We start from the raw sequence: 56,478 nt of genomic DNA, 5'->3' as shown, positions 1-56,478 counted from the left end.
GAATCGTCATCGAGGAACTGCGCCGCTTCCAGGCGCGGACCCGCGAGTCGTCGATCGGCGAGGAGGAAATCCGCTATGGCCATTATGCGCTGTGCGCGCTGCTCGACGAGGTGATCATGTCGACGCCATGGGGCGTCGGCACCGGCTGGGGCAAGCAGTCGCTCGTCGCCACCTTCCACAACGAAGTCGTTTCGGGCGACCGCATGTTCGAGGTCGCCGATGCGCTCGAGGCACGTCCGGGCCGGTCGCCCGCGCTGCTCGAACTGCTGTACGTCTGTTTCTCGTTCGGCTTCGAAGGACGGCTGCGGCTCGAGCGCGGCGGTGCGTCGAAGCTGCTCCAGCTGCGCGAGCGGCTGTACACCGCGATACGCAACCTGCGCGGACCGATCGAGCGCGAACTGTCGCCGCAGTGGAAGGGGATCGACGCGGCGTATCGCCCGATCGCCGCCGATATTCCGCTGTGGGTATTGCTCGCCGGGTTCGCCGCGCTGATGCTCCTGATCTACGCCGGCTTCGTCTTCACGCTCGGGCTGGTCGACGGCAGCGCGCGGCCGCTCGGCGCGATCTATGCCGCCGGTCCGGCAAAACTGGCACGCGCGGCCCCCGCGCCGCCGTCGGATAACCGGCTTTATCTGACGATCCTCGACATCCTCAAGCCCGACATCGACGCCGGGCGCGTCGGCGTCACCGATGACCCCGGTGCGGTCGGTGTGCGGCTGCTTGATCGGGGCTTGTTCGCAAGCGGTTCGGCCGACCTCGACGCCGGTTTCGGCCCGACGATGGGGCGCGTCGCGCAGGCGATCGGCCTCGTCACCGGCCCGGTCGCGGTCGCCGGACACACCGACGCCCAGCCGATCCGCTCGCTGCGCTTCCCGTCGAACCAGTCGCTGTCCGAAGCGCGCGCTAGTGCGGTCGTCGCCGCTTTGACCGCCGCCGGGGTGCCGGGCGACCGGCTCAAGCCGACCGGATACGGTGAGACCCAGCCGATCGCCGACAATAAAAGCGAAAGCGCGCGCCGCCTCAACCGTCGTGTCGAGGTAACGATCCCAAAGACTTACGCCGAGACCCCGCGCTGATGCTATACCGTCTTCGCCGTATGTTCGTCCGGCGGCCGCCGCGATGGCTGATGATCGCGGTCGGCATCGTCTTCCTCGCGCTGTTCGTCTGGTTCGCCGGGCCACTGGTGGCGATCGCCGGAGCGGTGCCGCTGGGCAGCGTGGTCGCGCGGCTTGTGACGATCGCCGTGATTCTTGGCGTCGTCGGTGCGATCTGGGGCTACCGGCGGTGGCGGACGGCGCGGCGCAACCAGGCGATGGTCGACGACCTCGCTGCGATCCCGCCCGCCGCCCCCGACGATGCCGACGAAGACGTCGCCGCGATGAACGAGCGCGCGGCACAGGCGCTCGCGCTGATGAAGACGACGCGCGTCGGCAAGGCCAAGGCGTTCATCTATGAACTGCCGTGGTACCTGATCATCGGCCCCCCGGGCGCGGGCAAGACCACGGCGCTACAGAACGCAGGGCTCGATTTCCCCGTGACGCAGTCGCTCGGCGACGGGCCGGTTCGCGGCATCGGCGGGACGCGGACGATCGAGTGGTGGTTCACCGACCGCGCCGTGCTGATCGACACCGCCGGGCGCTATACGACGCAGGACAGCGACAAGATCGTCGACGGCAAGGCGTGGACCGGGTTGCTCGACCTGCTCAAGCGCCACCGCCCGCGCCAGCCGGTAACCGGCATCATTGTCGCAATTTCGACGACCGACCTGATCGGTGCCGACGAAGCGGCGGCGCTCGCGCATGGCCGCGCGATCCGGCAGCGGCTGAACGAGGTTCAGACCGCCTTCGGCCTGCGCGTGCCGGTCTATGTCACGCTGACCAAGCTCGACCTGCTCGCAGGGTTCACCGAATTCTTCGACGACCTGCCGCAGTCGGAGCGCGAGCAGGTCTGGGGCGGCACCTTCGAATTCGTCGTCGGGACCGGGCTCAACAAGGAGGCGGTCGACGAGACGACGCTCGGACGGCTGTTCGACGGACTGATCCGGCGGCTCGACGAGCGGCTGCTGCTCCGCATCCAGGCCGAGCCCGATATCGCGCGCCGGGGTCTGGTGTTCGGCTTTCCGCAGCAGGTGGTGACGCTCCGCTCGCCGCTGCTGGCGATGATGCGGATCATCGCGCGCGAAACCAAGTTCGAGCCGACCCCGCTGGTGCGCGGCTTCTACCTGACGTCGGCGACGCAATTCGGACGGCCGATCGATCGCCTGATGAACGCGCTCTCGGCGCGGATCGGCGTCGTCCTCGCGACCCCGCCCGGCGACGGTCCGCGCGGCCGCAGCTACTTCCTCCACGATCTGCTGACGCGGGTGGTGTTCCCCGAGGCGGCGATCGCCGGGCGCGACATCAAGGCCGAACGCCGCCGCCGCGCGATCCGCCTCGCCGCGCTGGGAGTCGCCACCGCCGCGGTCGTCGCCGCGACGATGGTGTGGACGCTGGCGTACCTGCGCAATTCGGCGCTGATCACGCGGCTCGAACAGCGCGCCGACATCCTCCACCGCGACGTCACCGTTCTCGGTACCGAGCCGGTCGCCGACAGCGACCCGCTGCGTCCGCTCGCGGTCCTGAACGAGGCGCGCGCCTTGCCGTTCGGCAGCGCCGCACCCGCAGTCGATCGCTCGCCGGGGTTTAGCTGGGGAATCGGCCGCGAAAAAGCGCTGCGAACCCAGGTCGATGGCACCTATGTCAACCTGCTCAACCACCAGTTTCTCCCGCGCCTGCTGCTGTCGGTCGAGGGTGAGCTCAGTCGTTTGAACGCGCAGGGCGATGCCGCACGCGACCCGGGCAAGGCGGGCCGCGCCGCCGATCCGCGCCCGGCTATCTACAACCTGCTGCGGATCTACCTAATGCTCGGCCGGGCTCCCGGAGCGCCGCTCGAACGGTCGGCGATCACCAGCTACTTCGCCGATCGCTGGGCCGACCTGCTGCCGGCCGAGGAGCAGAGCGACACGCGCGCCGCGCTCGAGGCGCACCTCGACACCCTGCTGGCGAGCCCGATGACGCCCCCGGCGCTCAACGCGACCCTGATTACCGATGCGCGCCAACGGATCGGGACCCTTGGGCCCGGCGAGCGCGTCTATGTCCGGATGCTTGCCGACCAGCGCCTCCGCGACCTGTCGTCATTTGCCTTGACCGACGTCCCGGGCATTGCCAATTCGCGCCTGTTCCTGCGCAAGTCGAACGTGCCGCTGTCGACCGGCCTGCCGGGGATGTTCCGCCACGGCAATTTCTATCCGGTCGTCCTGCCGACGATCAGCCGCTACGCCGCGCAATCCGCCGACGAAGGCTGGGTCACCGGCGAGCGCGACGCGGGCGGAGCCGGGATCGGCCGGATCAAGGACGCGCTGCTGACCGCGTATCTCGCCGACTTCACCAATCGCTGGGACGACTTTATCGACGATATCGCGGTCAGCGGCGAGCGGCCGATCCGCGACCGCATCCAGCTTGCGACCCGCCCGCCGTCACCGGTGCGGTCGCTGTTCAACACGCTGGCGAGCGAAACCAACCTGACGCCGCCGTCGCTCAAGCAGGGGTCGAGCGGGCGCAATGCGCTTCAAGTCGCGTCGCTGTTCTCGCGTAACATCTATCGCGGCCTACAGCGCGGCAACGCCATCGGCAGCGCGATCCAGAGCGGGCCGCCGGGTCCGGCGGGGCCGCTCGACGAAGTGATCGCGCATTTCGCGTGGTTGCGCGACATGATCCCGCCGGGCGGGGCGGGTCCGCTCGATCAGGCGCTGGCGGCGCTCGGCGATGTCGGCAGCGCAGGCGGCGCGGCGGCGGCGGCGGCGGGGATGGGCAATCCCGCGCTCCAGGCACAAAGCTCGGCGGCGGCGATGGCGGCGACGGCCAAGCTCGGCACGGTGTCGTCGACCCTGCCCCCCCAGGCGGGCGCGCTGTTCGAAGGCTTCGTCAAGGCGTCAGCGACTCAGCTCAACCATGACGCGCGCGACGCGGTGCGCGGGCAGTATGGCGCGCAGTTGCTGCCCGAATGCCAGTCCATCGTGAAGGGCGGCTATCCATTCGGCGGCACCCCGTTGCGGCAGGTCTCGCTCGACGACTTCAGCCGCCTGTTCCGCCCGTCGGGGCTGCTCGATGCTTTTCAGAAGACGACGCTTGCCGGGCAGATCGATACCGGTGCAGCACGCTGGACGCTGACCCCGTCGGGCAAGGCGCTCGGGCTCGACCCGGCGGCGGTCGGCCGGTTTCAGGATGCAGCGAAGATCAGCGCCGCGTTTTTCCGCCCCGGCGATATCCGCCCCAATGTGCCGGTGACGATCGAGCTTGTCCGTCTCGCCGGAGCCCAGTCGGTGACCCTCGTCGTCGGCGGCATCCCGGCGACCTTCGCCGCGAGCGGCGGGCAGCCGGTCGATGTCCGCTGGCCGGGGAGCCTGCCGGGCGCGTCGATCGGCTTCCAGCGAATTCCCGCCCCGCCGGCCCCCGTGCCGCCGCGAACATGGCCGGGCGAGTGGGGCTTTGCCGCGATGATGCACGACCTCGGCGGGAGCAGCGCCGACCGCAACGGTGTGATCCTTACCGTAAGCGACGGCACATTACAGGCGAAGGTCCGACTCCGCATCGCGAACAACCCGTTTGCGACGACCAATCTCGCGGCGTTTCAATGTCCGGTGAAATTGTGACGGCGACCGTCGGCTTCTTCGGCAAGCTGCCCGCGCACGGAGACTTCATCCGGCGCGGCCTGCCGACCGCGACGACCTCGCTGCTCGACGACTGGGTGCAGGCTGGTTTCGGCCGCGCGGATGATCCCGCAGCCGCGATCCGCGGCCTGCCGCCGGTGCGCTTCGCGAGCAGCGCAGTCGTCGACGGCGCGCTTTGCCTTGGGACGATGATCGCGAGCAACGACAGCGTCGGACGCGATTACGTTCTCGTCGCCGTCCATTTGTCGCCAAACGTGTCAGGGGCGCTGCCCGAGCCGTTGCCTGACGCGTGGGACGATTGGTGCGCCCGTGCCGAGGCATTGCTGCTTGCGGCGCAGAGCGTGCCATTGACCGCCGATGCGACGCAGGCCGCGCTCGAGACGGCAGCGCGCGCAACGGTCATGGCGCTCGGCGGGGCCGAACCATTCGCCGTGCCGGACGACATCGAGCCCGCGACGGCGAGCTGGCGGCCGGCGGTCGGCAGCGGCGAGCGGCGCGTGATGCGCAGCGACGGCCTGCCGCGCGGCGACGCGTTCGACCGGTTGGTCGCCCCTGTTGGCGACGGCGCATGAGCGGCGGCAATCTTCGCTTCGACAGCGCCGGGCGGACCGATGTCGGCAAGGTGCGCGCACTCAACGAGGACCGCTATGTCGATCGTCCGCTGATCGCCCTTTGGGCGGTTGCCGACGGGATGGGCGGGCATCAAGCGGGCGAAGTAGCCTCGGGGATGCTCGCCGATGCGCTCGAGGCGATCGGGCCGCCCGATTCAGGCTATGCTTATCTCGATGGCGTCCAGGACGCGGTCGAACGGGTCAACCGCGCGCTCGTCGCGCACGCCGCGATCTCGACGCCGGGGTCTGTGATCGGATCGACGATCGTCGTACTGATCGCCTATGCCGGGCATTACGCCTGCCTCTGGGCCGGGGACAGCCGCGTGTATTTGCTCCGCGACAAGCGGCTCGAACAGATCACGCGCGATCATTCGATGGTCCAGGAACTGCTCGATTCAGGCGCACTCGCCCGTCGCGACGTCAAGAACTTCGGCAAGTCGAACATCATCACCCGCGCCGTCGGGGTCAACGACCGCCTCGCCCTCGACCTGCATCAGGGGCCAATCCTGGACGGCGACGTCTTCCTTTTATGCTCTGACGGGCTGACCAATTTCGTCGATGATGCCGAGATCGCCGCCGAGTTGCGGCGGCCAGCCCGCGACGCGGCCGAATCGCTCATCGCGCTGACGCTGTCCCGCGCGGCGAAGGACAATGTCACCGTAGTCGTCGTGCGCGCGTTTGCCGACGCCGACAGCACACTCGACCCGCTCCGCAACCGCTAGCTACTGTAGAACGGCTTGCGCACGATGCGTGTGTGCGAGGGGCGGCACGGTCGCGCCGGGCGGTTGAACACGCTCGGCTCGCAGACCGGCAGCTTCGACTTCGCCGCGGAGTCTGATTGCGTGCTGGCATCGGTGGTCCCTGGACTGACGGGTGCAACCGTCGCGACCTGACCGGTGGCGCGCGGACGCTTGGCGGCCTTGCTCTTATGAGTCGTGCGCAGCTCGGCCTTCTTGGTGACCGGGGCGTGGCTGCTGTGCCGGACCGCCTTGTGCGACACTGGCGCGGCGACGGTCGTGGCTTCGGCGGGCGGCTGGCTAACCGCAGCGGGGGCGATGGGGGCGCTGGCAATGACCGGCGCAGCGGGCGCGGCGATCGGCGCGGCGGGAACTGCGACAGGTGGCGCGGCTAGGCGCACCGCAGCGGCGGGGACCACGGCAACCGTGTTTTGCGCGCCGGCGTCGCGGTGCAAACCGAAATAGGCGAGCGCCGCCGCAACGACGGCAACGACGGCCGCGATAATGAGAGCGAGCGCCGACGATCGCTTTGCCGGCTGCGGCGCCGCGATCGGCGCAGCGCGGGACGTGGTGGCGGGCGCGGGCCGATACGGCTGGATCGGCAGCGTGTCGTCGACGCGCTCGGTTGCCGATGGGCGCGCAAACGGCGTCCCGGCGAGCTGCGCCGCTCGCTCTGCCCGCCAGTCGTCTTGCTCAGCCATAATCAGCACCCCTCGACCACCAAAACGCCGCCGGTGCGTAATCGTTGCGTCGCCGCATTTTCATTTCGCCATAGCGAAGTGCCATCGAGGCGGCAGCTGCTTTCGCAAGGTGATCCGACGGCGCGGTTGACGCGATTCTATCGCGGCGACACGATGCCTCCCCACGGAGGAAGCTGCTTGATCCACTTGTCGACGAACCGTAATTCGCGCGTCCTTGCGGCCAGCCTGATCGGCACGAGCGTCGAATTCTACGATTTCTACATCTACGCCACCGCCGCGAGCCTCGTCTTCGGCCCGTTGTTCTTTCCGGCCTCGTCGCCATCGGCACAGTTGCTCGCGGCGTACGCGAGCTTCGGGCTGGCGTTCGTCGCCCGGCCGGTCGGCGCAGCTGTGTTCGGTCACTTCGGCGACCGCATCGGGCGCAAGTCGACCCTCGTCACCTCGCTCCTGCTGATGGGCGGGTCGACGACGGCGATCGCTTTCTTGCCGACGTACCAGACGGCGGGCTGGGTGGCTCCGGCGCTGCTGTGCCTGATGCGGATCGGGCAGGGGCTCGGGCTCGGCGGCGAATGGGGCGGCGCGGCCTTGCTCGCCGTCGAGAACGCGCCGCCCGGCTGGGCCGGCCGGTTCGGCATGGTCCCCCAGCTCGGCGCGCCGCTCGGGTTCCTGCTCGCTAACGGGTTATTCTTGCTGCTCGGTCTTGCCCTGACCCCCGAGCAATTCCGCGATTGGGGCTGGCGGCTGCCGTTCCTCGCCAGTGCGCTGCTCGTCGCGGTCGGCCTGTGGGTCCGGCTCAAGCTGACCGAAACGCCGGTATTCGCCGCGGTCGTCGCCAGCGGCACCGCCGAGCGGGCGCCGCTGTCGATAGTCTTTCGACGCCACCTCGCGCCGGTGCTGGCGGGGACATTCTCGGTGATCGCCTGCTTCGCGCTTTACTATATCGCGACCGCCTTTGCGCTCGGCTACGGGACGACGACGCTCGGCTATGCGCGGTCGGCATTCCTGCGCGTCCAGCTCGGCGCGATCGTCTTCATGGCGATCGGCATCGTCGCCGCGGGGGTCCTGTCCGACCGCTTCAAGCCGCGCGTTGTCCTCCTCGGCGGCTGCGTCGTCACGATCGGCATCGGGGCATTGCTCGCGCCGATGCTGGCGAGCGGGTCGCTGGCCGTTGTCTTCGTCTTTCTGTCGCTGGCGCTGCTGACGATGGGCTTCGTCTACGGCCCGCTCGGCGCATGGCTGCCAAGCCTGTTCCCGCCCCCGGTGCGCTATTCGGGGGTTTCGATCGCGTTCAATGTCGGCGGCACGATCGGCGGGGCGTTGACCCCGCTCGCGGCGCAGGCGATCGCCGAATATTCAGGACTCGGCGCGGTCGGATTATACCTGTCCGCCGCCGCCGGGCTCAGCCTCGTCGCACTGCTGTTCGCGAAGGGCCGCGCCGCGCACTGCAGGTCAGCGCAATAGCGACGCGATGTCGAGCCCGGCCTCGCCAATCCGCCTTTCCGCGATGCGGCGCGCGTCGAGCTGGTAGCTGGCGGACAGGACTGGTCCGGCATTGGCGTCGGCAGCTTCGTCGAGTGCGGCATCGCGGTAGACGCGCGTCGCGGCAAGGTCGCGGCTCTGCTCGACCACCGCCGCGAAGCGTGACGACGCCGAGCCGGCGGCGGTGGCGGGGCCCGATCCGACCGCGCGCTCGGCGCGCAAGGCAAGCGCTTCCGCCGCCGGAGTTTCGGGGCCGGGAAGGTCGGCGGCGCTGTCCCAGAACTGGTGGAGCGCGACCGGCTTCGCCCCCGGCCCGGTGCGGACCCAGCCGATCGATCCCGCCCGGTCGGTCTGCGGAAAGCGCCACGACGCGCGATGCCCGGCATGAAGCGGCTGATGCATGTCGCCGACGATGTGGAAAACCCAGCATAGCGCCAGCGCGCGCAGTCCGGCGGCAGCCGTGGGATCGCGCGCGACCGCGAGCTGCCGGTCGAACACCTCAACTGCCTTGCCGAAGGTCAGCGGCCGCAGGATTGTCCAGCCCGACACAACCTTGACCGCGTAGTGCCAGTCGGGCCGGTCGTACCCTGTCCCGCGAATATCGTCGGGCCAGCGCGCCATGAGTTCGAACAGTCGGCGGTCGCGATCGGCGCCGGTCAATGCGCCGAGCGCCGCGTCGAAGCGCGTATGGTCGGGATGCGACCGCATCAGCGTCACGACCTGCGTGATCGCCGCCGGGGCGTCGCGGGACAGCGCGTCATACGCGATCGCGCCGGTCGCCATGTGCCCCTGGTTGTTCCACGCCAGCACCGGCGCCGCCGAACCAGCGAGCAGCGCCACGGCGATGCCGCGCCCAAGCGTTGCAATCCTGCTGCGTCTCACGTGCTATTCCCCGCCGCGCCGGACTCGAGTCCGCCAAGCTTGGCGTTAGCATCCCCCAAGCGCCCGTGCGCGTGTATAACGGTCGCGCGGCCAGCCCTTCGGTTTAGATGGCCTGCATGATGAGGTAGTCCCATGTCGACCCGTCCGTTCGACTTTGCCAATGCCGCGGGCCATCGCCTGTCGGGACGGCTCGAACTGCCGGCGGGACCGCCGCACGCGTGGGCGCTGTTCGCGCATTGCTTCACCTGCGGGAAGGACAATCTGGCGGCGGTCCGGATCGCGCGGCGGCTGGCGGGGGCTGGCATTGCCGTGCTCCGCTTCGACTTCACCGGGCTGGGCGCGAGCGAGGGTGACTTCGCGGCGACCAATTTCAGCTTGAACGTCGCCGATCTCGTCGCGGCGGCGGCGGCGATGACCGCGGCGGACATGCCGCCGACGCTGCTGATCGGGCACAGCCTCGGCGGGGCGGCGGTGCTCGCCGCCGCCGGGTCGCTGCCCGACATTCTGGCGGTCGCGACGATCGCCGCGCCATTCGATGTCGCGCACGTTCTGGCGCAGGTCTCGCCCGACGCGCTCGCCGAGATCGAGCGCAGCGGCATGGCCGACGTACGACTTGGCGGGCGGCCGTTCACCCTCGGCAAGCAGTTCGTCGACGATGTCCGCAAGCACGACCAGAACGCGCGGATCGCATCACTCAAGCGGCCGTTGCTTCTGCTCCATGCGCCGCGCGACAAGGTCGTCACCATCGACAATGCGACGCAGATCTTCCTCGCCGCGCATCACCCCAAAAGCTACGTCTCGCTCGACGGTGCCGACCATTTGCTGTCGAACCCGCGCGACGCCGACTTCGCCGCCGACATGATCGCTGCATGGGCGAGCCGGTATCTCCCCGCAGCGATAACGGCGGTGGCGAGCGGTTACGACGCCGAGGCGGAGGAGACCGGGATGGGCAAGTTCCAGCTGGCGATACGCGCGGGGCAGGCGGCGTTCATCGCCGACGAGCCGGTCAGCGTCGGCGGGTTGGGGTCGGGACCGTCGCCGTACGACCTGCTGTGCGCCGGGCTCGCCGCGTGTACGACGATGACGTTGCGGCTGTACGCAACGAGCAAGGGTGGGCCGGTCGAGCGCATCCGCACCGCGGTCGGACACCGCAAGGAAGCCGACGCGGTGCCGCCCGACGTCTTCACCCGGCAAATCACCATCGTCGGCGACCTCGACGATGCACAGCGCGCCAAGCTCGGCGGCGCGGCGGATCGCTGCCCCGCGCATCGTACGCTGGAACAAGGCTCGCGTTTCGACGATGTCGACGTGCGGATCGTGACAGAGGAGACATTATGACGACACCGATGAAGATCGACTTCGTCTCAGATATCGCCTGCCCATGGTGCGTCATCGGCCTGCGCGGGCTCGAGGATGCGCTCGATCGCAGCCGCGACGCGGTCGAGGCCGAGATCGTCTTCCGGCCGTTCGAGCTCAACCCGGCAATGCCCGCAGGCGGGCAGAACATCGGCGAGCATATCGCGCAGAAATACGGCTCGACCCCGGCGCAGTCCGCCGCCAACCGCAAGATGATCACCGACCGCGCCGCCGAGGTCGGCTTCACCATGGCGATGACCAGCGACAGCCGGATCTACAACACCTTCGACGCGCATCGCCTGCTTCGCTGGGCCGAACAGGCGGGTCACCAGGCCGAGCTCAAGCACGCGCTGTTCACCGCCAACTTCACCGAGGGCAAGAACCCGGGCGACCACACCGTCCTCGTCGAGGCGGCCGAGCGCGCCGGGCTCGATGGTGCAGCAGCGGCGGAGGTGCTGGCGTCGGGACGCTACGCCGCCGAGGTCCGCGCGGAGGAAGAGCTGTGGCGCTCGCGCGGGATCAACGCCGTCCCCGCGGTCGTCATCAACGACAAGCACCTCATCTCCGGCGGCCAGCCCGCTGATGTGTTCGAGGCCGTTATTCGCCGGATCGCGGCGGAGGGGTGATGATCGCGGGGTAACAGACGTCATATAAGCCGGGGCCAACCTTCGACTGACCCGGTCGCTATCATCCCCCGCGTGGTGGTCAGCGCGACCCTACATCGAGCCGGTGCGGATCAGCTCGCAGACGTCCTCCGCCGCCTGGTTGAGCGCGCCGATCTGCTCGACTAGCTGCGCCGGGCGGCTGCCGCGGAGCCCGGCGAGCGTCAGCGCCTTGTCGCGGACATAGGTGTAGACCCCGCTCACCGCGAACGGCGAGGCAAAGGCGATATGCTCGGCCTGACCCGCCGCTGCCCGGCGAAAAGCCTCGGAGGCGTAGAACTGGCGTCGGACAAGCGGCGACGCGAAAGCCAGCTCGATCACCGCGATCAGGCGGCGTTCGCCGTCGACGCTGTGGTCGACGTTCGGCGCAGGCGGGGCGGGTTTCGCATTATCGTATGCCTCGGGCAGATGAAGCCTGACCTTGAGCACCGGCGCTTCTGCGGCCAGCGCCTCGGCGAATTTGCGCATGAAGCGGCCAAACGCCTTCGCATCGTCGTGCGCCGCGCCGAAGTGGACGTGGATCCGATCAAGCCCATCGTCGGCATTCGGACTGGGTTCGACGACGCGGTCGACCAGCGTCGTCGATCCCTGCGGCAACGCGTAGGCGACGGTGGCGGCGAACATGTTCTGCTCGTCGGCGAACAGGATCGGGCACGCGGCGGTGAACAGCGCCTGGTCCTTCACCGAATGGAAACCGATCTCGACCCCGCCGTCGAGGACGTAATCGGGAAACGGCCCGATGCCATCGCTGACCGGCCAGAGATGCGCATCCTGCTCACGGTCGAGGTGGTACTGGACGTAATAACCGAGGCCCGGGATGCGCGAGCACAGCGGCCCATGGACGTCGCGCCAGTAGGTCGCAAACAGCTCGTGCGGAACGCCCGGGCGGCGCAGCACGGTCGTGTACGAGTTGATGACGATGGCGGCGTCGCGTGCGGATTGATCTTCCGCGAGCTTGGGTTTCGACACGGCTGGTTCCTTCGGGGTTCGAAGGCGAAACACCTCTGACGACGGGCCGGGTGCCGGAGTCCGCAAACTTTGTGCCCGGAATCCGATATTGCGCGGCGCTCGCGCTGCGCATGATCCCGCAGTCAGGGGACGGCGGCCAGTTCTTTTGAGCGGCGTTCCTCCAGTATTTATATTGCAGCGGATCGCAGAACGCCGGCGCGGCGATGCGTTTTCGCCGCCGGCGCATGGCCGGCGGCGTTATTTGCTACTGGAAGGAGCGAGACTAAGCGGCGACCGCAAAGTTGCGGCGGCGGGTGGCGATCCCGACCAACCCGAAGCCCGCGATCATCAGCATCCAGCTTGCCGGCTCGGGTACGCCGCCAGTGAAGCCGCCGGAGCCGCCGGAGTTACCAAAGAACACGTTTGGTCCCCAGTAGCCGTCGTGCACGTCGTTTCGGACAAAATTAACGAAATCGGGCGTTCCTGCCCCGCCGGTCAGGATCCAGCGGTTGTCGTTGTAGGTGATCGACGGATCGGTGACGAAACCGGTGTCGTCCCACGTATAATTATCGCCAACACTAACCCCGGAAACAAGATAATCACCGGGTGCGAGCGTCAATGTCGGGACGGTGACGAAGCGGAAGTGACCAAGCACCGCATAAGTATTCGTAACCGTCGTGCTGGCAAGCATCGTGCCGGTGGTCAAGCAGCCCGACGTGTCGCAGCTATAGAGCGCAACCTTGTTATTGTCGACCTGGCCGTTGTTCGGATCGGCATAATAGCCGAGTCCAGAGACGGTTACGGCGGTCTTGACGGTGAAGCTGTTCGCGAAAATCCAGTTGTTGTTATTAAAGGATTGCGACGCGGTAGTAAATTCCCAGGCTGCGCCTGCGACGGCAGGAGCAGCGACAGCGGTTGAAAGGCCGGCAGCTGCAAGCAGCACTATGATCGATTTCATTGCTGAACTCCTCGCTCGGGATCATCCCCGAATAAGGTTCAGCAAGGATTATGCCAATTTATTAACCGTAATATTCTGGGCATAAAAACAACGAGTAAGATGATGCACCCTCGCGTGGGATTGGGCAGAGTGTAAAGGAATCCGACACTTTTTGTTACTTGCCTGCCGACAGTAAGCAATTTGTCGTGCTCTTCAAATCCACAACGACGGTGTAATTGGCTAGACCCTTCGACAAATCGATGAGAGAGGCCAAAGTCCAGACTGCGCCTCGGCAAGGTAGCTAACTGCTTGTTCTCATGTGTCATCTGGTAATTCGCCCGACCGTGGCGCTCGAGCCGACTTCCGCGTCTCGGCTTTTCTGATCCAGGGCCCACCGTTTCCGCTGTCCTACACCCCCACCGCGCGCCTAGCGTCGCCGCTATCGAGTCGTCACCGGGCGGCGCCTGTCGTTCTTTCTCATCGTGTGGAGCTGCCGCTTTGCATCGCGGGAGACGTGCGATCGGGAAGCGACGAAGGTCAAAATACACCGTCGTTTGTGTGAACTTATTCTGGACTTAGCGCTGGGATTGTACCAGATCGGACGTCGCGGGTTCTGACTGGTCCTGTATCAGTCGAGCCGCATCGCCGCTTCCGCCAGCGCATCCGCCTCGATCAGCAGCGCGTCGTCGGCCGCGCCGAACACGCGCTCCTTGCCGGCTTCGAGCAGGACCGGCACCGCGAGCGGGGAGACGCGGTCGAGGACGCGGTGGACGAGATGCGTCTGCGACCTCTCGAGCAGCCCGGCAAGACGTCCGATGTCGGTGATCTTTGACCGCGCGTCGGTCCATGCCGCGGTCAGCAGCAGATGGTCGGGCTCGTGCCGCCGGAGGACGTCGTAGATCAGGTCGCTCGAAAACGTCACCTGCTTGCCCGTCTTGTGCTGTCCCGGATGGACCCGGTCGATCAGCCCCGCGATCACCGCGACCTCGCGGAACGCCCGCCGCAGGAACGGCGACCCGGCGATCCATTCGGCGAGCTCGTCCTCGAAAACGTCGGGCGAGAACAAAGGCTTGGGGTCGGTGACGGGGTTAAGGCTCCACGTCGCCACCATGTAGTCGCTGCCGACGAAACCGAGCGGGGCAAGCCCGGCTTTTTCCATCCGCTGGGTCAGGAGCATGCCAAGCGTCTGGTGGGCGTTGCGCCCCTCGAAGCCGTACGCGACCATGTAGTTTCGCCCGTCCGCCGGGAAGGTCTCGACGAGCAGGTCGTCCATCCCCGGCAGCGACGACCGCTGGCGCTGGATGTCGAGCCATTCGCAGACGTCGGGCGGCATCTCGGCCCAGCGTTCGGGGGTGTTGAACAACCCGCGCACCCGCCGCGCGAGGTTGGTCGACAGCGGCATCCGGCCGCCGACATAGGTCGGCACGCGCGGGTCACCCTTGCCCAGCTTGACGAACAAGTCGGGGCCGTCGAAGCCGGTGACTTCAAGGACTTGCCCCGCGAACATGAAGCTGTCGCCGACCCGAAGCTGGCTGGCGAACCATTCCTCGACCTTGCCGAAGCTTCGCCCCCGTCCGCGCCCCGCCTTGCCATAGACGACGTTCAAGGCCGCCGCCTCGACGATCGTCCCGGCATTCAAGCGGTGCTGCGCCGCCATTCGCGGGTGGCTGACGCGGTACAGCCCGTCGGGGCCGAGCGTCAGCCGCTTGTAGCGCTCGTATGCCCGCAGCGCGTAGCCGCCCGACTCGATGAAGCCGAGGGTGCGGTCGAACTCGGCGCGCGGCAGCCCGGCGTAGGGGGCGGACGACCGCACCTCGTCGTACATCGCGTCCGCCGCGAACGGGGCGGAGCAGGCGCACGCCATCAGGTGCTGCGCGAGGACGTCGACCCCGCCGGGACGAAACAGATCGACGTCGAGTTCGTGCGCCTCGACCGCGTCGCGCGCCGCGAGGCTTTCGAGATACTCGAAGCGGTTGCCGGGGACGACGACCGCCTCCGACGCCTCGTCCATCCGGTGGTTGGCGCGGCCGATGCGCTGGAGCAGGCGCGACGATCCCTTCGGCGCGCCCATCTGGACGACGAGGTCGACGTCGCCCCAGTCGATGCCGAGGTCGAGGCTCGCGGTCGCGACGATCGCGCGCAGCCGCCCGGTCGCCATCGCGTTCTCGACCTTGCGCCGCGCCTCGGGACTGAGCGAGCCGTGGTGGATGCCGATCGGGAAGGAAGCGTCGTTCTCCGCCCACAAGTCGCGGAAGATCAGCTCGGCGACCGCGCGGGTGTTGACGAAGACGATCGTCAATTTGTGGCGGGCGATCAGCTTGATCACCTCGCGCGCGGCATAGCGCCCGTTGTGCCCCGCCCACGGGATCCGCCCGTCGGGGACGAGGATGTCAACGTGCGGCTCGGCCCCCGGGTCGCCGTGGACGAGGCGGACGCTCGCGGCATCGGCATCGGGCGCGAGCCAGCCCTGATACGCCTCGGGGTCGGCGATCGTCGCCGACAGTGCGACGCGGCGGAGGTTGGGGCTGAGCGCCTGGAGCCGCGCCATCGCGAGGTTGAGGATGTCGCCGCGCTTGGTCGTCGCAAAGGCATGGACCTCGTCGACGATCACCGTCTTGAGTTGCCCAAGCATCCGGTCGGCGTCGGGGTAGCTGATCAGCAGTGACAGCGACTCCGGCGTCGTCAGCAGGATCTGCGGCGGCCGCTCGCGCTGGCGGGCCTTGCGGTCGGACGGCGTGTCACCGGTCCGCGTCTCGACCCGGATATCGAGCCCCATCTCGGCGATCGGGTTGAGCAGGTTGCGCTGGACGTCGACCGCGAGCGCCTTCAACGGCGAGACGTAGAGCGTGTGCAGCCCGTCGACTGGCTCCGCGATCAACTCGGCAAGGCTCGGCAGGAACCCGGCAAGCGTCTTGCCCGAGCCGGTGGGCGCAACGAGCAGCGCATGCTCCCCCGCCCGGGAGGCGGCGAGCATCTCGAGCTGATGCCGCCGCACACCCCAGCCGCGCGTGGCGAACCAGTCGAGAATCGGGGCGGGCAGCGGCGGCATCGCAACCGATATAGGAGCAACCGCCGCCGGTTACGCCACCGCCGCGCTTCGGCCCTTGCGTCAGGCGATCGCGGTGCGCGTCCGGCGACGGGCTGCAAAGCCGACCATGCCGAAGCCGGCGATCATCAGCGCCCAGGCGGCGGGTTCGGGCACGGCTGCGGTCGCGCCCTCGACGGTGATGCGGACGCCGGTGTCGCTGAACGAAGCCCAGTCGTCGGAGAAGAACGACCGGAACAGCGTCGGCGAACCCGACGGCGTATTCTCGTAACCCAGGCCAGCGTAGCCCGTCGCGCCGAACTGGCCCGAACCGAAGATCACGCCGTAGGTCCCCGCCGAAAGCGTCAGCGGCAGCGGCGCGACAAGGTCCTGCGTCGCGCCGGTCACGGCGAAGACGACATGGCCGAGGCTGATGTCGGCGAGGTCGGTCGACTTGCCGGCGGGGAACGCCGCGCGGGAAGACAGCGGCACGATCGCGCCGAAGATGTTGCCGCCGGGAAAGCCACCGAATTGCGCCCCGATGCCGGTGATCGCGGTGGTCCGGCCGAGCGTGAACACCGCGCCCATGAAGTTGTTTTCGCTCAAAATATATTCGCCGCTGTCGACGCCGGAGTAAGCCGCGCTCTGGTAGATCACCAGGGCGTCGGCCGGGACCGCGGCGAGCATGCCGAGCGCGACGACGAGGCCGCGGGTGAATCCAAAGGTCATGCTGTCGCTCCAAGCGTAGTTAACAGACCGCAGCGTTAGCTACCGAACGTTACGGTTGTGCGACGATACCGCCACGGCTGGACCGGTGGCGGGCTCGGCGGGGGCGGCCTATATATTCGCCTTATGCCCGCAGGTTCATGGCTCCAGCCCCACCCCGAGGGCATCTACGTCGCTCCCGGCGACTTCTGGATCGATCCGTCGAGCCCGAAGCCGTCGGCATTAGTCACTCACGGACACGCCGACCATGCCCGGGGCGGGCACGGCAAGGTGCTGGCGACGGCCGAAACGCTGGCGATCATGGACGTGCGCTACGGCGAGCAGGTCGGGCAGAAGGCGGCGTACGGCGAAAGCATCCGCGTCGGCGACGTCACCGCGACCTTCGTCCCCGCCGGGCACGTCCTCGGCTCGGCGCAGATCGTCCTCGACCATGCCGGCGAGCGGATCGTCGTGTCAGGCGATTACAAGCGCCGCGCCGACCCGACCTGCGCCGCGTTCGAGCCGGTGCCGTGCGACATCTTCGTCACCGAGGCGACCTTCGGCTTGCCGGTCTTCCGCCACCCCGACACCGGGCAGGAGATCGCCAAAGTCCTGACCGCGCTCAGCCACAACCCCGAGCGCTGCGTCGTCATCGGCGCGTATGCGCTCGGCAAGGCGCAGCGGGTGATCGCCGAATTGCGCCAGCTCGGGCACGACGCGCCGATCTACCTCCATGGCGCGGTCCAGCGGCTGTGCGACCTGTACGTCGCGCTCGGGGTCGACCTCGGCGACCTGCGACCCGCGGCCGGATTGAAGGCCGCCGACCTCAAGGGCAGCGTCGTCATCGCCCCGCCGTCGGCGCTTAACGACCGTTGGAGCCGCCGCCTGCCCGACCCGATCACCGCAATGGCGTCGGGCTGGATGCGCGTCCGCCAGCGCGCGGTCCAGCGACAGGTCGAGCTGCCGCTGATCATCTCCGACCACGCCGACTGGGACGAACTGACGACAACCTGCACCGAACTCGCGCCGAACGAGGTGTGGGTGACGCACGGGCGCGAGGAGGCGCTGGTCCACTGGTGCCAGACGCGGCAGATGCGGGCGCGGGCGCTGGACCTGGTCGGATTCGACGACGAGGACGACTAGCTCCTCCCCCGAAAGCAAAGGGGAGGAACCAGGCGCTAGCTCAGACCAATGTCGCCAGCGCGCCGCGGTCGAAGTCCTTCAGCTCGCCCATCCGCCCGTCGCGGACTTTTTCCGCCCAGTCGGGATCGACGATCAATGCGCGGCCGACCGCGACGAGGTCGAACTCGTCCTTCTCCAGCCGCTCGAGCAGGTTGTCGAGCGACGCCGGCTGCGACTGCTCGCCGCCGAAGCCTGCGACGAACTCGCCCGACAGGCCGACCGAGCCGACGGTGATCGTCGGCTTGCCGGTCAGCTTCTTCGCCCAGCCGGCAAAATTGAGCCCCTCGTCGCCGTCGATCTCGGCAAACTCGGGTTCCCAGAAGCGGCGCTGCGAGCAATGGAAGACGTCCGCCCCGGCCTCGGCGAGGGGGTTGAGCCATGCCGCCAGCGCGTCGGGGGTGGCGGCGAGCTTGACGGTGAAGTCCTGCTGCTTCCATTGCGACAGGCGGATGATTAGCGGTAGGTCGCCGATCGCAGCCTTGACCGCCTTGACGACTTCACCGGCAAAGCGCGCGCGTTCGGGCAGCGCGCCGTTCCAGCCGTCGTCGCGGACATTGGTCCCCTCCCAGAAGAACTGGTCGATCAGATAGCCGTGTGCGCCGTGGAGCTCGACCGCGTCGAAGCCGATGCGCTTGGCATCGGCGGCGGCCTGCGCGAAGGCGGCGATCGTGTCGGCGATATCAGCGTCGGACATCGCATTGCCGTACGCCTTGCCCGGGCGGAGCAGCCCCGACGGGCCCTCGGCCTCGTGCTTGTAATCGGGCAGCGTCGGATTCTTCATCGCGCCGACGTGCCACAACTGCGGCGCGATCTTGCCGTGCGCGCTATGGACCGCGTCGACGACCTTGCCCCAGCCGCCGAGCGCCGCTTCACCGTGAAACACCGGCACGTTGGGGTCGTTGAGCGACCCGGCGCGATTGACCCCGGTGCCTTCGGTAACGATCAGCCCGACCTGCCCCTCGGCGCGCCGCTGGTAATATTCGGCGACGTTCGCACCGGGCACCCCGCCGGGCGAGAACGACCGCGTCATCGGCGCCATGACGATCCGGTTGGGCAGGTGCAGCCCGGCCATATCGAACGGGCGGAAAAGCGGGTTGGTCATCGGGCAGGCTCCGGTTGCGATGGCCCGCATTAGGCGATGGTTGACGGGCGCGGCAAGTGCGGCACGGCGAAGGATTTCTTGAGTGCCGCGCACTTTACGGACCTGCGCGCCGCGTGCCTCGGTTATACCCTTGGATCGAAGGACAATTGCCATGACCGGCGCGCGACTTGACGATCACGCGGCACATCCGGCGGAGCTCGCGGCGAGCGGCGCTGCCACCGTCAAGGACCCGGTCTGCGGCATGACCGTCGATCCGGCGGGATCGCCGCATCATGCCGCGTACCACGAGCAGACCTATCATTTTTGCAGTGCCGGCTGCCGGACGAAGTTCGTCGCCGATCCTGCCAAATACCTCGGTGCGCCGCGAGAAGCGTCGGCGGCATCCGGTGCGGTCTGGACCTGCCCGATGCATCCCGAGATTCGTCGCGACAAACCGGGGAGCTGCCCGATCTGCGGCATGGCGCTCGAACCGGCGGAGCCATCGCTCGACGACGCCCCCAATCCCGAACTCGTCGACTTCACCCGGCGGCTCTGGTTCGCGGGCGTTCTCGCCGTGCCGCTGCTGGTCGTCTCGATGGGTGCCGAGATGTTCGGCTGGCACCTGTTCGACGCGCGCACTTCGGCATGGGTTCAGCTCGCTCTGTCCGCGCCGATCGTCCTTTGGGCAGGGTGGCCGTTCTTTGCGCGGGGGTGGACGTCGGTCGTCACCCGGCACCTCAACATGTTCACGCTGATCGCGATCGGGGTGGGTGCCGCCTTCCTCTATAGCCTCGCCGCGACGCTGGTTCCGGGCGTGTTCCCGTCGGCGTTCCGGATGCACGGGGCGGTCCCGGTCTACTACGAGGCGGCAGGCGTCGTCGTGACGCTCGTCCTGCTTGGCCAGGTGCTCGAACTCCGCGCGCGGGCTGCGACCGGCCGCGCGATCCGGGCATTGCTCGACCTCGCCCCCAAGACCGCACATCGGCTGGCCGCCGATGGCAGCGAGTCCGAAGTCGCGCTCGCCGAGGTGCGCACCGGCGACCGGCTCCGCATCCGCCCCGGCGAAGCGATCCCGGTCGACGGCATCGTCATCGACGGGCGCTCGGCGGTCGATGAGTCGATGCTGACCGGCGAGCCGGCGCCGGTCGAGAAGTCTGCCGCCGCTGCGCTCACCGGCGGCACGGTCAACGGCACCGGCAGCCTCGTCATGGAGGCGCGCGCCGTCGGGGCCGACACGATGCTGGCCCGGATCGTCCGGATGGTCGCCGACGCGCAGCGCAGCCGCGCCCCGATTCAGGCCGTTGCCGACCGCGTCGCGGGCTGGTTCGTCCCCGCCGTCGTGCTCGTCTCGGTCATCACTTTCGTCGTCTGGAGCCTCGTCGGACCCGAACCGCGGATGGGCCACGCCCTGCTCAATGCGATCGCGGTCCTGATCATCGCCTGCCCGTGCGCGCTCAGACTGGCGACGCCGATGTCGATCATGGTCGCCGCCGGGCGCGGGGCGCAGGCGGGCGTGCTGATCAAGAACGCCGAGGCGTTGCAGGCGTTCGACACGGTCGACACGCTGGTCGTCGACAAGACCGGAACGCTGACCGAGGGCAAGCCCCGCCTCACCGCCACCGAGCCGGTACCCGGCTTCACCGCCGAGCAACTCCTCGCCGCCGCGGCCGCCGTCGAGGCGCAGTCGGAGCACCCGCTCGCCCGCGCCATCGTCGGCGCTGCACGTGAGCAGCAGCTGGCGTTCGGCACCGTCGCGGACTTCGCCTCGCAGACCGGGCTCGGCGTCAGCGCCACCGTCGATGGCGTTCCGGTCGTGCTCGGCAACACTGCGCAGATGACGCGCGTCGGGGTCGATCCGTCGCCGCTCGAAGCCGCCGCCGACGCGCAGCGCCAGACCGGCGCGGGCACGCTGTTCGTCGCCATCGGCGGCAGGCTCGCCGGGTTTCTCGCCATCGCCGATCCGGTTCGCGGCAACGTCCGCGAGGCGATCACCGCACTCCGCGCCGACGGTCTTCGCGTCATCATGCTGACCGGCGACAACCTGACCACGGCGAACGCGGTCGCAACCGCGGTCGGCGGCCTCGACGAGGTTCGCGCCGGGCTTGCGCCGGAGGACAAGGCGCGGATCGTCGGCGAGCTCAAGGCACAGGGCCGCCGCGTCGCGATGGCGGGCGATGGCATCAACGACGCGCCCGCTTTGGCAGCCGCCAACGTCGGGCTGGCAATGGGCACCGGCACCGACGTCGCGATCGAGAGCGCGGGCATGACGCTGACCGGCGGCGACATCTCGGCGATCGTGCGCGCGCGCACGCTGTCGAGAGCGACGATGCGCAACATTCGCCAGAACCTGTGCTTCTCGTTCGTGTTCAACGGCATCGGCGTGCCGGTGGCGGCTGGAGTGCTTTACCCCGTCGCGGGTATTCTCCTGTCGCCGATGTTCGCCGGGGCGGCGATGGCGCTGTCATCGTTGACCGTCGTGCTCAATGCGCTGCGCCTCAACGCCGTGAAGCTCTGACAAGCCCGGAGCAACGCGTTTAGTGTTACCTCGGGCGCCTTAGGCAAGCTGCGGCTTCGGAAGTCCACGCGCCAACGATGCCTGGGACGACCACATCTGCCACTAAGGGGCCAGCATCGGCCTATCGCAGATCGTCGATCCGGAGCCCGCTCTCGCCCGACGCCTGCCGTCGTTTCGCTTCGTGGTTGGCCTGCGGCTTGACGAAAATCGCTGACACCTCGGGGTGGTGGTCGCGGATGCGACGTTCGAGATCGATCACCGCCGCCTCGATTTCCGGCGTCCGCAGCGCGTCGTCGAATTCGAGACTGAGGGTGACGACGACCTGGTCGGGGGCGAGCTGGATCGTCGCGACGCCGTTCGCCCGGTCGACCCCGGCGGTCTCGTGCGCGAGCCGCAGGACCGCCGTACTCAGCGCGGGGTCGGCGCGCTCGCCGATCAGCAGCGCCTTCGACTCGCGCGCGAGCAGCGCAGCGACGACGGCGAGGATCAGCCCGATCAGCAGGCTCGCCGCGCCGTCCCAGCGCGGATCGCCGGTGACGACCGCGAGCCCTGAACCGGCGGCGGCAACGGCGATCCCGGTCAGGGCCGCTGAATCCTCGAACAGCACCATGAACGACGGCGGGTCCTTCGACCGGCGGAACGCCTGCCAGATCGTCAGCCCGCCTTGCTTCGAGCGGAATTCGCGGAAGGCGACGAACCACGACGCCCCCTCGAAGACCGCTGAAACCCCGAGCACGCCGAAGACCAGCGCGGGCGAACTGATCGGCTCGGGGTGGAGCAGGTGCGCAACGCCCTCGTAGACCGAGACGCCGGCTCCGACCGCGAAGATCAGCAGCGCGACGACGAAGCTCCAGAAGTACAGCTCGCGGCCGTAGCCGAGCGGGTGATCGGCGTCGGGCTTCCGCGCGCTGCGCTTCATGCCGTACAGCAGCAACACCTCGTTGATCGTGTCGACGAGGCTGTGTACCCCCTCGGACAGCATCGCCGACGATCCGCTGATCGCCGCCGCGATGAACTTGACGACGGCGATCGCGAGATTGCCCGCAAGCGCCGCCCAGACAACGACGGTGCTGCCCGATTTAGCGCCCGACTTCACGCGACCCAGTGGATATCGAAGGGGAGTTCGGTCCCCGCAAGCAGGCGTCCAACCGGGAGCTTCGACTTGGCCCCGTCTTCGAGCGCGGTCTCGAGCGCGGCCTTTGCCGCATCGCCCTGGCAAGCGACCGACAGCGCGCGCGCCGCCATCAGCGTTGTCTTGGTCAGCGTCACCCGCCCGTCCTTGCCGCCCGCGGGCATCACCCCGATCGCCTTGCACGTCGCCGGCGCGGTGATCGCCGCGTCGAGGTCGGGGCTGGCGACGAGCGACCCGGTGCCGCCGTCGGCATCGACCACGAGCCACGCGAGGTCGAGCGGCCACTTCATCGCGCCGAGGCGTTCGTCGGCGTCGAGTCCGGCCTTCTTATACTCGGCCTTGGCGTCGCCGATCAGCGGGATGACCCGCGCGCCGATCGGCAGGAAGGCGCGCGCGAGCATGCCAACCGTGCTCGACGCATCGGTCGGGGCGACCATCCGGTCGTCGGTGGGAATGATCGTTACGCGCTTCCAGTTGAGCTTGGCCTTCGCCAGCCGCGCATAGACCGGCCCCGGCAGTGCCCCGCCGGGCAGCGCGATCAGCGCATCGCCGCGCGCGTCCAAGGCGCTGTCGATGATGAATTCGATGTCCGACGCGACCGCATCGTACAGTTCGTCGGCGTCCTCATAGTCCCACCATTCGGCTTCGATCATGCTGTCTTGCGCTCCAATTGCTCGTCGATGGCGCGATAGCGCATCTCGGCTGCCGCCATATAGTCACGCGTGATCGGGAGCACGTCACGTTTCCGTGTCAGCTGCACCTGGACGTTCATATGTCCGTCGTTGCGGAAGGCCGCGATCGCCGCTGCGAGGTAGAACTGCCACATCCGGAAGAAGCGCGCGTCGTACAGGGCGACGATCTTGTCCTCCGCCGCGACCGCCCGGCGATACCATTCCTCGAGGGTCAGCGCATAATGAAGGCGCAGCACCTCGATGTCGGTGATCCACAGCCACGCACGCTCGACCGCCGGGGTGATCTGCGACAACGCCGGGGCATAGCCGCCGGGGAAGATGTACTTTGCGGTCCACGGGTCGGTCGCCCCCGGGCCGTCGGCACGGGCAATGGTGTGGATCAGCGCGACGCCGTCGGGGGTCAGCAGCGAATGGACCTTGTCGAAGAACTGGCGGTAATGCGGCAGCCCGACATGCTCGAACATCCCGACCGAGACGATCCGGTCGAATTGGCCAGTGAGCGCGCGATAGTCGATCAGTTCGAAGCGGACATGGTCGGAGACTCCGGCCTCGGCAGCGCGGCGGCGCGCGACCTTCAACTGCTCCTCGGACAGCGTCACGCCGGTGACGTCGACCCCGGCGACACGGTGGAGATACAGCGCCATCCCGCCCCAGCCGCAGCCGATGTCGAGGACGCGCTGGCCGGGCTTGAGATCGAGCTTGGCGGCGATATGCGCTTTTTTGTGGGCTTGGGCGGTCTCGAGACTGTCGTCGTCGTGATCGTAATAGGCGCATGAATATTGGCGGTCGGCGTCGAGGAAGAGGTCGTACAGCCGGTCGGACAGATCGTAATGGTGCGCGACATTGCGCTTCGACCGGCGGCTGAAATTGATCTGGTCGAGCTTCGCCGCGATCGCCGCCTGCCGCCACAGTCCGAGCCGGATCGGATTATCGCGGTCCCAGCGGACGTTGTGCGTGACGAGGTGGACGAGGTCCTTGATGTCCCCGTCTTCCATGATCAGGCGGCCGTCCATATAGCCCTCGCCCGCGCCGATCGCGGGCCCCAGCGCGATAGCGCGCGCAGTCCGGGCGTCGGTTAGGCGGAAGGTCACCGGGCGGATCGTCGCCGACGGCGCGCCGAAACGGTGGACCGTGCCGCGATGGTCGACGATCGTCAGTTCGCCTTCGCGGATCATCTTGTTGAACAAGCGTGTGAGAAGAAACATGGCCAACCCTGCTGCCCCGGCGGCGGCCGGGCTAACTATCGTTAGATCGTTTCGGTTATAGATAGGTTCCGGTTACGCTGACTCGTCCAGACGGATCCGTCATCCGACTCTTTATAATTCGTTAGGAGTGATTGATACTTACCCATAGTGTCCCCAGCAATCTGGGGGCGGATATGAAAATTGTTGTGTGGCTTAAGCGGCTGTGGCGCGCATATCTGAACCTTGTTCGCAAATCGCCGGAAGACGACGATGATGAGTATTCGATCTGGTGAGCCAGTTACGCCGCCGCATCGACCCACCCGGCTTCTTTCTCCGCCGAGCGCCGGTCGAGCTCGGCGCGGCTGATCTTCTCGCTCGCCGACTTCAACTGCCCGCATGCCGCCATGATGTCGCGACCGCGCGGGCGGCGCACCGGGGCCGAGATGCCGCCGCGAAAGACGATATCGCTGAACCGCGCGATCCGATCCGGGTCCGAACATAGATAGTCCGATCCCGGCCACGGGTTGAACGGGATCAAATTGACCTTCGCCGGCAGACGGTACTTGCGGATCAGCCGGACGAGCTCGCGCGCGTCGTCGTCGCTGTCGTTCTTGTCCTTGAGCATGACGTACTCGAAGGTGATCCGCCGGGCGTTGTTCGCCCCCGGGTACGCCGCGCACGCCGCGAGCAGCTCGTCGATGCCATAGCGCTTGTTGATCGGGACGATCTCGTCGCGGACCTCCTTGGTCACTGCGTGGAGCGACACCGCGAGGTTGACCCCGATCTCCTCGCCCGCCCGCGCCATCATCGGCACCACGCCCGACGTCGATAGCGTAATCCGCCGCTTCGACAGGCCAAGCCCGGTCGCGTCCATGACGATGCCGAGCGCCGCCTTGACCGCCTCGAAATTATACAGCGGCTCGCCCATCCCCATCATCACGATGTTGGTCAGCATCCGGCCTTCGGAGGTATAGTTGCCGCGCGGCGCATCGTCGTCGTCCGCGTCGTCATCGTCGTCGTCGGCCCTCGCGACGGGCTTCGCAGCGCCTGTCGGCCATTCGCCGAGCGCATCGCGTGCGAGCATCACCTGTCCGACGATCTCGCCCGGCGTCAGGTTGCGGACGAGCTTCATCGTGCCGGTAAAGCAGAAGCGGCAATTGAGCGTGCATCCGACCTGCGCCGACACGCACAATGTCCCGCGATCGGCATCGGGAATGAAGACGCACTCGGCCTCGTTGCCATCGTCGAAGCGTAGCAGCCACTTACGCGTCCCGTCGGTCGACACCTGTGCCTGCGCAATCTCGGGGCGTCCGACGACGAAATGCTCGGCGAGAACGGTGCGGGTGTCGCGCGCGATGTTCGCCATCAGGTCGAAGTCGACGACGCCGCGGTGATACACCCAATGCCACACCTGCGATGCGCGCATCTTCGCCTGCTTCGCGGGGATGCCCGCCGTGGTCAGCGCCTCAGTCAACTCGGTCCGCGTCAGCCCGACGATCGCAGTCTTGCCGTCGGCGCGTAGCGACGCGACGCGCGGCACCGGAACGGGGTCAATGAAGCCGGGAATTTGCATAACTGGCATCTAGGTCCGGCGCGCGGCAAAAGAAAGGCGGAGGCCGAAGCCATGAACCTCAACCACGTCACCCTGCCAGCGCACGACTATGTCGCGAGCGTCGCCTTCTACACCGCGCTGGGGCTAACCCAGATCGTCGCCGCGCCGCCACGCTATGCGCGGTTCGAGATGGGCAGCGGGTCGACGCTGTCGGTCGAGGTCATGGCGGATGGCGAGCACGCTGGAGCGGCAGAGATTTACCTGCATTCCGACGACGTCGATGCTGAGGTCGCGGCGGCAGCGGCGCGGGGGGTAGTGTTCGATTATCCGCCGCGCGACGAGGACTATCTGTGGCGCTGCGCGCGAACGACCGATCCGGCAGGCAACCGCATCTTCCTGTACCACGCCGGGGTCAACCAGCGCTTCCCGCCGTGGCGGATCGGATGCGGTGAGGGTGGTGGTGGAGCCTAGCGGGATCGAACCGCTGACCTCTACAATGCCATCGTAGCGCTCTCCCAGCTGAGCTAAGGCCCCGTACCACGTGATCCACCCGTTGGGCCGGGCGGAGCGGCTGACTACGCCAACGCAAGCGCGGGCGCAAGAGTTTCCCCCGGCCCATCGGACCGGGGTCGAATGACCTACGCCTCTTCTTCGCCGTCGTCCGGGACGACAACGGCCAGATCCTCGTCGTCGCCGATGTCGACATCGGGCTCTTCGGCGTCTTCGGCGACGTCGAGGTCCTCGTCGTCGGCGTCGATCACCTCGCCGTCCTCATTCGTCTTGACGGCGGGCTTGGCGGTTTCGAACGGCAGCGGCTGCTTCGACTTGAGCATCGATTCGGGCACCCAGACGTTGCCGCAGTTGATGCACGTCACAGGATCTTCGTTGCCAAGATCGTAGAAGCGCGTGTTGCATTTCGGGCAGGCACGCTTGGTGCCCCATTCGGGATTGACCATGACAGAACTCCGGGCAGCGCGGGCGACCCCGGCGCGACAAGCGCGGGTCATTGCCACAGCCCCGGGGGGCTGTCAAAAGCCCGCGGCCTTCCTGCCATCTCCTAGCCCCGTTCGGAACCCTATGAACGCCCCCCAGTCGCTTTCGCTTCGCGCCGAGGGACCGCTGTCGGGCACCGTCACCGTTCCCGGCGACAAGTCGATCTCGCACCGCGCGCTGATGTTCGGCGCGCTCGCGGTCGGCGAGACCGTCGTCGATGGTTTGTTGGAGGGCGAAGACGTGCTGTCGACCGCCGCCGCGCTGCGCGCGATGGGGGCGGAGATCGTCAGGAAAGACGCTGGCGCCGGCGGGGAAGCGGGGCGCTGGCGGATCTGGGGCGTCGGCGTCGGCGGGCTGCTCCAGCCGGCAACCGCGCTCGACATGGGTAACAGCGGCACCTCGACGCGCCTGCTGATGGGCCTGATCGCGTCGCACCCGATCACCGCGACCTTCACCGGCGACGCCTCGCTGTCGAGCCGCCCGATGGCGCGGGTGACGGTTCCGCTCGGGCTGATGGGGGCGAGCTTCGCCACCGCGCCGGGCGGGCGCCTGCCGCTGACGATGACCGGGCGCTGTCCGGCGGTGCCGCTGCGCTATGTCCTTCCGGTGGCGTCGGCGCAGGTCAAGTCGGCGGTCTTGCTTGCAGGGCTAAACGCTCCCGGGCGCACGACGGTCGTCGAACCCGAGGCGACCCGCGATCACAGCGAGCGGATGCTGCGCGCCTTCGGAGCCGAAGTTCGCGTCGAGGACACGCCCGAGGGTCGCGCGATCACCGTCACCGGCGAGGCCGAGTTGCGCCCGCAGGTGATCGTCGTGCCGGGCGATATCTCGTCGGCGGCATTCCCGATCGTCGCCGCGCTGATCGTGCCGGGCAGCCGGGTGACGATCGGCGGGGTCGGGGTCAATCCGACCCGCGACGGGCTGCTCCGCGTGCTGGCGATGATGGGGGCCGATGTCACGCTCGGCCAGCAGCGCGAGGTTGGCGGCGAGCCGGTCGCCGACATCACCGTCGCGGCAGGCGCGCTGACTGGGATCGAGGTACCGCCCGAGATCGCCGCGTCGATGATCGACGAGTTCCCGGTCCTGTTCGTCGCCGCTGCGTTCGCACAGGGAACGACGGTGATGCGCGGCCTGAGCGAGCTGCGCGTCAAGGAGAGCGACCGCATCGCGGTGATGGCGGCGGGGCTGACCGCCTGCGGAGTTCGCGTCGAGGAGCTGCCCGACGGGCTGATCGTCTACGGTAATGGCGGCGAGATGGTCGCGGGCGGGGCGACTGTCGCCGCGCGTCTCGATCACCGGATCGCGATGAGCTTCGCCGTCCTCGGGCTGCGCGCGACAGCGGCAGTGACGGTCGACGACGCGCGCCCGGTGGCGACGAGCTTCCCCGGCTTCGTCGGCCTGATGACTATGCTGGGGGCGGTTCAGAGCCCGGTGTAGTTGCGGAACCAGTCGACGAATTTCGGGATGCCGGTTTCGATGCTTGTCGTCGGGACGAAGCCGAGGGCGGCGGTTGTTGCGGCGATATCGGCGTAGGTTTCGCGGACATCGCCGGGCTGCATCGGCAGCAGTTCGCGGATAGCTGCCTTTCCGGTCGCCGACTCGATTAGCTCGACGAGGTGCGCGAGGTCTTCGGAGCGGCTGTTGCCGAGGTTATAGACCCGGTGTTCGCCACCATGCGGACAGTCGAGCGCGAGGAGCACGCCGCCGACGATATCGTCGATATAGGTGAAGTCGCGGCGCATTCGCCCGGCGTTATAAAGCTCGATAGGAATGCCCTTGAGGATGCGCTCGGTAAAGCGCCAGATCGCCATGTCGGGGCGTCCCCACGGCCCGTAGACGGTAAAGAAGCGCAGGCCGGTCAACGGGATGGCGAACAAATGCGCGTAGCTTTCGCTCATCAGTTCGTCGGCGCGCTTGGTCGCGGCGTAGAGCGAAACGGGGTTGTCGGCGCGATCGTCGACTGCGAACGGCAGCTTGGTGTTGGCCCCATAGACCGACGACGACGAGGCATAGACCATGTGGCGCAGGCCATCGGCCGTCCGCGCGATCTCGAGCAGGTTGAGATGCCCGGCAAGGTTCGACCGGACATAGCTGTGTGGGTCCTTGAGCGAATAGCCGACCCCTGCCTGCGCCCCGAGGTGGACGATCCGGTCGAACGAGTGGCGGCGCAGCACCTTGGTCAGCGCCGTGAAATCGCTGAAGTCGCAATAGTCGAAGATGAAGTCGCCGCCGAGCTGGTCGAGCCGGTCGCGCTTTAATTGCGGGTCGTAATAGTCATTGACGTTATCGATCCCGATGACCGTCTCGCCGCGTGCCAGCAGCGCTTGGGCGGTGTGAAACCCGATGAACCCGGCGACGCCGGTGACGAGCACGGTCATCGACGGACGATCTCGGCGGCGACGATCGCGGCGATCCGGTCGGCGGCATAGCCATCGCCATAAGGCAGGATTGCGGTGGTCATCGCGGCATGAACCGCGTCGTCGGTGATAAGTCCAGCCACCGCCGCGACGATCGTCGCCGGATCGGTGCCGACCAGCCGCGCGGCCCCGGCCTCGATGCCTTCGGGGCGTTCGGTCGAATCACGCAGCACCAGCACGGGGCAGCCGAACGCGGGAGCCTCCTCCTGTACCCCGCCCGAGTCGGTCAGGACGAGCCTCGCCCGGCGCAGCAGCGTGACGAACGCGAGATAACCGAGCGGCTGCACCAACGCGACGTTAGTCACCTGCTCCAACCGTCCCCGCAATACCGCGCCCGAAGCAGGATTGGGGTGAAGCGGCACAACGATGTCGACATCGTGCGCCGCCGCGATTGCCGCGACCGCCGCGGCGATCGAAGCCATGTGCACATGATTCTCTCTGCGATGGGCAGTGACAAGCACCAGTGCGCGGCCCTCACGCAGCGGCGGGAGCACTTGATCGACGCCCGCCCGCAGTGCCGGGTCGGCACCAAGCCGCGCCTCGGCGAGCCGCAGCGCATCGATCACCGGGTTGCCGGTGACGCTGATCGCACCCCACGCAATCCCCTCGCGGACGAGCGCCGCCTGCGCGATCTGGGTCGGGGCAAAATGATGCGTCGCGAGTTGGGCGATGACCCGGCGGTGCATGTCCTCGGGAAAGGGCTCGGCGGTGCCGCTGCGCAGCCCTGCCTCGACATGCGCGACCGGGACACGGGTATACGCCGCCGCCATCGCCCCGGCGAGCGTCGTCGCTGTGTCGCCCTGGACGATGACCATCGCCGGAGCGAGGCGGGCGATCGTCTGCCCAAGCAGTGGCAATGCCGTAGCGACGAATACCTGCGGCGACTGGTCGGGCTTCATCAGGTCGAGGTCGATGTTCGGGACCAGCCCGAAATCGTCGAGCGTCGCCCGGGTCAGATCGCGCTGCTGCCCGGTGCTGCAAAGCGTCACCGCCACCCCGCGCGCCGCCAGCGCCAGGACGACTGGCGCGAGCTTGATCGCCTCGGGCCGCGTCCCTAGAACGCACACGACTCCCCCGCCCGATGGTACGCCCCCGCTCATCGCGACCGACCATGGGCCGCCGATGGGGTCGACACAACCACCGCGTCCGCTATGCGTTGCGCCGCATGAAACAGCTCGTCCCTCTCGTCATCGCCGTCGACGGTCCCGCCGCGAGCGGCAAAGGCACTGTGGCGCGCGCGCTCGCCCGGCATTTCGGTCTCGGTCACCTCGACACCGGCAAGCTTTATCGCGCGGTCGGGCTGGCGGTGCGCCGCAGTGGCGGCGACCCGGGCGATGCTGCACTCGCCGAAGCGGCGGCGATCGCGCTCGATGAAACGTTGCTCGACGAGCCAGACCTGATGAGCGCCGACAATGCACAGGCCGCGTCGATCGTCTCGGCGCACCCTGCGGTTCGCGCCGCACTGCTGACGCGGCAACGTGCCTTCGCCGCGCAGGCCAAGGGCGCGGTGCTCGACGGGCGCGACATCGGTACTGTGATTGCGCCGGACGCTCCCGCGAAATTGTTCGTCACGGCATCCCCCGACGTGCGTGCCGCCCGTCGAGCCGCTGAGCTGGCGCGCGCCGGGCATGTATTGAGCCATGAGACGGTTCTTGGTGACATCCTCGCTCGCGATGCGCGCGATTCGGGGCGGCATGCCGCCCCGTTGACGAAGGCCTCCGACGCCGTCTTGCTCGATACGACGAATCTCGATATAGGAGCGGCCGTCACCCAGGCTATCGCGCTCGTCGAAGCGCGGCTGCGGGGCGGCTAGCAGACATTGAAATCGGGCGCAGGCAAGGCCAGCGTCCGGTCAACGCCTGTTAAAGGCGACGGGCATGGTGCTCGTCGTCGGCGCTGAACGGGCGGCATGGTGCCGGACCCGACGAACAAAGGTACGCGATTACATGGCTTCTGCTGCCCAACCGACCCGCGACGACTTCGCGGCGATGCTCGAAAGCTCGCTCGGCAAGAATCAATCGTTCGAAGGGCGGGTGGTCAAGGGCCGCGTTACCGCGATCGAGAACGACCTCGCCGTAATCGACGTCGGCCTCAAGTCGGAAGGGCGCGTGCCGCTCCGTGAATTCGCTGCTCCCGGCATGAAGGCCGAGATCGCCGTCGGCGACGAAGTCGAGGTCTATGTCGACCGCGTCGAGAACGCGATGGGCGAAGCGATGCTGTCGCGTGACCGCGCCCGCCGCGAAGCCGCGTGGGACACGCTCGAGACCCAGTACGCCGCGAACGAGCGCGTCGAGGGTGTCATCTTCGGCCGCGTCAAGGGCGGCTTCACTGTCGACCTGTCGGGCGCCGTCGCCTTCCTCCCCGGTTCGCAGGTCGATATCCGCCCGGTGCGCGATGTCACCCCGCTGATGAACCTGCCGCAGCCCTTCGTGATCCTCAAAATGGACCGCAAGCGTGGCAACATCGTCGTTTCGCGCCGGTCGATCCTCGAAGAGAGCCGCGCGGAAGCCCGTACCGGCCTGATCCAGTCGCTTGCTGAAGGCCAGATCGTCGACGGCGTCGTCAAGAACATCACCGACTACGGTGCGTTCGTCGACCTCGGCGGCATCGACGGCCTGCTCCATGTCACCGACATGAGCTACAAGCGCGTCGGTCACCCGAGCGAAGTTCTCAACATCGGCGACACGCTCCGCGTCCAGATCGTCCGCATCAACCGCGAGACCCAGCGCATCAGCCTCGGCATGAAGCAGCTCGAGGCCGATCCGTGGATCACCGCGGCGGCGAACTACCCGGTCGACAGCCGTCACACCGGCCGCGTCACCAACATCACCGAATACGGTGCGTTCGTCGAACTCGAGCCCGGTATCGAGGGTCTGGTCCACGTCAGCGAGATGTCGTGGGTCAAGAAGAACGTCCACCCCGGCAAGATCGTCAGCACCAGCCAGGAGGTCGAGGTCATCGTCCTCGAGGTCGACGAAGAGAAGCGTCGCATTTCGCTCGGCCTCAAGCAGGCACAGCGCAATCCGTGGGAGATCTTCGCGGAGCAGTATCCGGTCGGTACGATCGTCGAGGGTGAAGTCAAGAACGCCACCGAATTCGGCCTGTTCATCGGCCTCGACGGCGACGTCGACGGCATGGTCCACATGTCCGACATCGCCTGGGGCCTCAGCGGCGAACAGGCACTTGCGTCGCACCACAAGGGCGAGCGGATCCGCGCCAAGGTCATCGAAGTCGATGTCGAGAAGGAGCGCATCAGCCTCTCGATCAAGGAACTCGACGACAGCCGCGTCACTGCACCGGTTGCTCATGCCGACGGCGGCACCGAGCTGCGCAAGAACCAGATCGTTACCTGCACTGTCGTCGACAACCGCGACGGCGGCATCGAGGTTCAGGTCGGCGAAGACGGTCCGCTCGCGTTCATCAAGCGTGGCGATCTCAGCCGCGACCGCGACGAGCAGCGCCCCGAGCGCTTCCAGGTCGGTCAGAAGGTCGATGCGATGGTGATCGGGTTCGAGCGCGGCAAGAAGCCGACGCTCAGCATCAAGGCGATGCAGATCACCGAGGAAAAGCAGGCTGTCGCCCAGTACGGGTCGTCGGATTCGGGGGCGTCGCTCGGCGACATCCTTGGCGCCGCGCTCAACCGGGCGAAGGACGCCGACAAGGGCTAAGCCGCCCGGTCGACAGTCGATACGAAACGACCCCCGCGAGCGCAAGCTCGCGGGGGTCTTCGTTTGAGCGGGCAGGGTGAGGTGCTCCGCTCGATCGCCGCTGTCCTACAGGGCAGGCGATGCGGTATAATCGGTGGGTCGAGCCGGCGTGTGCTTCAGCCGGAGACTGTTCTTTCTCATTGCGGGTACGATCACATTCGCCGGGCGACGCGGAACCGCGTCATTGCGTGCAGCCCGCAAGCTTCGGCAGAAAGGCGTCGCTGCAAATCAACGACTTTAGTGTGAACTTATTTTGAACTTAGCGTCGGACCTCGTCGACAAACGACGTACAAGCCATTGTAATGCGAAGACAAAGCGGCGTTTGGCGGATGTCCGCCACCTTCGACGGTCCCGGGCAGAAGGTCGCCATGCCACCCCAGGTTCCCCGGAGTGGCATGGCGATGATAGCTCGGCCTAGCAGCGGTTGCCGCTGCGCTCGATTGCCCGGCCGGCGAAAAGTCCGCCAGCGCCGCCGATCAGCGCGCCCGCCGTCCGGTCGCCGCGACCGGCGACACTATTGCCGAGCAGTCCGCCGGCGATCGCGCCGATCACTGCGCCAGCAGTGCCATCCGAGTGGCAACGATACCCTTGCTCATAGCCCTGCTGGACCGGGTACGCTTCGCGCTCGTAATATCCGCCCTGCGGCTGGACATAATAGCCGCTCGTGTAGCCGCCGTTGTAGCCGTAGGCGCGCTCCTGATAATGGCGCCGCTGCCATTCGGCTTGCCGTTCGTAATCGACACGACGCTCATATTCGCGGCGCTGCCATTCACTGGCGCGCCAGTCACCACGATCGCCGCCACGGTCGTCGTGCCAGCCATAGCCATAGCCACGATCATCGGCAGATGCCGCCGCCGGGACCATCGCGGTCGTCAGCGCGGTCGCCAGAACCGCGGTCGTCACCAAAGTGCGTAGCATCTTGTCCTCCATCACGGCCGAGTCGTTGGCCGTAGACAGGGTATGCACTTGCCGTGCTTCCGCTAACCTGAACGGCGATGTTAGCCGCCGTTCATATACCGCGGCGGCGAGGTCTCAGGCTTTACGCGCCGCGATCCACGCGTTCATTCGCGCCTCGAGGAGGTCCATCGGGATCGCGCCTTGTTCGAGGATGGCGTCGTGGAAGGCGCGGATATCGAATATCGGCCCGAGCTCGGCTTCGGCCTTCGTCCGCAAGCGGCGGATCGTCAGCTCGCCGATCTTGTACGCGAGCGCTTGCCCGGGATCGGCGATGTAGCGATTGACCTCGGCGTCGATATTAGCCGCCGACAGCGCGGTGTTGTCGGCCATGAACTTGACCGCCTGTTCCTTGCTCCAGCCCTTCGAATGGATGCCGGTGTCGACCACCAGCCGGCACGCGCGCCACATCTCATAGCTCAGCCGCCCCATCTGCTTCTCGGGCGTGTCGTACAGTCCCATGTCGAGGCCGAGCCGCTCCGAATACAGGCCCCAGCCCTCGACGAAGGCAGTGAAGAAGGTGGCGTAGCGGCGGAACGGCGGCAGATCGAGTTCCTGCTGCAGGCTGATCTGGTTGTGATGCCCCGGCACCGCTTCATGGAGCGTCAGCGCGACCATCTCGAACAACGGACGCTGATCGAGGTGGGTGGTGTTGACGTAATAGGTACCGGCGATCCCCGCGCTCGGACTGCCTTCGTTGTAATAGGCGGTCGTCTGCCCGTCGGCCGTTGCCGGCGGAATTTGGCGGACGGTGTACGGCAGCCGGGGCAGGTGCCCGAATAGCTTCGGCATCCAGCCGTCGACGGTCTTCGCCACCAGCGCCGATTCGGCCATCAGCTGGTGCGGCGTCGTCGCGTAATATTTCGGGTTGGTCCGCAGCATCGCGATGTACGCCGCGCGCGGCTCTTGTCCATTGGCGCCCTTGGACCCGGTCGAGGAGACGAGAGTGTCCATCTCGGCGCGGATGCGCGCAACCTCCGACAGCCCGAGCCGGTAGATTTCATCGGGCGTCATCGTCGTCGTCGTCTGCTCGCGCGCCTTGAAGGCGTAGTAGGCCGCGCCGTCAGGCAGCGCCTATGCGCCGATCGTCGTCCGGCATTTGGGCGCGTATTCCGTCCGATAGAAGGTGGCGTAGGCCGTGTACGCCGGGTTGACGCTGTCGCGGATCACGGCGGCGGCGCGCGCCTGGAGCGCGGGCCAGTCGGCGGCGGCGATGAAGCCGGGTTTTGTCACGAACGGCGCGTAAAAGCGCGATGCCGTCGGCTCCTTGATCTCCCCGTTAATCGTCGCCTCGAAGCCGTCGAGGATGATGCACGGCAGGACGTCGCCGTGGGCGATGGCGAAGCGGCTATTCGCGGTCGACGCGGCGGCGAATGCCGGGATCTTCGCCAGCCGCGCGAGATAATGGTCGTAATCGGCGGAGGTCAGGAACGGCAGCGTCACCGGCAGGTCGGTGAAGTACGTGTGCCAGCCGCTGCGGTTCGAGAAGTCGATCGACCGTTCGGAAAAGCGATCGGCCTCGACCTGCATCGACAGGCTGCGGCGCAGGATCGCCGCGCTCGTCCGGTCGGCGTCGGACAGACCGGCGGCGGGGATGCGGTCGATCCGCGTGATGAACACTGCGGCGTCCTTCGCCTGCGCGTCGGTCGCGGCAAGCGACGGGTCGCCGAGCTCGGAGTCGTAATCGTGGACCCCGGCGCTCGTCGCGAGCAACGGTGTATTCCGCAACGTCCATGCCCAATGGTCGGCGAGCAGCGCCTTGAAGTCGTCGGCGGGGGCCGCCGCCAGCGGCGACGCGGCAAGCACCAAGGCGAAGGCAAGAAGGCGCATATCGTGATTTCCCCCGGTAACAGGCCATTGCTAGCCTAGCGCAAACCGCTCGGTTAGCTTCGCGGGGAAAGTTCGGGGGGAACACATGGCCACCACCGCGCCGACCGGTAAAAACGCCTTCGACCGGGTCGTCACAGACCGCGGACTCGGCATCGCGTCAGGCGTTATGCTCGCGGTCGTCGCGGTCGCTGTCGCGCGCGGTCACGCCGACTGGGACAGAATATCGTGGCATGTCTGGGCGCATCTCGCGCTGATCGCGACCGCGCTGGCGCTAACCCCGGTGATGCTGATCCGACCGAAGGGGAGCCGGTCGCACCGTGTCCTCGGCTGGGTTTGGGCGTCGGCGATGATCCTGACGGCGCTGTCGAGCCTGCTGATCCGTGACACCAACCACGGCAATTTCAGCCTCATCCACATCCTGTCGGTCTGGGTGCTGCTCCAGATGCCGCTGCTGGTGTGGCGGGCGCGGAAGCATGATGTCGCCGGTCACCGCCGCGGGGTTCGCGGCATCGTCTTCGGCGCGTTGCTGATCGCGGGCTTTTTCACCTTTCCCTTCGACCGCCTGCTCGGGCATTGGCTGTTCGCATGAAGCCCGCGACCAACCGCCGCCTACGCCAGATCCACCATTATCTCGGGGTGTTCTTCGCCCCCGCGATCCTGCTGTTCGCGGTCAGCGGCGCGCTCCAGACATTCCGGCTCAACGAGGCGAAGGGTGCTCCGGCGTGGATGGACTGGATTGCCACCGTACATAAGGATCAGGAAACACCGCAGCCGCGCCCGCCACGGCCCGCCGGTGAGCGCCCACGCGCGCCGAAGGCCGAACCAGCCGCGCCGAAGCACAACCCCTTCGCGCTCAAGGTCTTCGTCGCCATCATGTCGATCGGACTGATCGCCTCGACCCTCCTCGGCGTTGCGATCGCGTTGTCGATCCGGTCGATGCGGCGGCTGTCGCTGACGATGCTCGTCCTCGGCACGCTGCTGCCATTGGCTCTCCTGCTGATCTAGACGGCTGCGACACGAACGCGCTTGCTCGCGGGGAGCCGCGAACATAAGCTGAACGTATGTCGCATCTCGATACTCGTGCCAAGCTGGCGATTCTGGCCGATGCGGCGAAATACGATGCCTCGTGCGCGTCGTCGGGGACGGTCAAGCGGAGCAGCGCCGGGGGCAAGGGCATCGGCTCGACCGAGGGGTCGGGCATCTGCCACAGCTATGCGCCCGACGGCCGGTGCATCTCGCTGCTCAAGATCCTGCTAACCAACAGCTGCATCTTCGACTGCCATTATTGCATCAACCGGAAGTCGTCGAACGTCCGCCGCGCGCGGTTTACCGTCGACGAGGTCGTCAAGCTGACGCTGAGTTTCTACAAGCGTAACTACATCGAGGGGCTGTTCCTGTCGTCGGGGATCATCGGCACCAGCAGCTACACGATGGAGCAGCTTGTCCGCGTCGCCAAGGAACTGCGGACGGTCCATGACTTCCGCGGCTATATCCACCTCAAAACGATCCCCGACGCCGACCCGGCACTGATCGAGCAGGCCGGGCTGTACGCCGACCGCCTGTCGATCAATGTCGAGTTGCCGACCGAGACCGGGCTGAACAAGCTCGCACCCGAAAAGAGCGCGGGGCGCATCCGCACCGCGATGCGCGAATTGAAGGCGGGCATCGACGACAATCGCGACGCCCGGGCGAAGTACCGCTCGGCCCCGCGCTTCGCCCCGGCCGGGCAATCGACCCAGATGATAGTCGGGGCGGATGCCGCAACCGACAGCGACGTCGTCGCCAGTGCGGCGGCTCTGTACGGCAAGTTCGGGTTGCGCCGGGTTTATTACAGCGCCTTCTCTCCGATCCCTGACGCCAGCGCGGTGCTGCCGCTGGTCCGGCCGCCGTTGATGCGCGAGCACCGGCTGTACCAGGCCGACTGGCTGGTCCGCTTCTATGGCTTCGCCGCGAGCGAGGTGCAGGACGCGACCGACGACGGGATGCTCCCGCTCGACATCGACCCTAAGACGGCGTGGGCGCTGAAGCATCGCGACGACTTCCCGGTGGATATCAACCGCGCCCCGCGCGAGATGCTGCTGCGCATCCCCGGCATGGGGGTGCGAACGGTCAACTCCGTGCTCCGAGCCCGGCGGCAGCGGCGGCTGCGGCTCGACGATCTCGGGCGGCTGACCCGGTCGATCGAGCGGCTGCGCCCGTTCGTCGTCGCCGCCGACTGGCGTCCGCTCGCACTCGCTGAAAGCGCGGTCATCCGCCGGACGCTGGTCAAGCCCGAACGGGCGCAGCTCGAGCTGTTCTAGGATCGATGGCGAGGTCGAAGCGCGGAGTCCTCGCCAGAACATGCGCAGGGCGCCGCGAGCTCCGCCGCCGGTGACGCGGCGATCCGCTCGCCGCGACGACGATCGCCAGTCCGGTGAACAGGACCGCGGCAAGGACCAGACCGAGCGTCAAGGCGGCGAAGGCGATGGCATTGAACAAAGCACTGACCATGACGAACTCCCTCGGTCTCGCTTGGAGTAACGGCGCGGCGGGGAACAGTTTATCTCGACGGGCGTCGTCGCGGTGATGGGGACGACCGCTGCCGACGAGATCGCCGAGTGGCCGGACACCGGCCGCAACGGAGTCACGATCCTGTGCTGACCGCGATCCTTGCCCGGCCCGACGATTTCGACGGGTGGCGGGCCGCGGCGCGGCGGCTCGCGGTGGCGGGCGTTTCGCCGGGCGAGGTCGTCTGGCAGGTCGGGGATACCGCGACGGATCTGCTTGGCGGCGACGATCTGCCGGCGGTCGATGCGCCGATGTTCAACGTCCCCAAGGCGTTCATCGAGGTCACTGGCCGGGTGATCTGCCACCGCGACCAGGAGCGCTTTGCCCTGCTTTATACTGCGCTGACGACGCTGCGGACCCGGCCGAAGTTGCTCGACGATGCGGCCGATCCGCTGGTCCGGCGGCTATACGACCTCGACAAGGCGGTCCGCCGCGACGTCCACAAGATGCGCGCCTTCGTCCGCTTTCGCGACGTCCCCGACCCCGAGGGCGAGCGCTTCGCGGCGTGGTTCGAACCCGAGCATCACATCGTCAGGCGCAATGCCAGCTTCTTTGCCCGGCGCTTCGCCAACATGCGCTGGTCGATCCTGACCCCCAACGAGTGCGTCCACTGGGACGGCGAGTTGTCCTTCACCCCCGGGGCGACCCGAGCCGATGCTCCCGACGGCGACGCGCTCGAGGAGACGTGGCGGACCTATTTCGCCAGCATCTTCAACCCGGCGCGGCTCAAGGTGAAGGCGATGACCGCCGAGATGCCGAAGAAATACTGGCGCAACCTGCCCGAGGCGTCGCTCGTCCCGGGGCTGATCGCCGGGGCCGAGGAAAGGACACGGATGATGATTGATGCGGGCGACAAGGCGGGAATGACCAACGCCGCGGTGCAGGCAGGGGTAGGGGCGTGGGTACGGACCGGCGACGGCAGCCCGGCCGATGCACTCGCCGCGCTCCGTGACGACGCGGCGCAGTGCAAGCGCTGCCCGTTGTTCGGCCCGGCGACGCAGACGGTGTTCGGCGAGGGGCCGTCCGACGCGCGGCTGGTCTTCGTCGGCGAGCAGCCCGGCGACAGCGAGGATCTCGCCGGTCGCCCGTTCATCGGCCCGGCGGGGCAGGTCTTCGACCGCGCGCTCGCCGCCGCCGGGATCGACCGCGCGCGGACCTATGTCACCAACGCGGTCAAGCACTTCAAGTTCGAGCAGCGCGGCAAGCGGCGCATCCATTCGAAGCCCGACATCAGCGAGATCAATGCCTGCCGCTGGTGGGTCGAGCACGAGCGCGCCGCGATCCGTCCAGCGGTGACGGTCGCGCTCGGGGCGAGCGCGGCGCGGTCGCTGACCGGCAAGACGGTGACGATCTCGAAGGAACGCGGGCGGCCGCTGATCCTCGCCGACGGCACCGAGGCGTGGATCACCGTCCACCCGAGCTTCCTGCTGCGGATCGAGGACAAGGCGGCGGCAGCGCTCGAGTTCGACCGCTTCGTCGCCGATCTGGTCGCGGTGCGGGAGCGGCTGGCGGTGCTGTCGGGTTAAGGAACTCAGGCGCGCCGGTACGGCGGGCAGTTGGTACGATTTCGTGATAGGGGGGGCGATGCAGAACCTCGAACCCGAACTCAAGCCGGTCGCGATCGCCGACCTTCGCCCGACGCAGATGACCATCGGCAAGCGCGAGGTCGCCCGCAAGCGCGCCGAATGGGCGAAGCGCGCCGACAAGGACGCGGCGAACTTCCTCGGTAGTCACATGATCCCCGCGGTGATCGGGCCGAAGCGGCGGATGTTCATCATCGACCACCACCACCTCGTCCGCGCGCTCCACGAGGAGGGGGTCGAGCATATCCTGATCAACGTCGTCGCCGACCTGTCGAAGCTCGCCAAGCCGCTGTTCTGGACCTTCATGGAGAACCGCAACTGGCTCCACCCGTATGACGCCTCGGGGGCTCGCGTGCCCCACGACAAGATCCCGAAGTCGATCGCCAAGCTGCCCGACGACCCGTATCGCAGCCTCGCCGGGGCGGTGCGGGAGGCCGGAGGGTGTGCGAAAGACGCGACGCCGTACGCCGAATTCCTGTGGGCCGACTTCCTCCGCCACCGCGTCGCGGCGAAGCTGGTCGTGGAGGACTTCGCCGGGGCGCTGACCGCGGCGGTCGACCTCGCCCGGAGCAAGGACGCCAACTACCTGCCGGGCTGGAGCGGACCGAGCGGCGACTAATTGGCAGCCGGACGCGATGGAAGGTTACACAAGTCAACGGAACGACCAGCTTTTCAGCATCCGGGAACCCTTGTCAGCGGCATTGAGGCAGCGGGTTGGCGGTCTGAAGTCGGCGGGCAGCGGCGCCGGAAAGTTACTCAAGTCCACGGAACGACCGGCTTTTTGACATCGGCGACCGTCGCGAGGGGAGGCGTCAGCAGGGTATCTCGGCGGTCAGAGCGCGGGGCCGACCGTGCCCGAAGGTTACACAAGTCCACAGAACGACCAGCTTTTCAGCATCCGGAATCTCTTATCGGCGGCATCGGGGCAGCGGGTTGACCGTCTGACCTCGGCGGGCAGCGCCGCCCGAAGGTTACACAAGTCCACGCAACGACGAGCTTTTTCGAAGTTCCGCGCAGCGATTGTGCGGGGTTTTTTCAGACTTGGCGACGGTTTGCCGCTTCTGTCGAAGGCGATGGGTCCAGCAATGAGAAAGAGCGCGGTACCGGCAATACACGCCGACTCGAAACCGGGATTATACGCTCGTTGAGGGCCTGTAGGACAGGTCACAATCATCCCACCCACAGCCGTCATCCCCGCGAAGGCGGGGACCCATCACGCCGACAGTGTGGGTGATGAGTTCCCGCCTTCGCGGGGATGATGAATCAATGAGGGCAGAGCCTAATAATCCCGCCCTGCGAAAGCACTCGCTTGCGCCACCCCGGCCTCGTCGCCGAGAAATTCCGCCCATACCCCGCCCGGACGCCAGACCGAGTCCATCATCGTCCGCGCCTCCCCCTCGCCAGCGCCCACGACATCGCGGTGCCACCGAAAGACGAACGCCGTGACCCGCGCGTTGACGATGCAGTGGACATGCACCGGCACGTCCGCTGCCGCCGCCATGACCGCGCAGAAACGGTCGAAGTCGTCCTCGGTCGGGTTGTCGAAGTCGACCGGGATGTGGGTGTAGGTCATGCCGAGCGCGGCGACGCTCGCCCCCTCGTCGGGCAGCGCCTTCGGATGAGTGTGGAGCGCGAGGTTGACGACGTGCCCGACGCCGAGGTCGCGGATCGCCGCCAGCCCCGCCTCTTCGGGCTGGCCCGACGTCGTGATCCGATCGTCGAGCCGCCGCCAGTTGAGGATGTTCGGATCGCTCAGGCGACGAACTCCATCCCGAGCGCTTCAGCGACTGCTGCATGGCGGATCTTGCCGCCCATGACGTTCAACCCTGCCGCGAGGTGCGGGTCGGACGCCATCGCGCCTTCGGCCCCTAGCTTCGCCAGCCGCAGCGCGAACGGCAGCGTCGCGTTGTTGAGTGCGAAGGTCGACGTCCGCGCGACCGCGCCGGGCATGTTGGCGACGCAATAATGGATGATGCCGTCGACGACATAGACCGGGTCCTGGTGCGTCGTCGCGTGGCTCGTCTCGAAGCAGCCGCCTTGGTCGATCGCGATGTCGACGAGCACCGAGCCGCGCTTCATCAGCTTGAGCATGTCGCGGGTAACGAGCTTGGGCGCGGCGGCTCCGGGGATCAGCACCGCGCCGATGACGACATGCGCGCTCGCCACGGCGGCCTCGATCGCTGCCTTCGAACTGAACACCGTCTTGACCCGGCCCTCGAACATCTCGTCGATCTCGGCGAGCCGGGCGGTCGAGATGTCGTAGATCGTGACGTCGGCGCGCAGGCCGACCGCCATCTGCGCGGCGTTGACCCCCGACACGCCGCCGCCGAGAATCGCGATGCGCCCGGGAGCGACTCCGGGAACCCCGCCGAGGAGGATGCCGCGCCCGCCCTGTTCCTTCTCGAGATAATGCGCGCCGACCTGGACCGACATCCGCCCGGCAACCTCCGACATCGGCCGGAGGAGCGGCAGCCCGCCGGTGCGGTCGGTGACGGTCTCATAGGCGATGCACGTCGCTCCGCTCGCGATCAGCGCCTTCGCCTGATCGGGGTCGGGGGCAAGGTGGAGATAGGTGAACAGCACCTGCCCGGGGCGGAGCATCGCGCACTCGGCGAGTTGCGGCTCCTTGACCTTGACGATCATGTCGGCCGCGGCAAACACTTCTGCAGCAGTTGCGACGACAGTTGCGCCGGCCGCGACATAATCGCCGTCGGTAAAATCGATGCCGGACCCTGCTCCGGTCTCGACCGTTACTATATGACCAGCAGCGGTCAATTCGGCCACCGACGGCGGCGTCAGGCCGACGCGATATTCATGGATCTTGATTTCCTTGGGCACACCGACGTGCATTCTGGCTTCCTTTCCGGCGTTTGCCCGCGAGGCTATAGCGCGGCGCGTGGAGCAAGTCGCCTCCGCGAATGTCGCGTTCGCGGGGAGTCTCGATGGATGCTCTGACGCTGTTCGGACTGGTCGCGGTCTCGGCGATGCTCATCTGCTATGCGTTCGACAACCGGTCACCGTGGTGGGGACTGGGCTTCGCCGTCGCGTGCGCTTCGGGGTCGGTCTATGGCTTCCTACAGGGCGCCTGGCCATTCGGGCTCGTCGAGGGCATCTGGGCGATCCTTGCCGTGCATCGCTGGTGGCGAAAACGCAACACCGGGCGCAGAGGATTCTGACTATGTTGCGGCGCGACATGGCGCGTGTTAACGCCCGCGCCTCTGCCCCGGGGGTTTCGGGTCGGCGGCACATGGGCTTGCGTGAAGTGATCGAAGTCGAACCGCGACAGTTCCTCAGGCGAGCTTCGCTCGCTGCCTGCGAATCACGATGACCGCTGTCACCGCCCCGACGATTCCCGCCCCGGCATCCGCTGCCGCCGTCGCGCTTGCCGGATCGCCGTCGACCGGCCAGCACAAGGCGCATCTTCACCCCGACAGTTTCAAGAAGCTCGCGATCGGCGCGGTCGGGGTCGTCTTCGGCGACATCGCTACGAGCCCATTATATGCGATGAAGGAGGTGTTCGTCGGGCACCATCCGCTCGCGGTCGACCATCTCCATATCTTCGGCGTCGTCTCGCTGATCTTTTGGACCTTTTTCATGGTCGTCACGGTGAAGTACGTCTTCATCGTCATGCGCGCCGACAACCGCGGCGAGGGCGGGTCGATGGCGCTCCTCGCGCTGATCTCGCGGCTGTCGCCGGGCGCGGGCCGTTCGCGTTACCTCGTTCTGCTCGGGGTGCTGGCGACGGCGTTGTTCTTCGGCGACTGCATCATCACCCCGGCGATTTCGGTGCTGTCGGCGGTCGAGGGGCTGACCGTCGTCCAGACCGGCCTGTCACCGATCGTCCTGCCGCTGTCGATCGGCATCCTGATCGGGCTGTTCCTGTTCCAGTCGCGCGGCACCGCCAAGGTCGGGGCGCTGTTCGGCCCGGTGATGCTCGTCTACCTCGTCGTCATCGCGACACTCGGTGTGATTCAGCTGGTGGCGAACCCGACAATTCTGTTCGCGCTGTCGCCGCATTATGCGGTGATGTTCTTTGCGCACGACCCGGTACTCGGCTTCCTCGCGCTCGGCTCGGTCGTCCTCGCGGTGACGGGGGCCGAGGCGCTGTACGCCGACATGGGGCATTTCGGGCGGCGGCCGATCTCGGTGGCGTGGCTGTATCTCGTCCTGCCCGCGCTGATGCTGAGCTACCTCGGCCAAGGCGCGATGCTCCTCGGCGACCCGGCCACCGCGCAGAACCCGTTCTTCTTGATGGCTCCCGACTGGGCGAGGCTGCCGCTCGTCATCCTCGCCACCGCCGCGACGGTGATCGCCAGTCAGGCGGTGATCTCGGGCGCGTTCTCGGTCGCGCAGCAGTCGGTCCAGCTCGGTTTCCTGCCGCGGCTCAAGATCATCCACACCAGCGCGGCGTCGGCGGGGCAAATCTATATCCCGATGATCAACTGGACGCTGCTCGTCCTTGTCGTCCTCCTCGTCCTCGGCTTCCGCACTTCGAACAACCTTGCCGCGGCGTACGGCATCGCGGTGACCGGCACGATGCTGATCACGACGATGATGATCGCGGTGCTCGTGCTGACGATCTGGAAGTGGCCGCGCTGGTATGCCGTGCCGCTGATCGGGCTGCTGCTGATCATCGACGGTGCCTATTTCGCGTCGAACCTGACCAAGATTCCCGATGGCGGCTGGTTCCCGCTGCTCGTTGGCGCGATCACCTTCACGCTGCTGACGACATGGGCGCGCGGGCGGCATCTGATGATGCTCCGGCTGCGCGAGAGCGCGATGCCGATCGAGGTGTTCATCAAATCCGCCGCGACCGCCGCCACCCGCGTCCAGGGCACGGCAGTGTTCATGACGAGCTCGCCCGAGGGCGTGCCGCACGCGCTGCTCCACAATCTGAAGCACAACAAGGTGCTCCACGATCGCGTCCTGATCCTGACGGTCGTGATCGACGAGGTGCCGTTCGTCGACGACGAGGATCGGATGGAGGTCCGCCCGCTCGGGTCGAACTTCTATCGGATGATTATGCGCTTCGGCTTCATGCAGGACATCGACATCCCGGCGACGCTCAAGCTCGTCGAGAATTGCGGCCCGAAGATCAAGATGATGGACACGAGCTTCTTCCTCGCCCGCCAGACGCTGCTCGCGAGCGACCGCCCCGGCATGGCGATCTGGCGCGAGAAGGTCTTCGCGTGGATGCTGAGCAATTCGGAAAGCGCGATGGAGTTCTTCAAGCTGCCGACCAACCGCGTCGTCGAGCTGGGCAGCCAGGTCGAGATCTAGGTCCGCCGGACGATCAGGCTCGCGCACCAGCCGGCCACGAGCGCCAGCCAGACCGCAACGAAACCGTACGCCAGCCCCTGCGTCTGCGCCGCGACATAGACCCAGCGCTCGAACCCCGACTTGTCGATCGTGATCGGCGTCGCCGACCGCGCGATGACCTTGCCGTGGCGGATCAGGTAGATTTCGGCGGTGTACGCGCCGACCGGCACTGCCGCCGGGATCGTGATCCGCGCCTGGTACAGGATGTTCTGCGTGATGCCGACGCGCCCCTCCTGTTCCGACCACAGCCCGTTGCGGCGGCGCAGGTCGACCAGCCCGCGGGTGAATTCGTCGACTTCCGGCCCGCCGCCGGTCGACGGCGACAGCTGGAGATAGTCGAGCCCGATCTCCCAGATCGCCGCGTTGCGCTCGTCGACCAGTGTCTTGATCGGGGCGGAGGTGGCGACCGCGTAAAATCCGGGCGCGGTCTCATAGCGGACGCTCGCGGTGTTGATCCAGATGCCGGCGACGCGCGCCTTCTTGCGCAGCGTGATCGGTTCGGCCGGGCCGCGAACGACGATCGCCAGCCCCGGGCGCTCGTCGGGGACCGATCCGCGCGGGTACTGGATCGCGCCGAAGACAAGCAGCTCGGCACCCTTGAAGGTATAGACGATGTCGATCCGGTTCTGGCTGATGTCGGTGATCAGCCGCACCGGTGCCGCACCGACCGCGAGCAGCCAGACGAGCAGCAGGCCGAACTTTCTCACGCCGGGCCGAAGATCGAGAACAGCTCGGCCGGGCGCATCGTCAGCCCGATTGCGAGACGCCCGGCAACCGCCAGCAGGATCAACGCGAGCCCAAGCCGCAAGCGGACCGGCGACAGGCGCTGCGCCGCGCGCACCCCGAGCTGCGCCCCGATCACGCCGCCGATCAGCAGCAGCCCGGCAAGGATGATGTCGACCGTCTGCGATTCGACCGAATGGAGCATCGTCGTCGCGGCGGTGACAAAGATGATCTGGAACAGCGACGTCCCGAGGACGGTGTTGGTCGACATGCCGAGCAAATAGATCATCGCCGGGACCATGATGAAGCCGCCGCCGACGCCGAGGCTGACGGTTAGGATGCCGACGATCGCCCCGAGCGCGAGCGGCGCGAGCGGGGAGACGTACAGCCCCGACTTGTAGAAGCGCATCTTCCACGGCAGCGCGGCGATGAACGGGTTGTGGCGATGGCGCTGCGGCACCACCCCGCGCGCGGTCCGCCGCATCGTCGACAGCGACTCGCGCAGCATCAGCCCGCCGACGGTGCCGAGCAGCAGGACGTAGACGATGTTGATCGTGACATCGATCTGGCCGAGCTGCTGCAGCCAGCGGAACAGGACCGAGCCGAGCCCCGCGCCGATGAACCCGCCCGCGACGAGGACGCCGCCCATCTTGAAATCGACCCCGCCGCGGCGCCAATACGCGAGCGCGCCTGACACGCTCGCGCCGGTGATCTGCGTCGCCGACGACGCCACCGCGACCGCGGGCGGGATGCCATAGAAAATCAGCAGCGGCGTCGTCAGGAACCCGCCGCCGACCCCGAACATCCCCGACAGGAAGCCGACCAGCGCACCGAGCCCGACGATGACGATCCAGTTGACCGATAATTCGGCGATGGGGAGGTAGAGGGTCACGGCGCGGACGATAGCGGCGGGGGGCAGTGAGCGCGACCCTCCTTCTACCCCGCCGCGGTCGACAATCCCCGGCTAAAGCGGCGGGGAAGCCACCAGCCCGCCGCGGCTCTGCTTTCCCCACGTCTGCTTGCCGCCGAGGAAATAGACCCAGCCCCATGCCGCGCCGGCGTGGCGGAGCAGCTGGAAGCTGAACGGCTCGACCAGCGACGCGAGCACCGCCGCGCCCGCGCCCATCGGCGGCCCGCCCGCCCAGTGGCGGTACAGCCGGATCGACCACAGATGAAAGGCGAGGTCGATCGCGATCTTGACGCCGATGACGATCGCCACCGGGGCGATGACATGGACCCGGCCGAGCGCGAGATACGTCACCAGCAGTGCGAATGCGGTCAGGCCGAATACCGGCTGGAAGGTGTCGAACGCCTTGACCGGGAGCATCCATACCCCGAGGTGACCGTAGCGCGCATCGCCGACCATATCGCGGTACCAGTATTGCGTCTGCAGGAAGCCGCCGAACCAGCGCCGCCGCTGGCGCAGGAAGGCGGACAGGTCGGCGGGGGCGGTCGTCCGCGCGCGCGCACCACCGACGACCGCGGTCGTCCAGTGCCGGCCGTGGATGACTGCATAGCGCCGCAGGCGGTGGATCAGCTCGTAATCCTCGACGAGGCAGTCGGCGTCGAACCCGCCGACGTCGAGCACCGCCTGCCGCCGGAACCCGGCGAACGCCCCCGAGATCAGCAGCAGCCCGCCGACGCGTTCCCACGCGAAGCGCGACAGGAAGTTGCGGATATATTCGTATTTCTGGAACCACTCGAACAGGCGTCCCCCCGCCGAGGCGTCGCAGACCGGGGTGAGGACCCCAGTCGCGGCGACGAGCGCGGGGTCGGCGACGAACGCCGCGCGGATCGCCGCGATCGCGGCGGGCTCGAGCAGGGTGTCGGCGTCGACCGTCATGACGATGTCGCTGTCGATCGCGCCGAGCGCGATGTTGAGTGCCGCCGCTTTGCCGCCGTGCGGCAGCCGCAGCCAAAGCAGCCCAGAGTGGGTCGTGCTTTCGGCGCTCAGGCTGCCCATCGGCGGTGCGGTCAGGCCGAAGTCGCGCGCCAGCAGCGCCGCGGTGCCATCGGTCGAGCCGTCGTCGGCGATGACGATTCGGTCTGGCCGGTCGGACTGGCCGAACAGCGCGGCGAGCGTCACCGGCAGCACCTCGGCCTCGTCGTGCGCGGCAACGATCACCGCGACCCCGGCAGGCACGCCCGGCCCCGGCGCAGGGAGCGCGCGGCGGAGCATCCACGTCTGGACGAAAGTGAAGACCAGCAACACGGTGTCGTAGGCGACATAGACGAGCCCCACGCTCCACGCGAAGACGCCCGAAAAGACGAACGCCCCGGCGAACAGCACGACCCACAGGACGGCAACCCCGCCGTGGATCAGCGTGCTTGCGAGGGGGGTCGGCACCGGGGTCCAGCGCGGCGAATTCGCGCGGAGGACGGCTTGAAGATCGACGGGCAAATGGTGGACCTTCATCAACTGTGCGCGAGTCTATAGCGGCACAGGTGACGCCTGTGCCACAAGCCGATTGTCTCAGGCGGTATGAACGGAAGCTGCATGACCCTCCCCGACAAATACACCAAGCCCGCCGTCGTCTTTCACTGGCTGATCGGAGCGCTGATCATCGTCAACGTCGTGATGATCTGGGTGATCACTTATTTCCCCGACAGCTGGGACCGTCCGATCATCAATCTGCACAAATCGATCGGGCTGACGGTGCTCGGCCTCGCGGCGATGCGGATCCTGTGGCGGGTGACGCACGCGCCGCCGCCGCCGCCGCCGGGTCAACACAAGTGGGAGATCACCGCATCGCACCTCGCGCATTTTGCGTTGTACGTCCTCATCGTCGGACTGCCGCTCACCGGCTACATGCACGATTCAGCGTTCAAAGGGGCGGCGGAGCATCCGCTGACGGTGTTCGGGCTGTTCGAGGTGCCGCGGATCGGGTGGATCGCCAGCCTCGGGCAGCCCGACAAGGAGCATGTCCACGATATCTTCTACGGCTGGCACGCGAGCTTCGCGCTGGCGCTGTACGTCATGTTCAGCCTGCACGTCCTCGGCGCGCTCAAGCACCAGTGGTTCGACAAGCAGCGCGAGCTGCAGCGGATGACGCTCTGACGACCGTTTCCCCGTCGAAGGATCCCGCGCCGGCCCTGACGTCGGGCCGCCCGAAGGATGCGGCGACGCTGTTGATCGTCCGCCGCGACGACGGCGCGGGCGGCAGCGGCGGCGAGCCCCGCGTGCTGATGGGGCGGCGGCACGGCGGCCACGCCTTCATGCCGGGCAAATGGGTCTTTCCCGGCGGCGGGATCGACCGCGGCGACTTTGCCGTTCCCGCCGCGACCGAGCTGGTCGGCCATGTCGCCGCCGCGCTCGCCCGGACGACGACCCCGGCACGCGGGCGAGCGCTGGCGATGGCGGCAATCCGCGAGACGTTCGAGGAGACCGGGCTGCTGGTAGCCAAGCCGGTCGATTCAGCGCCGGTGAAGCGCACCGGACCGTGGCGCGACTTCTTCGCCGCCGGAGTCGCGCCCGACCTCGCCGCGCTCGACTTCGTCGCCCGCGCGATCACGCCCCCGGTCCGGCCAAGGCGGTTCGACGCGCGCTTCTTCGTGGCCGATGCCGCCGCGCTGGTGTCGCTCGATCCCGGCGGTGGATCGGGCGAGCTCGACGAACTTGCGTGGTTCGACTGGGACGCGGCGGCGGCGCTCGACCTGCCGCAGATCACCCGTGCGATTCTAGCCGAGGTGAAGTTGCGGCTACGCGACCCGATGCGCCCGATCCCGTGCCACCGCTTCGTCCGCGGCGGGCATCGGCTGGAGACGGTCTAGTCGGGTTGCGGCGGCTCGGGCGGTTCGGGCGGCTCCGTCCGGTTCTCGCGACGCTCGCGCACTCCGTCGAGCGCCTGGCCGATCGCATCCGCCGCCTCGCCGGTCGCCGCCCCGACGGCGTCACCGACGACGTTGCCGACCAGATCGCCGATCGCATCGACCGGGCTCCGCTGCACCGGCGCGGGGCGGAGCAGGCCCTCGCGGGTCAGCGCGGCGGTCATGAACTTCTTCCACAGTTTTGCCGGCACTGTCCCGCCGACCACCCCGGTCATCGGCGAATTGTCGTCGTTGCCGACCCACACCCCGACGACGAGATCACCTGCGAAGCCGATGAACAGCGCGTCGCGATGGTTCTGCGTCGTGCCGGTCTTGCCGTAGGTCGCGATTCCCAGCAGCGCCGCTTGCCCGGTGCCGTGGCGCACCGCCGACTGGAGGAGTTCAAGCATCGGGCCGCGTTCGGGCCAGCCGCGCGTCGCCGCGACCGCGCCGCGCACCGTGTCGATCAACCCCGGCGGGCGCGGCGACGCCAGCCCGACCGGCTTGACCGGATACGCGCCGTTGGCGACCGCGGCGTAAGCGCTGGTCAATTCGATCAGCGGCACCCCCGACGTGCCGAGTGCAAGCCCTTCGTAATTCGACAGCGGCACCGTCACCCCGAGCAGCCGCGCCTGCTTGCGCACCGCCTCGACCCCGACCTGCTGCGTCAGCTTGGCGGCGGCGATGTTGGACGACGCGGCGAACGCGGTGGCGAGGCTGATCCGCCCGCGATATTTGCCCTCGTCGTTCTTCGGCGACCAGTCGCCGATCGTCGTCGGCGAATCGTCGATGATCGTCCCCGTCGTCGCCCCGGCGTGGAGCGCGGCCAGATAGACGAACAGCTTGAATGACGACCCCGGCTGGCGCAGCGCCTGTGTCGCGCGGTTGAACGGCGTCGCGGCATAGTTCGCGCCGCCGACCATCGCGACGACGCGTCCGTCGGGGCGCATCGCGACAAGTGCCGCCTGATGGATGTTGAGCCCGCCTGCGCCTGCGAGCATGTCGCCGACCGCGCGCTCGGCGTCGTGCTGGAGCGCCGGGTCGAGCGTCGTCTTGACCGCGACGTCGCCGTATTGCCCGGGATCGACGACCCCTCGCGCCTGCGGCAGGACCCAGTCGGCGAAATACGACCCCGTCGGGATCGCCTTGCGCCCGGGGGTGTAGCGCGCCGGGGCGACGCGGCTCGCCTGTGCCGCAGTCAGCGCGCCGGTTTCGACCATCGCCTGTAACACGACGCGCTCGCGGTCCTGCGCGCGCGACAGGTGGCGCGACGGCGCAAGGCTCGACGGCGCCTTGACCAGCCCGGCGAGCATCGCCGCCTGCCCAACGGTCAGGTCCTCGGGCTCGCGGTCGAAATAGGTGCGGGCAGCGGCGCGCAGCCCGTAAGCGCCCTCACCAAAATAGACGCTCGACAGGTAGCGCGACAGGATCTGGTCCTTGGTCAGGCGGCTTTCGAGGTAGAAGGCGATGATGATCTCCTGCAGCTTGCGCTTGATCGTGCGGTCGCTGCTGAGGAAGCTCGTCTTGGCGAGTTGCTGGGTCAGGGTCGATCCGCCCTGCGACACGCCACCCGCCTCGGCGTTGCGGAACATCGCCCGCGCGATCCCCTGCGGGTCGATCCCCCAGTGCGAGTAAAAGCGCCGGTCCTCGATCGAAACGATCGCCTGGGGGACGTACTTCGGCAGCTCGGCGATCGTGACCGGCAGCTCCTTATAGTCGCCGCGCCGGGCGATCGGGTGACCGGCGTCGTCGAGCAGGACGAGGCTGGGATTCTTCAGCGGTTCGAGCGCGCGCCCGAGCGGGGCGGTGACGACGAGCCAGACCCCAGTGGCGACGATCGCGACGACGATCAGCGCGAGGATGATCTTCCAGAAGCGGCGAAGGAAGCTGCGTTTCGGCGGCGGCGGGGGCGTGTCGAGTTCGGCGAGCAGCGCGTCGATCCGCGCGCGGCGGGCATCGTCATCGGCGTAAAGCGAGGTCATATCTTCCCTCTCCCCTCGAGGGAGAGGGACGGTCGCGCCTTCGCGACCAGGGTGAGGGTGAGGACATTGAAGGAGGAGCCATCAAGGCCACCCTCACCCTCACCCTGGTCGCGCGAAGGACGCGACCGTCCCTCTCCCTCGAGGGGAGAGGGAATGTTCACGCCCGCTCCCGCGTAGCGGTGAAGCGCAGCGTCTTTTCGCGCTGCTCGGTGTAGTTCAATTCCCACTGGTCGCGCGCCATGAAGACCGGCGCGCCGTCGCGGTCCTCGGCCATCGCGCCACGGTGGGCGTCGATGAAGGTCTTGAGGTCGGCGGGGGCTTCGGCGGTGATCCAGCGTGCGGTGTCGAACGGCGACGCTTCGAAGCCGGCGGCGACGTTATACTCGGCCGACAGGCGCGAGATCAGCACTTCGAGCTGCAACTGCCCAACGACGCCGACGATCCATTGCGACCCGATCATCGGGCGGAACAACTGGGTCACCCCCTCCTCGGCCATGTCGTTGAGCGCCGAACGCAGCTGCTTCGACTTGGTCGGGTCGCCCAGCCGCACGCGCTTGAGGATTTCAGGGGCGAAGTTCGGGATGCCGGTGAAGGTCAGTGCCTCGCCCTCGGTCAGCGAATCGCCGACGCGGAGGACCCCGTGGTTGGGGATGCCGATGATGTCGCCGGGATACGCCTCGTCGGCGATCTCGCGGTCGGCGGCGAAGAAGAAGATCGGCGAATTGATCGCGATCGCCTTGCCGGTCGCGACCTGCTTGAGCTTCATCCCCCGGCGGAACTTGCCCGAGCACACCCGCATGAAGGCGATGCGGTCGCGGTGCTGCGGGTTCATGTTCGCCTGCACCTTGAAGACGAAGCCGGTGACGGCAGGCTCGTCGGGGGTAACGTCGCGCGGGATCGCGTGCTGGACGCGCGGGGCGGGGGCGTAGGCGGCAAGCCCGTCGATCAGGTCCTCGACGCCGAAATCCTTCAATGCCGAGCCGAAGAACACGGGGGTCAGCGCGCCCTTGCGGTACAGGTCGGGGTCGAGCGTCGCATAGCCGCCGAGCGCGAGTTCGGCCTCGGCGCGAAACTTCACCAGCTCGTCGGCGGGGACGTAGTCGGCGAGGCGCGGGTCGTCGAGCCCGGTCATCTCGATCGTCTGCCCCGACGTCTTGCTGTCGCCTTCGGGGATCGTCAGCCGGTTGCGGCGCAGGTCCCATAGCCCGCGAAACTGCCCGCCCATGCCGACCGGCCAGTTCATCGGCACGACGTCGAGCGCGAGCTTGTCGGCGACCTCGTCGAGGAGTTCGAACGGGTCGCGCCCTTCGCGGTCGACCTTGTTGACGAAGGTGACGATCGGCACGTCGCGCAGACGGCAGACTTCGAACAGCTTGCGCGTCTGCGCCTCGATCCCGCGCGCCGCGTCGATCACCATCACCGCTGAGTCGACGGCGGTCAGCGTGCGGTAGGTGTCCTCGCTGAAATCCTCGTGTCCGGGCGTGTCGAGCAGGTTGTAGGTGATCGCGGCGCGCTCGAAGGTCATCACCGAACTGGTGACGCTGATCCCGCGCTGCTGTTCGATCTTCATCCAGTCCGACCGCGCGCGACGGTTGTTGCCGCGCGCGCGGACTTCGCCGGCAAGGTGGATCGCGCCGCCGAACAGCAACAGCTTTTCGGTCAGCGTCGTCTTGCCGGCGTCGGGGTGCGAAATGATCGCGAAGGTGCGGCGCTCGTTGTGCGCGGGGGCTGACATGCACCGCTATGTGGCGATTATCGCGGATCGCGGCAAGCCGCCCGAAGTTTGCGCCACAACGCGCTTGCGCTGGCGAGTCCACCTTTGTTACAAAGAGCCAACGGCGGGATCGAGGATTTTCCTGTGCGGAGTCAGCGTCTTCTCATCGGTCTTTTAAGTGCGCTGGCAATTGCCGCGCCGGCGACCGCTTCAAGTCTTTACACCGTTCCGAAATACGCCGCGATCCTGCTCAACGCTTCGACCGGCGAGGTGATGTACGCGCGGCAGGCCGATGCGCCGCGCTATCCGGCGTCGATCACCAAGGTGCTGACGCTGTACATCGCGTTCGATCAGCTCGCGCACGGCGGCGCCCGCCTGACCGACGCGATCACCATTTCGAAGCACGCCGCGCACCAGGCCCCGTCGAAGCTCGGCCTCAAGGTCGGCTCGACGATTAGCCTCAAGGACGCAATCGACATCATCGCGACCAAGTCGGCGAACGACATTGCCGTCGCGGTCGCCGAGCATATCAGTGGCACCGAGCAGGCGTTCGCGGCGCGGATGACCGCCACCGCCAAAAAACTCGGCATGACCTCGTCGCAGTTCGTCAATGCGACCGGCCTGCCCGACAGCCGCCAGCTCACCACCGCGCGCGACATCGGCACGCTGAGCCGTGCGGTCGTCCGAGACTTCCCGCAATTCTACCGCGTCTTCAGCCAGGTCGCGGTCGATTACGAGGGCAAGTCGATCGCCAACCACAACCACCTGTTGACGACGCTGCCCGGGGTCGATGGGATCAAGACCGGCTATACCCAGGCGGCGGGGTTCACCCTCGCGGCGTCGGCGGCGCACGACGGGACGCGGCTAATCGCGGTCGTCCTTGGCGGGCCGACCCGGCTGGCGCGCGACGGCAACGTCACCAACCTGCTCAATACCGGCTTCGCGGTCGTCAACCGCCGCGCGCACGGCGAATGGACGACTGTCGCCGAAAACCTCGCCGAGCCCGAGGATCTGTCCGACGGCACACTCCAGGGGCTCGCCGAGACGAGCGTCGGCGACAACCCGACGCTGGCGATGCTGGCGAACCGCACCCCGATCAAGCAGGGCCGCAGCTGGTAGCCATGCGCCGCCGCATCGCAAGCGGCTCGGCGTACGAGGATTTGATCGGCTATTCGCGCGCGATTGTGGACGACGACGGCTGGGTGTTCGTCTCGGGCTGCACCGGAGTCGATCCGGCAACGATGACGCTCGCCGATGGGGTCGAGGCGCAGTGTACCGCGGCCTTGGCGACGATCGCGGCGGCGCTTGGCGCGGCGGGGGCGGACTTCGATGACGTCGTCCGGGTGCGGTATATTCTGCCTGATGCCGCCGACTTCGAAGTGTGCTGGCCGCAACTCCGCGCCGCGTTCGGGATCGCGCGACCGGCGGCGACGATGATCGTCGCGGAGCTGATCGACCCGAAGATGCGGATCGAGATCGAGGTGACCGCGCGGGTTTTTAAGCGCACTCGCCCTTCACCTGTCAGCCCCGCGAATGCGGGGGGCCCAAAGTCATGATGGCCGGTGACCTTTGGTCCCCGCATTCGCGGGGATGACAGGAGAGCAGGAGCGATGACGCGCCACGCCAGCTTCGCCCCCGTCGTCGATGCCCGCACCCGTGTCCTCATTCTAGGCAGCTTGCCCGGAGTAAAATCGCTAGAAGCGGGGCGCTATTACGCCCATCCGCAGAATAGCTTCTGGCGGCTAACCGGCAGTCTAGTCGGCGTCGATTTGGTGTCGCTCGACTACCCGGACCGTCTCGCCGCGCTGCTCGCCGCCGGAATCGGCGTATGGGACGTTATCGCCACCGCGCGTCGCAGCGGCAGCCTCGACGGGGCGATCCGCGATATCGAGGGCAACGACCTCGCCACGTTGGTGGCGACGCTTCCCGACCTGCGCCTCCTCGCTTTCAATGGCCAAAAGGCCGCGTCGATCGGGACGCGGCTGCTTCGACCCGGAACGCCGCACCTCACTCTCCCGTCGAGCAGCCCCGCATATACGATGGCCTTCGCGGGGAAAGCGGCCGCGTGGGCCGCGCTGCGCATTACTCTCGCGAAGCGCGTCAGCGTCTCGGACGTGCGCCCTTCTTGATCGCAGGCGCGGGCGGGGCTTTCTGAGTATCGACCGACGGGGTGTTGCTCGAAGCCGGTGCAATCTTGGCGAGCGACTCGCGATTCAACGCGGCGATCTCGGCCGATTGCGGCACCGGCGGCAGCGCACGATGACGCGTGTCGCGTGCGCCGACGGGTGTGGCCGCCACCATCGCGATCGTGCCGAGAGCGAAGAATATGCGCGTCATGATAGTCCTCCCTATTTTTTCCCCACAGAGTGTTAACAAACCAATAATATTACCGCCCGTTCCATTGCTCTCCCGACGTTCCTATCTTGTGGCCTGACCGGAGTAACCGCCATGCGTCTCAGTATTCTCGACCAGTCCCCAATCGCTGAAGGCGCCACCGCGGCGGCGGCACTGTCCAACTCGGTCGACCTCGCTCGCGCCGGTGAGCGACTCGGCTACCACCGCTATTGGGCGGCCGAGCACCACGCCTCACCCGCGCTCGCGGGTGCTGCACCCGAGATATTGCTCGCCGCCGCTGGCGCAGCGACGCACTCGATCCGGCTCGGCAGCGGCGGGATCATGCTGCCGCATTATTCGCCGTTGAAAGTCGCCGAGACTTTCTCGACGCTGAGCGGGCTTTATCCGGGGCGGATCGACCTCGGCCTTGGTCGCGCGCCGGGGAGCGACCAGCGGACCGCGTTCGCGCTCCAGCGCGA

50 protein-coding genes, 1 tRNA gene and 1 pseudogene (2 of these 52 running past the window's edge) are annotated in these 56,478 nt (G+C 67.5%); 26 read left to right on the top strand and 26 right to left on the bottom strand.

The features are described from left to right. The 4 genes in view from icmH to KZX46_RS05145 are tightly spaced (at most 50 nt apart) and all read left to right on the top strand, a layout consistent with a single transcriptional unit that may run on beyond the window. Window positions 1-1,076 carry the 3' portion of a type IVB secretion system protein IcmH/DotU gene (icmH, locus tag KZX46_RS05160; protein WP_219775751.1) on the top strand. It extends 328 nt beyond the left edge of the window, so only the last 1,076 of its 1,404 coding nucleotides appear in the window; its start codon lies off the left edge, out of view; the stop codon is at window positions 1,074-1,076. Window positions 1,077-1,126: 50 nt separating this feature from the next. Continuing rightward, entirely contained in the window at window positions 1,127-4,690 is a 3,564-nt protein-coding gene (gene tssM, locus KZX46_RS05155; RefSeq protein ID WP_219775750.1) for a type VI secretion system membrane subunit TssM, read from the top strand. After that, window positions 4,672-5,280 (top strand): type VI secretion system-associated protein TagF, encoded by a 609-nt coding sequence (gene tagF, locus KZX46_RS05150; RefSeq protein WP_219775749.1) that lies wholly within the window; start codon window positions 4,672-4,674, stop codon window positions 5,278-5,280. The genes tssM and tagF overlap by 19 nt, the downstream gene beginning before the upstream one ends. Beyond that, window positions 5,277-6,041: a PP2C family serine/threonine-protein phosphatase gene (locus tag KZX46_RS05145; protein WP_219775748.1), complete on the top strand. Its 765-nt coding sequence runs from the start codon at window positions 5,277-5,279 to the stop codon at window positions 6,039-6,041. Before tagF ends, KZX46_RS05145 begins: the two co-directional genes overlap by 4 nt. On the opposite strand, the gene KZX46_RS05140 is transcribed toward KZX46_RS05145, so the two are convergent. Then, entirely contained in the window at window positions 6,038-6,757 is a 720-nt protein-coding gene (locus KZX46_RS05140) for a hypothetical protein (protein WP_219775747.1), read from the bottom strand. The two genes, KZX46_RS05145 and KZX46_RS05140, sit on opposite strands and share 4 nt — an antisense overlap. Window positions 6,758-6,934: 177 nt before the next feature. Between KZX46_RS05140 and KZX46_RS05135 the strand changes: the two genes are divergently transcribed. Then, entirely contained in the window at window positions 6,935-8,218 is a 1,284-nt protein-coding gene (locus KZX46_RS05135) for an MFS transporter (protein ID WP_370647501.1), read from the top strand. Here the strand turns inward: KZX46_RS05135 and KZX46_RS05130 are convergent. After that, on the bottom strand, window positions 8,207-9,118 hold the full coding sequence (locus KZX46_RS05130; protein WP_219775745.1) for a S1/P1 nuclease: 912 nt from the start codon (window positions 9,116-9,118) through the stop codon (window positions 8,207-8,209). The genes KZX46_RS05135 and KZX46_RS05130 overlap by 12 nt on opposite strands. Window positions 9,119-9,250: 132 nt before the next feature. Here KZX46_RS05130 and KZX46_RS05125 point away from each other — a divergent pair, with 132 nt between their 5' ends. Continuing rightward, entirely contained in the window at window positions 9,251-10,456 is a 1,206-nt protein-coding gene (locus KZX46_RS05125; RefSeq protein ID WP_219775744.1) for a bifunctional alpha/beta hydrolase/OsmC family protein, read from the top strand. Continuing rightward, a complete protein-coding gene (locus KZX46_RS05120; RefSeq protein WP_219775743.1) occupies window positions 10,453-11,100 on the top strand; it encodes a DsbA family oxidoreductase in 648 nt (215 codons plus the stop codon). The genes KZX46_RS05125 and KZX46_RS05120 overlap by 4 nt, the downstream gene beginning before the upstream one ends. Window positions 11,101-11,190: 90 nt before the next feature. Here the strand turns inward: KZX46_RS05120 and KZX46_RS05115 are convergent, their stop codons facing one another. The 4 genes from KZX46_RS05115 to KZX46_RS05100 form a co-directional block, all read right to left on the bottom strand. Further along, window positions 11,191-12,105 carry an EthD domain-containing protein gene (locus KZX46_RS05115; protein WP_219775742.1) on the bottom strand — a complete coding sequence of 305 codons (915 nt, stop codon included), beginning with the start codon at window positions 12,103-12,105 and terminating at the stop codon, window positions 11,191-11,193. 262 nt (window positions 12,106-12,367) lie between these two features. Next, window positions 12,368-13,042 (bottom strand): PEPxxWA-CTERM sorting domain-containing protein, encoded by a 675-nt coding sequence (locus KZX46_RS22765; protein WP_226896104.1) that lies wholly within the window; start codon window positions 13,040-13,042, stop codon window positions 12,368-12,370. Window positions 13,043-13,649: 607 nt separating this feature from the next. Further along, window positions 13,650-16,070 carry a ligase-associated DNA damage response DEXH box helicase gene (locus KZX46_RS05105; protein WP_219775741.1) on the bottom strand — a complete coding sequence of 807 codons (2,421 nt, stop codon included), beginning with the start codon at window positions 16,068-16,070 and terminating at the stop codon, window positions 13,650-13,652. 60 nt (window positions 16,071-16,130) lie between these two features. Next, a complete protein-coding gene (locus KZX46_RS05100; protein WP_216709404.1) occupies window positions 16,131-16,775 on the bottom strand; it encodes a PEPxxWA-CTERM sorting domain-containing protein in 645 nt (214 codons plus the stop codon). Window positions 16,776-16,898: 123 nt separating this feature from the next. On the opposite strand from KZX46_RS05100, the gene KZX46_RS05095 reads away from it, so the two are divergent. Then, on the top strand, window positions 16,899-17,894 hold the full coding sequence (locus KZX46_RS05095) for a ligase-associated DNA damage response exonuclease (RefSeq protein ID WP_219776857.1): 996 nt from the start codon (window positions 16,899-16,901) through the stop codon (window positions 17,892-17,894). Window positions 17,895-17,934: 40 nt separating this feature from the next. On the opposite strand, the gene KZX46_RS05090 is transcribed toward KZX46_RS05095, so the two are convergent. Further along, on the bottom strand, window positions 17,935-19,035 hold the full coding sequence (locus KZX46_RS05090; protein WP_219775740.1) for an NADH:flavin oxidoreductase: 1,101 nt from the start codon (window positions 19,033-19,035) through the stop codon (window positions 17,935-17,937). Between the two features lie 151 nt (window positions 19,036-19,186). Between KZX46_RS05090 and KZX46_RS05085 the strand changes: the two genes are divergently transcribed. Continuing rightward, complete coding sequence (locus tag KZX46_RS05085; protein WP_219775739.1) at window positions 19,187-21,529, top strand: heavy metal translocating P-type ATPase; 2,343 nt, start codon at window positions 19,187-19,189, stop codon at window positions 21,527-21,529. 121 nt (window positions 21,530-21,650) lie between these two features. Here the strand turns inward: KZX46_RS05085 and KZX46_RS05080 are convergent, their stop codons facing one another. From KZX46_RS05080 to rlmN, 4 genes are all read right to left on the bottom strand, one after another. After that, entirely contained in the window at window positions 21,651-22,625 is a 975-nt protein-coding gene (locus KZX46_RS05080) for a cation diffusion facilitator family transporter (protein ID WP_216709400.1), read from the bottom strand. After that, on the bottom strand, window positions 22,622-23,314 hold the full coding sequence (locus KZX46_RS05075; protein ID WP_219775738.1) for a 6-phosphogluconolactonase: 693 nt from the start codon (window positions 23,312-23,314) through the stop codon (window positions 22,622-22,624). The genes KZX46_RS05080 and KZX46_RS05075 overlap by 4 nt, the downstream gene beginning before the upstream one ends. Next, window positions 23,311-24,558: a cyclopropane-fatty-acyl-phospholipid synthase family protein gene (locus tag KZX46_RS05070; protein WP_216709398.1), complete on the bottom strand. Its 1,248-nt coding sequence runs from the start codon at window positions 24,556-24,558 to the stop codon at window positions 23,311-23,313. The genes KZX46_RS05075 and KZX46_RS05070 overlap by 4 nt, the downstream gene beginning before the upstream one ends. Window positions 24,559-24,835: 277 nt before the next feature. Next, window positions 24,836-26,119, bottom strand: coding sequence for a 23S rRNA (adenine(2503)-C(2))-methyltransferase RlmN (gene rlmN, locus KZX46_RS05065; RefSeq protein WP_219775737.1), 1,284 nt, complete (start codon window positions 26,117-26,119; stop codon window positions 24,836-24,838). Window positions 26,120-26,161: 42 nt separating this feature from the next. Here rlmN and KZX46_RS05060 point away from each other — a divergent pair, with 42 nt between their 5' ends. Further along, window positions 26,162-26,560 carry a VOC family protein gene (locus tag KZX46_RS05060; protein ID WP_219775736.1) on the top strand — a complete coding sequence of 133 codons (399 nt, stop codon included), beginning with the start codon at window positions 26,162-26,164 and terminating at the stop codon, window positions 26,558-26,560. Here KZX46_RS05060 and KZX46_RS05055 read toward each other — a convergent pair. Further along, window positions 26,548-26,623: transfer RNA gene (locus KZX46_RS05055), tRNA-Ala, on the bottom strand. The genes KZX46_RS05060 and KZX46_RS05055 overlap by 13 nt on opposite strands. Window positions 26,624-26,727: 104 nt before the next feature. Next, the gene (locus KZX46_RS05050) at window positions 26,728-27,045 is read right to left on the bottom strand and encodes an FYDLN acid domain-containing protein (RefSeq protein ID WP_216709395.1); all 318 of its coding nucleotides are present in this window, start codon (window positions 27,043-27,045) and stop codon (window positions 26,728-26,730) included. 121 nt (window positions 27,046-27,166) lie between these two features. On the opposite strand from KZX46_RS05050, the gene aroA reads away from it, so the two are divergent. Further along, window positions 27,167-28,519: a 3-phosphoshikimate 1-carboxyvinyltransferase gene (aroA, locus tag KZX46_RS05045; protein ID WP_226896103.1), complete on the top strand. Its 1,353-nt coding sequence runs from the start codon at window positions 27,167-27,169 to the stop codon at window positions 28,517-28,519. Here aroA and KZX46_RS05040 read toward each other — a convergent pair. After that, window positions 28,504-29,460 carry an NAD-dependent epimerase/dehydratase family protein gene (locus KZX46_RS05040; protein WP_219775734.1) on the bottom strand — a complete coding sequence of 319 codons (957 nt, stop codon included), beginning with the start codon at window positions 29,458-29,460 and terminating at the stop codon, window positions 28,504-28,506. The two genes, aroA and KZX46_RS05040, sit on opposite strands and share 16 nt — an antisense overlap. Continuing rightward, window positions 29,457-30,599 (bottom strand): non-hydrolyzing UDP-N-acetylglucosamine 2-epimerase, encoded by a 1,143-nt coding sequence (gene wecB / locus KZX46_RS05035; protein ID WP_219775733.1) that lies wholly within the window; start codon window positions 30,597-30,599, stop codon window positions 29,457-29,459. The genes KZX46_RS05040 and wecB overlap by 4 nt, the downstream gene beginning before the upstream one ends. Window positions 30,600-30,664: 65 nt before the next feature. Between wecB and cmk the strand changes: the two genes are divergently transcribed. Continuing rightward, window positions 30,665-31,312, top strand: a complete 648-nt coding sequence (cmk, locus tag KZX46_RS05030; protein WP_216709391.1) for a (d)CMP kinase — start codon at window positions 30,665-30,667, stop codon at window positions 31,310-31,312. Window positions 31,313-31,445: 133 nt separating this feature from the next. After that, window positions 31,446-33,167, top strand: a complete 1,722-nt coding sequence (gene rpsA / locus KZX46_RS05025; protein ID WP_219775732.1) for a 30S ribosomal protein S1 — start codon at window positions 31,446-31,448, stop codon at window positions 33,165-33,167. A 453-nt stretch (window positions 33,168-33,620) separates the two neighbouring features. Here rpsA and KZX46_RS05020 read toward each other — a convergent pair whose 3' ends face one another. Further along, window positions 33,621-34,124 (bottom strand): glycine zipper 2TM domain-containing protein, encoded by a 504-nt coding sequence (locus KZX46_RS05020; RefSeq protein WP_219775731.1) that lies wholly within the window; start codon window positions 34,122-34,124, stop codon window positions 33,621-33,623. A gap of 114 nt (window positions 34,125-34,238) precedes the next feature. Then, window positions 34,239-35,990: pseudogene (locus KZX46_RS05015) on the bottom strand (DUF885 family protein). 85 nt (window positions 35,991-36,075) lie between these two features. Between KZX46_RS05015 and KZX46_RS05010 the strand changes: the two are divergent. Genes KZX46_RS05010 through KZX46_RS05000 form a run of 3 tightly spaced genes read left to right on the top strand, consistent with a single transcriptional unit; the run spans window position 36,076 to window position 38,290 of the window. Then, window positions 36,076-36,579 carry a DUF2306 domain-containing protein gene (locus KZX46_RS05010; RefSeq protein WP_219775730.1) on the top strand — a complete coding sequence of 168 codons (504 nt, stop codon included), beginning with the start codon at window positions 36,076-36,078 and terminating at the stop codon, window positions 36,577-36,579. Then, entirely contained in the window at window positions 36,576-36,995 is a 420-nt protein-coding gene (locus KZX46_RS05005) for a hypothetical protein (protein ID WP_219775729.1), read from the top strand. The genes KZX46_RS05010 and KZX46_RS05005 overlap by 4 nt, the downstream gene beginning before the upstream one ends. Window positions 36,996-37,051: 56 nt before the next feature. Continuing rightward, complete coding sequence (locus tag KZX46_RS05000) at window positions 37,052-38,290, top strand: putative DNA modification/repair radical SAM protein (RefSeq protein ID WP_219775728.1); 1,239 nt, start codon at window positions 37,052-37,054, stop codon at window positions 38,288-38,290. Here the strand turns inward: KZX46_RS05000 and KZX46_RS04995 are convergent. Further along, window positions 38,256-38,480: a hypothetical protein gene (locus KZX46_RS04995; protein WP_219775727.1), complete on the bottom strand. Its 225-nt coding sequence runs from the start codon at window positions 38,478-38,480 to the stop codon at window positions 38,256-38,258. The two genes, KZX46_RS05000 and KZX46_RS04995, sit on opposite strands and share 35 nt — an antisense overlap. A 143-nt stretch (window positions 38,481-38,623) precedes the next feature. On the opposite strand from KZX46_RS04995, the gene KZX46_RS04990 reads away from it, so the two are divergent. Beyond that, window positions 38,624-40,063 carry a UdgX family uracil-DNA binding protein gene (locus KZX46_RS04990; protein ID WP_226896102.1) on the top strand — a complete coding sequence of 480 codons (1,440 nt, stop codon included), beginning with the start codon at window positions 38,624-38,626 and terminating at the stop codon, window positions 40,061-40,063. 58 nt (window positions 40,064-40,121) lie between these two features. Beyond that, window positions 40,122-40,739: a ParB-like protein gene (locus tag KZX46_RS04985; RefSeq protein ID WP_219775726.1), complete on the top strand. Its 618-nt coding sequence runs from the start codon at window positions 40,122-40,124 to the stop codon at window positions 40,737-40,739. Window positions 40,740-41,399: 660 nt separating this feature from the next. On the opposite strand, the gene KZX46_RS04980 is transcribed toward KZX46_RS04985, so the two are convergent. Together KZX46_RS04980 and ald are read right to left on the bottom strand one after the other, a co-directional pair. After that, window positions 41,400-41,789, bottom strand: a complete 390-nt coding sequence (locus tag KZX46_RS04980) for a protein tyrosine phosphatase family protein (RefSeq protein ID WP_255615590.1) — start codon at window positions 41,787-41,789, stop codon at window positions 41,400-41,402. A gap of 83 nt (window positions 41,790-41,872) precedes the next feature. After that, window positions 41,873-42,970 (bottom strand): alanine dehydrogenase, encoded by a 1,098-nt coding sequence (gene ald / locus KZX46_RS04975; RefSeq protein ID WP_219775725.1) that lies wholly within the window; start codon window positions 42,968-42,970, stop codon window positions 41,873-41,875. 92 nt (window positions 42,971-43,062) lie between these two features. On the opposite strand from ald, the gene KZX46_RS04970 reads away from it, so the two are divergent. Both KZX46_RS04970 and KZX46_RS04965 read left to right on the top strand, forming a co-directional pair. Continuing rightward, window positions 43,063-43,296 (top strand): hypothetical protein, encoded by a 234-nt coding sequence (locus KZX46_RS04970; protein ID WP_219775724.1) that lies wholly within the window; start codon window positions 43,063-43,065, stop codon window positions 43,294-43,296. 148 nt (window positions 43,297-43,444) lie between these two features. After that, a complete protein-coding gene (locus KZX46_RS04965; RefSeq protein WP_216709381.1) occupies window positions 43,445-45,400 on the top strand; it encodes a potassium transporter Kup in 1,956 nt (651 codons plus the stop codon). Here the strand turns inward: KZX46_RS04965 and KZX46_RS04960 are convergent. The 3 genes from KZX46_RS04960 to KZX46_RS04950 all read right to left on the bottom strand — a co-directional run bounded on the left by KZX46_RS04960 (window position 45,397) and on the right by KZX46_RS04950 (window position 48,578). Continuing rightward, window positions 45,397-46,146 carry a TIGR02186 family protein gene (locus KZX46_RS04960; protein WP_219775723.1) on the bottom strand — a complete coding sequence of 250 codons (750 nt, stop codon included), beginning with the start codon at window positions 46,144-46,146 and terminating at the stop codon, window positions 45,397-45,399. The genes KZX46_RS04965 and KZX46_RS04960 overlap by 4 nt on opposite strands. After that, window positions 46,143-47,054, bottom strand: coding sequence for a sulfite exporter TauE/SafE family protein (locus KZX46_RS04955; RefSeq protein ID WP_216709379.1), 912 nt, complete (start codon window positions 47,052-47,054; stop codon window positions 46,143-46,145). Before KZX46_RS04955 ends, KZX46_RS04960 begins: the two co-directional genes overlap by 4 nt. A 72-nt stretch (window positions 47,055-47,126) precedes the next feature. After that, entirely contained in the window at window positions 47,127-48,578 is a 1,452-nt protein-coding gene (locus KZX46_RS04950) for a glycosyltransferase (RefSeq protein ID WP_219775722.1), read from the bottom strand. An 81-nt stretch (window positions 48,579-48,659) separates the two neighbouring features. On the opposite strand from KZX46_RS04950, the gene KZX46_RS04945 reads away from it, so the two are divergent. Both KZX46_RS04945 and KZX46_RS04940 read left to right on the top strand, forming a co-directional pair. Beyond that, on the top strand, window positions 48,660-49,220 hold the full coding sequence (locus tag KZX46_RS04945; RefSeq protein WP_219775721.1) for a cytochrome b: 561 nt from the start codon (window positions 48,660-48,662) through the stop codon (window positions 49,218-49,220). Window positions 49,221-49,291: 71 nt separating this feature from the next. Further along, window positions 49,292-49,933: an NUDIX hydrolase gene (locus tag KZX46_RS04940; protein ID WP_226896101.1), complete on the top strand. Its 642-nt coding sequence runs from the start codon at window positions 49,292-49,294 to the stop codon at window positions 49,931-49,933. On the opposite strand, the gene KZX46_RS04935 is transcribed toward KZX46_RS04940, so the two are convergent. Next, the gene (locus KZX46_RS04935) at window positions 49,930-51,951 is read right to left on the bottom strand and encodes a transglycosylase domain-containing protein (RefSeq protein ID WP_219775720.1); all 2,022 of its coding nucleotides are present in this window, start codon (window positions 51,949-51,951) and stop codon (window positions 49,930-49,932) included. The two genes, KZX46_RS04940 and KZX46_RS04935, sit on opposite strands and share 4 nt — an antisense overlap. A 157-nt stretch (window positions 51,952-52,108) precedes the next feature. Beyond that, window positions 52,109-53,686, bottom strand: coding sequence for a peptide chain release factor 3 (locus tag KZX46_RS04930; protein ID WP_219775719.1), 1,578 nt, complete (start codon window positions 53,684-53,686; stop codon window positions 52,109-52,111). A 123-nt stretch (window positions 53,687-53,809) separates the two neighbouring features. On the opposite strand from KZX46_RS04930, the gene KZX46_RS04925 reads away from it, so the two are divergent. The 3 genes from KZX46_RS04925 to KZX46_RS04915 are packed head-to-tail and all read left to right on the top strand — an operon-like array spanning window position 53,810 to window position 55,794. Then, on the top strand, window positions 53,810-54,784 hold the full coding sequence (locus KZX46_RS04925) for a D-alanyl-D-alanine carboxypeptidase family protein (protein WP_226896100.1): 975 nt from the start codon (window positions 53,810-53,812) through the stop codon (window positions 54,782-54,784). 2 nt (window positions 54,785-54,786) lie between these two features. Continuing rightward, window positions 54,787-55,221, top strand: a complete 435-nt coding sequence (locus KZX46_RS04920; RefSeq protein ID WP_219775718.1) for a Rid family hydrolase — start codon at window positions 54,787-54,789, stop codon at window positions 55,219-55,221. A 54-nt stretch (window positions 55,222-55,275) separates the two neighbouring features. After that, window positions 55,276-55,794: a DNA-deoxyinosine glycosylase gene (locus KZX46_RS04915; protein ID WP_219775717.1), complete on the top strand. Its 519-nt coding sequence runs from the start codon at window positions 55,276-55,278 to the stop codon at window positions 55,792-55,794. Here the strand turns inward: KZX46_RS04915 and KZX46_RS04910 are convergent. Continuing rightward, window positions 55,766-56,002, bottom strand: coding sequence for a hypothetical protein (locus tag KZX46_RS04910; protein ID WP_219775716.1), 237 nt, complete (start codon window positions 56,000-56,002; stop codon window positions 55,766-55,768). The two genes, KZX46_RS04915 and KZX46_RS04910, sit on opposite strands and share 29 nt — an antisense overlap. Window positions 56,003-56,113: 111 nt before the next feature. Here KZX46_RS04910 and KZX46_RS04905 point away from each other — a divergent pair, with 111 nt between their 5' ends. After that, window positions 56,114-56,478: the start of an LLM class flavin-dependent oxidoreductase gene (locus tag KZX46_RS04905; RefSeq protein ID WP_219775715.1), read on the top strand. Its footprint extends 643 nt past the window's final position; only the first 365 of its 1,008 coding nucleotides appear in the window; its start codon is at window positions 56,114-56,116; its stop codon lies off the right edge, out of view.

Source organism: Polymorphobacter sp. PAMC 29334 (assembly GCF_019431245.1).
In the GTDB taxonomy this organism is placed as follows: Bacteria; Pseudomonadota; Alphaproteobacteria; order Sphingomonadales; family Sphingomonadaceae; genus Polymorphobacter_B; species Polymorphobacter_B megasporae.
Note: the sequence above shows the minus strand (reverse complement) of the source record. Positions and strands in the feature narration are given on the sequence as shown.

Coding starts and splice junctions, on each gene's coding strand:
- KZX46_RS04965 (WP_216709381.1), top strand. CDS start 43,445: ATGACCGCTGTCACCGCCCCGACGATTCCCGCCCCGGCATCCGCTGCC.
- KZX46_RS04950 (WP_219775722.1), bottom strand. CDS start 48,578: ATGAAGGTCCACCATTTGCCCGTCGATCTTCAAGCCGTCCTCCGCGCG.
- KZX46_RS04985 (WP_219775726.1), top strand. CDS start 40,122: ATGCAGAACCTCGAACCCGAACTCAAGCCGGTCGCGATCGCCGACCTT.
- KZX46_RS05125 (WP_219775744.1), top strand. CDS start 9,251: ATGTCGACCCGTCCGTTCGACTTTGCCAATGCCGCGGGCCATCGCCTG.
- rlmN (WP_219775737.1), bottom strand. CDS start 26,119: ATGCCAGTTATGCAAATTCCCGGCTTCATTGACCCCGTTCCGGTGCCG.
- KZX46_RS04935 (WP_219775720.1), bottom strand. CDS start 51,951: ATGACCTCGCTTTACGCCGATGACGATGCCCGCCGCGCGCGGATCGAC.
- KZX46_RS05010 (WP_219775730.1), top strand. CDS start 36,076: ATGGCCACCACCGCGCCGACCGGTAAAAACGCCTTCGACCGGGTCGTC.
- KZX46_RS05000 (WP_219775728.1), top strand. CDS start 37,052: ATGTCGCATCTCGATACTCGTGCCAAGCTGGCGATTCTGGCCGATGCG.
- KZX46_RS05020 (WP_219775731.1), bottom strand. CDS start 34,124: ATGCTACGCACTTTGGTGACGACCGCGGTTCTGGCGACCGCGCTGACG.
- KZX46_RS22765 (WP_226896104.1), bottom strand. CDS start 13,042: ATGAAATCGATCATAGTGCTGCTTGCAGCTGCCGGCCTTTCAACCGCT.
- KZX46_RS05090 (WP_219775740.1), bottom strand. CDS start 19,035: ATGACCAACCCGCTTTTCCGCCCGTTCGATATGGCCGGGCTGCACCTG.
- KZX46_RS05145 (WP_219775748.1), top strand. CDS start 5,277: ATGAGCGGCGGCAATCTTCGCTTCGACAGCGCCGGGCGGACCGATGTC.
- KZX46_RS05100 (WP_216709404.1), bottom strand. CDS start 16,775: ATGACCTTTGGATTCACCCGCGGCCTCGTCGTCGCGCTCGGCATGCTC.
- KZX46_RS04930 (WP_219775719.1), bottom strand. CDS start 53,686: ATGTCAGCCCCCGCGCACAACGAGCGCCGCACCTTCGCGATCATTTCG.
- KZX46_RS04970 (WP_219775724.1), top strand. CDS start 43,063: ATGGATGCTCTGACGCTGTTCGGACTGGTCGCGGTCTCGGCGATGCTC.
- KZX46_RS05140 (WP_219775747.1), bottom strand. CDS start 6,757: ATGGCTGAGCAAGACGACTGGCGGGCAGAGCGAGCGGCGCAGCTCGCC.
- KZX46_RS04995 (WP_219775727.1), bottom strand. CDS start 38,480: ATGGTCAGTGCTTTGTTCAATGCCATCGCCTTCGCCGCCTTGACGCTC.
- rpsA (WP_219775732.1), top strand. CDS start 31,446: ATGGCTTCTGCTGCCCAACCGACCCGCGACGACTTCGCGGCGATGCTC.
- KZX46_RS04910 (WP_219775716.1), bottom strand. CDS start 56,002: ATGACGCGCATATTCTTCGCTCTCGGCACGATCGCGATGGTGGCGGCC.
- wecB (WP_219775733.1), bottom strand. CDS start 30,599: ATGAGCGGGGGCGTACCATCGGGCGGGGGAGTCGTGTGCGTTCTAGGG.
- KZX46_RS04920 (WP_219775718.1), top strand. CDS start 54,787: ATGCGCCGCCGCATCGCAAGCGGCTCGGCGTACGAGGATTTGATCGGC.
- KZX46_RS05040 (WP_219775734.1), bottom strand. CDS start 29,460: ATGACCGTGCTCGTCACCGGCGTCGCCGGGTTCATCGGGTTTCACACC.
- KZX46_RS05060 (WP_219775736.1), top strand. CDS start 26,162: ATGAACCTCAACCACGTCACCCTGCCAGCGCACGACTATGTCGCGAGC.
- KZX46_RS05070 (WP_216709398.1), bottom strand. CDS start 24,558: ATGTTTCTTCTCACACGCTTGTTCAACAAGATGATCCGCGAAGGCGAA.
- KZX46_RS05085 (WP_219775739.1), top strand. CDS start 19,187: ATGACCGGCGCGCGACTTGACGATCACGCGGCACATCCGGCGGAGCTC.
- KZX46_RS05120 (WP_219775743.1), top strand. CDS start 10,453: ATGACGACACCGATGAAGATCGACTTCGTCTCAGATATCGCCTGCCCA.
- tssM (WP_219775750.1), top strand. CDS start 1,127: ATGATCGCGGTCGGCATCGTCTTCCTCGCGCTGTTCGTCTGGTTCGCC.
- ald (WP_219775725.1), bottom strand. CDS start 42,970: ATGCACGTCGGTGTGCCCAAGGAAATCAAGATCCATGAATATCGCGTC.
- KZX46_RS05095 (WP_219776857.1), top strand. CDS start 16,899: ATGCCCGCAGGTTCATGGCTCCAGCCCCACCCCGAGGGCATCTACGTC.
- KZX46_RS05105 (WP_219775741.1), bottom strand. CDS start 16,070: ATGCCGCCGCTGCCCGCCCCGATTCTCGACTGGTTCGCCACGCGCGGC.
- KZX46_RS05075 (WP_219775738.1), bottom strand. CDS start 23,314: ATGATCGAAGCCGAATGGTGGGACTATGAGGACGCCGACGAACTGTAC.
- aroA (WP_226896103.1), top strand. CDS start 27,167: ATGAACGCCCCCCAGTCGCTTTCGCTTCGCGCCGAGGGACCGCTGTCG.
- KZX46_RS04945 (WP_219775721.1), top strand. CDS start 48,660: ATGACCCTCCCCGACAAATACACCAAGCCCGCCGTCGTCTTTCACTGG.
- tagF (WP_219775749.1), top strand. CDS start 4,672: ATGTCCGGTGAAATTGTGACGGCGACCGTCGGCTTCTTCGGCAAGCTG.
- KZX46_RS05050 (WP_216709395.1), bottom strand. CDS start 27,045: ATGGTCAATCCCGAATGGGGCACCAAGCGTGCCTGCCCGAAATGCAAC.
- KZX46_RS04915 (WP_219775717.1), top strand. CDS start 55,276: ATGACGCGCCACGCCAGCTTCGCCCCCGTCGTCGATGCCCGCACCCGT.
- cmk (WP_216709391.1), top strand. CDS start 30,665: ATGAAACAGCTCGTCCCTCTCGTCATCGCCGTCGACGGTCCCGCCGCG.
- KZX46_RS05005 (WP_219775729.1), top strand. CDS start 36,576: ATGAAGCCCGCGACCAACCGCCGCCTACGCCAGATCCACCATTATCTC.